Source organism: Micromonospora sp. WMMD729 (assembly GCF_049315225.1).
GTDB lineage: Bacteria > Actinomycetota > Actinomycetes > Mycobacteriales > Micromonosporaceae > Micromonospora.
On sequence record NZ_CP186059.1, the window covers coordinates 5,780,175 to 5,836,642 of the forward strand.

Annotated in this window: 53 protein-coding genes, 1 tRNA gene and 1 pseudogene (1 of these 55 only partly in view); 21 read left to right on the forward strand and 34 right to left on the reverse strand. The window is 72.6% G+C overall.

Going from position 1 to position 56,468, the window contains the following annotated elements:
- Positions 1–53: 53 nt before the first annotated feature.
- On the reverse strand, positions 54–863 hold the full coding sequence (locus ACN263_RS26535; RefSeq protein WP_422736981.1) for a hypothetical protein: 810 nt from the start codon (positions 861–863) through the stop codon (positions 54–56).
- A 90-nt stretch (positions 864–953) separates the two neighbouring features.
- Between ACN263_RS26535 and ACN263_RS26540 the strand changes: the two genes are divergently transcribed.
- Both ACN263_RS26540 and ACN263_RS26545 read left to right on the forward strand, forming a co-directional pair.
- Complete coding sequence (locus ACN263_RS26540) at positions 954–1,169, forward strand: hypothetical protein (RefSeq protein WP_422736982.1); 216 nt, start codon at positions 954–956, stop codon at positions 1,167–1,169.
- Positions 1,170–1,541: 372 nt separating this feature from the next.
- Positions 1,542–1,895 carry a hypothetical protein gene (locus ACN263_RS26545; protein WP_422740833.1) on the forward strand — a complete coding sequence of 118 codons (354 nt, stop codon included), beginning with the start codon at positions 1,542–1,544 and terminating at the stop codon, positions 1,893–1,895.
- Between the two features lie 329 nt (positions 1,896–2,224).
- On the opposite strand, the gene ACN263_RS26550 is transcribed toward ACN263_RS26545, so the two are convergent.
- Positions 2,225–2,308 (reverse strand) — tRNA-Tyr (locus tag ACN263_RS26550).
- A 147-nt stretch (positions 2,309–2,455) separates the two neighbouring features.
- Here ACN263_RS26550 and ACN263_RS26555 point away from each other — a divergent pair.
- On the forward strand, positions 2,456–2,950 hold the full coding sequence (locus ACN263_RS26555; RefSeq protein WP_421473254.1) for a YajQ family cyclic di-GMP-binding protein: 495 nt from the start codon (positions 2,456–2,458) through the stop codon (positions 2,948–2,950).
- A 153-nt stretch (positions 2,951–3,103) separates the two neighbouring features.
- Positions 3,104–3,298 carry a hypothetical protein gene (locus tag ACN263_RS26560; RefSeq protein ID WP_422736983.1) on the forward strand — a complete coding sequence of 65 codons (195 nt, stop codon included), beginning with the start codon at positions 3,104–3,106 and terminating at the stop codon, positions 3,296–3,298.
- Positions 3,299–3,319: 21 nt separating this feature from the next.
- Here the strand turns inward: ACN263_RS26560 and ACN263_RS26565 are convergent, their stop codons facing one another.
- Both ACN263_RS26565 and ACN263_RS26570 read right to left on the reverse strand, forming a co-directional pair.
- Complete coding sequence (locus tag ACN263_RS26565; protein ID WP_422736984.1) at positions 3,320–3,847, reverse strand: dihydrofolate reductase family protein; 528 nt, start codon at positions 3,845–3,847, stop codon at positions 3,320–3,322.
- Positions 3,848–4,032: 185 nt separating this feature from the next.
- On the reverse strand, positions 4,033–5,292 hold the full coding sequence (locus tag ACN263_RS26570) for an MFS transporter (protein ID WP_422736985.1): 1,260 nt from the start codon (positions 5,290–5,292) through the stop codon (positions 4,033–4,035).
- Positions 5,293–5,483: 191 nt separating this feature from the next.
- Between ACN263_RS26570 and ACN263_RS26575 the strand changes: the two genes are divergently transcribed.
- Positions 5,484–6,326, forward strand: a complete 843-nt coding sequence (locus tag ACN263_RS26575; protein ID WP_422736986.1) for a DUF6065 family protein — start codon at positions 5,484–5,486, stop codon at positions 6,324–6,326.
- Complete coding sequence (locus tag ACN263_RS26580) at positions 6,326–7,519, forward strand: MFS transporter (protein WP_422736987.1); 1,194 nt, start codon at positions 6,326–6,328, stop codon at positions 7,517–7,519. The genes ACN263_RS26575 and ACN263_RS26580 overlap by 1 nt, the downstream gene beginning before the upstream one ends.
- A gap of 61 nt (positions 7,520–7,580) precedes the next feature.
- Here ACN263_RS26580 and htpX read toward each other — a convergent pair whose 3' ends face one another.
- From htpX to ACN263_RS26615, 7 genes are all read right to left on the reverse strand, one after another.
- Complete coding sequence (gene htpX / locus ACN263_RS26585; protein WP_421473260.1) at positions 7,581–8,456, reverse strand: zinc metalloprotease HtpX; 876 nt, start codon at positions 8,454–8,456, stop codon at positions 7,581–7,583.
- A 103-nt stretch (positions 8,457–8,559) separates the two neighbouring features.
- The gene (locus ACN263_RS26590) at positions 8,560–10,041 is read right to left on the reverse strand and encodes an NADH-quinone oxidoreductase subunit N (protein WP_422736988.1); all 1,482 of its coding nucleotides are present in this window, start codon (positions 10,039–10,041) and stop codon (positions 8,560–8,562) included.
- Between the two features lie 34 nt (positions 10,042–10,075).
- Positions 10,076–11,584 (reverse strand): complex I subunit 4 family protein, encoded by a 1,509-nt coding sequence (locus tag ACN263_RS26595; protein WP_422736989.1) that lies wholly within the window; start codon positions 11,582–11,584, stop codon positions 10,076–10,078.
- Positions 11,581–13,506 carry an NADH-quinone oxidoreductase subunit L gene (locus ACN263_RS26600; RefSeq protein ID WP_422736990.1) on the reverse strand — a complete coding sequence of 642 codons (1,926 nt, stop codon included), beginning with the start codon at positions 13,504–13,506 and terminating at the stop codon, positions 11,581–11,583. The genes ACN263_RS26595 and ACN263_RS26600 overlap by 4 nt, the downstream gene beginning before the upstream one ends.
- Entirely contained in the window at positions 13,503–13,850 is a 348-nt protein-coding gene (nuoK, locus tag ACN263_RS26605; RefSeq protein WP_422736991.1) for an NADH-quinone oxidoreductase subunit NuoK, read from the reverse strand. Before nuoK ends, ACN263_RS26600 begins: the two co-directional genes overlap by 4 nt.
- A complete protein-coding gene (locus ACN263_RS26610) occupies positions 13,847–14,398 on the reverse strand; it encodes an NADH-quinone oxidoreductase subunit J (protein ID WP_422736992.1) in 552 nt (183 codons plus the stop codon). Before ACN263_RS26610 ends, nuoK begins: the two co-directional genes overlap by 4 nt.
- 25 nt (positions 14,399–14,423) lie before the next feature.
- Positions 14,424–15,032 (reverse strand): NuoI/complex I 23 kDa subunit family protein, encoded by a 609-nt coding sequence (locus ACN263_RS26615; protein ID WP_422736993.1) that lies wholly within the window; start codon positions 15,030–15,032, stop codon positions 14,424–14,426.
- A gap of 95 nt (positions 15,033–15,127) precedes the next feature.
- Here ACN263_RS26615 and ACN263_RS26620 point away from each other — a divergent pair, with 95 nt between their 5' ends.
- Positions 15,128–15,703: a Uma2 family endonuclease gene (locus ACN263_RS26620; RefSeq protein WP_422736994.1), complete on the forward strand. Its 576-nt coding sequence runs from the start codon at positions 15,128–15,130 to the stop codon at positions 15,701–15,703.
- Here ACN263_RS26620 and ACN263_RS26625 read toward each other — a convergent pair.
- Positions 15,684–16,115, reverse strand: coding sequence for an ester cyclase (locus ACN263_RS26625; RefSeq protein ID WP_422736995.1), 432 nt, complete (start codon positions 16,113–16,115; stop codon positions 15,684–15,686). The two genes, ACN263_RS26620 and ACN263_RS26625, sit on opposite strands and share 20 nt — an antisense overlap.
- A gap of 279 nt (positions 16,116–16,394) precedes the next feature.
- On the opposite strand from ACN263_RS26625, the gene ACN263_RS26630 reads away from it, so the two are divergent.
- Complete coding sequence (locus ACN263_RS26630; protein ID WP_422736996.1) at positions 16,395–17,411, forward strand: glutathione S-transferase family protein; 1,017 nt, start codon at positions 16,395–16,397, stop codon at positions 17,409–17,411.
- 248 nt (positions 17,412–17,659) lie between these two features.
- Here ACN263_RS26630 and ACN263_RS26635 read toward each other — a convergent pair whose 3' ends face one another.
- Together ACN263_RS26635 and ACN263_RS26640 are read right to left on the reverse strand one after the other, a co-directional pair.
- Complete coding sequence (locus ACN263_RS26635) at positions 17,660–18,622, reverse strand: complex I subunit 1/NuoH family protein (protein WP_422736997.1); 963 nt, start codon at positions 18,620–18,622, stop codon at positions 17,660–17,662.
- Positions 18,622–19,416: an NADH-quinone oxidoreductase subunit C gene (locus ACN263_RS26640; protein ID WP_422736998.1), complete on the reverse strand. Its 795-nt coding sequence runs from the start codon at positions 19,414–19,416 to the stop codon at positions 18,622–18,624. The genes ACN263_RS26635 and ACN263_RS26640 overlap by 1 nt, the downstream gene beginning before the upstream one ends.
- A 145-nt stretch (positions 19,417–19,561) precedes the next feature.
- Here ACN263_RS26640 and ACN263_RS26645 point away from each other — a divergent pair, with 145 nt between their 5' ends.
- Positions 19,562–20,608, forward strand: a complete 1,047-nt coding sequence (locus ACN263_RS26645) for a glucose 1-dehydrogenase (protein WP_422736999.1) — start codon at positions 19,562–19,564, stop codon at positions 20,606–20,608.
- Between the two features lie 6 nt (positions 20,609–20,614).
- Here ACN263_RS26645 and ACN263_RS26650 read toward each other — a convergent pair whose 3' ends face one another.
- Positions 20,615–21,931, reverse strand: a complete 1,317-nt coding sequence (locus ACN263_RS26650; protein ID WP_422737000.1) for a DUF2252 domain-containing protein — start codon at positions 21,929–21,931, stop codon at positions 20,615–20,617.
- Between the two features lie 37 nt (positions 21,932–21,968).
- The gene (locus ACN263_RS26655) at positions 21,969–22,535 is read right to left on the reverse strand and encodes an NADH-quinone oxidoreductase subunit B (RefSeq protein ID WP_422737001.1); all 567 of its coding nucleotides are present in this window, start codon (positions 22,533–22,535) and stop codon (positions 21,969–21,971) included.
- A 177-nt stretch (positions 22,536–22,712) separates the two neighbouring features.
- On the opposite strand from ACN263_RS26655, the gene ACN263_RS26660 reads away from it, so the two are divergent.
- From ACN263_RS26660 to ACN263_RS26675, 4 genes are all read left to right on the forward strand, one after another.
- Positions 22,713–23,249, forward strand: a complete 537-nt coding sequence (locus ACN263_RS26660) for an RNA polymerase sigma factor (protein ID WP_422737002.1) — start codon at positions 22,713–22,715, stop codon at positions 23,247–23,249.
- Positions 23,242–24,447, forward strand: a complete 1,206-nt coding sequence (locus ACN263_RS26665) for a hypothetical protein (RefSeq protein ID WP_422737003.1) — start codon at positions 23,242–23,244, stop codon at positions 24,445–24,447. Before ACN263_RS26660 ends, ACN263_RS26665 begins: the two co-directional genes overlap by 8 nt.
- A gap of 163 nt (positions 24,448–24,610) precedes the next feature.
- Positions 24,611–25,174 (forward strand): SigE family RNA polymerase sigma factor, encoded by a 564-nt coding sequence (locus ACN263_RS26670; RefSeq protein WP_422737004.1) that lies wholly within the window; start codon positions 24,611–24,613, stop codon positions 25,172–25,174.
- Positions 25,167–26,372, forward strand: a complete 1,206-nt coding sequence (locus ACN263_RS26675; RefSeq protein ID WP_422737005.1) for a hypothetical protein — start codon at positions 25,167–25,169, stop codon at positions 26,370–26,372. The genes ACN263_RS26670 and ACN263_RS26675 overlap by 8 nt, the downstream gene beginning before the upstream one ends.
- Before the next feature lie 41 nt (positions 26,373–26,413).
- On the opposite strand, the gene ACN263_RS26680 is transcribed toward ACN263_RS26675, so the two are convergent.
- Genes ACN263_RS26680 through ACN263_RS26690 form a run of 3 tightly spaced genes read right to left on the reverse strand, consistent with a single transcriptional unit; the run spans position 26,414 to position 29,697 of the window.
- Positions 26,414–27,922 carry a pyridoxal phosphate-dependent decarboxylase family protein gene (locus ACN263_RS26680; protein ID WP_422737006.1) on the reverse strand — a complete coding sequence of 503 codons (1,509 nt, stop codon included), beginning with the start codon at positions 27,920–27,922 and terminating at the stop codon, positions 26,414–26,416.
- Between the two features lie 27 nt (positions 27,923–27,949).
- Positions 27,950–29,350: an MFS transporter gene (locus tag ACN263_RS26685; protein WP_422737007.1), complete on the reverse strand. Its 1,401-nt coding sequence runs from the start codon at positions 29,348–29,350 to the stop codon at positions 27,950–27,952.
- Between the two features lie 32 nt (positions 29,351–29,382).
- Positions 29,383–29,697: an MGMT family protein gene (locus tag ACN263_RS26690; protein WP_422737008.1), complete on the reverse strand. Its 315-nt coding sequence runs from the start codon at positions 29,695–29,697 to the stop codon at positions 29,383–29,385.
- 13 nt (positions 29,698–29,710) lie between these two features.
- Here ACN263_RS26690 and proB point away from each other — a divergent pair, with 13 nt between their 5' ends.
- Both proB and ACN263_RS26700 read left to right on the forward strand, forming a co-directional pair.
- The gene (proB, locus tag ACN263_RS26695) at positions 29,711–30,868 is read left to right on the forward strand and encodes a glutamate 5-kinase (protein WP_422737009.1); all 1,158 of its coding nucleotides are present in this window, start codon (positions 29,711–29,713) and stop codon (positions 30,866–30,868) included.
- Positions 30,869–30,896: 28 nt separating this feature from the next.
- Positions 30,897–32,138 carry a glutamate-5-semialdehyde dehydrogenase gene (locus ACN263_RS26700; RefSeq protein WP_422737010.1) on the forward strand — a complete coding sequence of 414 codons (1,242 nt, stop codon included), beginning with the start codon at positions 30,897–30,899 and terminating at the stop codon, positions 32,136–32,138.
- A gap of 61 nt (positions 32,139–32,199) precedes the next feature.
- Here ACN263_RS26700 and ACN263_RS26705 read toward each other — a convergent pair whose 3' ends face one another.
- The 6 genes and pseudogenes from ACN263_RS26705 to ACN263_RS26730 all read right to left on the reverse strand — a co-directional run.
- Positions 32,200–33,087 (reverse strand): prenyltransferase/squalene oxidase repeat-containing protein, encoded by an 888-nt coding sequence (locus ACN263_RS26705; RefSeq protein WP_422740834.1) that lies wholly within the window; start codon positions 33,085–33,087, stop codon positions 32,200–32,202.
- Positions 33,088–33,193: 106 nt separating this feature from the next.
- The gene (gene moeZ / locus ACN263_RS26710) at positions 33,194–34,375 is read right to left on the reverse strand and encodes an adenylyltransferase/sulfurtransferase MoeZ (RefSeq protein ID WP_422737011.1); all 1,182 of its coding nucleotides are present in this window, start codon (positions 34,373–34,375) and stop codon (positions 33,194–33,196) included.
- Positions 34,376–34,483: 108 nt separating this feature from the next.
- Positions 34,484–35,311, reverse strand: coding sequence for a DUF3152 domain-containing protein (locus tag ACN263_RS26715; RefSeq protein WP_422737012.1), 828 nt, complete (start codon positions 35,309–35,311; stop codon positions 34,484–34,486).
- 74 nt (positions 35,312–35,385) lie between these two features.
- A complete protein-coding gene (locus ACN263_RS26720; protein WP_422737013.1) occupies positions 35,386–36,225 on the reverse strand; it encodes a DUF3152 domain-containing protein in 840 nt (279 codons plus the stop codon).
- Between the two features lie 5 nt (positions 36,226–36,230).
- Positions 36,231–37,205, reverse strand: a complete 975-nt coding sequence (locus ACN263_RS26725; RefSeq protein WP_422737014.1) for an alpha/beta fold hydrolase — start codon at positions 37,203–37,205, stop codon at positions 36,231–36,233.
- Between the two features lie 23 nt (positions 37,206–37,228).
- A pseudogene (locus ACN263_RS26730) lies at positions 37,229–38,926 on the reverse strand (hypothetical protein); the annotation flags it as partial.
- 1,872 nt (positions 38,927–40,798) lie between these two features.
- Here ACN263_RS26730 and ACN263_RS26735 point away from each other — a divergent pair.
- Positions 40,799–41,437, forward strand: a complete 639-nt coding sequence (locus ACN263_RS26735) for a TetR/AcrR family transcriptional regulator (RefSeq protein WP_422737015.1) — start codon at positions 40,799–40,801, stop codon at positions 41,435–41,437.
- 61 nt (positions 41,438–41,498) lie between these two features.
- Entirely contained in the window at positions 41,499–41,726 is a 228-nt protein-coding gene (locus ACN263_RS26740; RefSeq protein WP_030329796.1) for a DUF3107 domain-containing protein, read from the forward strand.
- Positions 41,727–41,793: 67 nt separating this feature from the next.
- Here ACN263_RS26740 and ACN263_RS26745 read toward each other — a convergent pair whose 3' ends face one another.
- Entirely contained in the window at positions 41,794–42,435 is a 642-nt protein-coding gene (locus ACN263_RS26745) for a ferritin-like fold-containing protein (RefSeq protein WP_422737016.1), read from the reverse strand.
- Positions 42,436–42,700: 265 nt separating this feature from the next.
- On the opposite strand from ACN263_RS26745, the gene ACN263_RS26750 reads away from it, so the two are divergent.
- Both ACN263_RS26750 and ACN263_RS26755 read left to right on the forward strand, forming a co-directional pair.
- The gene (locus ACN263_RS26750; protein WP_422737017.1) at positions 42,701–44,374 is read left to right on the forward strand and encodes a DEAD/DEAH box helicase; all 1,674 of its coding nucleotides are present in this window, start codon (positions 42,701–42,703) and stop codon (positions 44,372–44,374) included.
- A 91-nt stretch (positions 44,375–44,465) separates the two neighbouring features.
- Positions 44,466–45,623: a class I SAM-dependent methyltransferase gene (locus tag ACN263_RS26755; protein WP_422737018.1), complete on the forward strand. Its 1,158-nt coding sequence runs from the start codon at positions 44,466–44,468 to the stop codon at positions 45,621–45,623.
- A 9-nt stretch (positions 45,624–45,632) separates the two neighbouring features.
- Here the strand turns inward: ACN263_RS26755 and ACN263_RS26760 are convergent, their stop codons facing one another.
- The 3 genes from ACN263_RS26760 to ACN263_RS26770 form a co-directional block, all read right to left on the reverse strand.
- The gene (locus ACN263_RS26760) at positions 45,633–46,484 is read right to left on the reverse strand and encodes a GSU2403 family nucleotidyltransferase fold protein (RefSeq protein ID WP_422737019.1); all 852 of its coding nucleotides are present in this window, start codon (positions 46,482–46,484) and stop codon (positions 45,633–45,635) included.
- The gene (locus ACN263_RS26765; protein ID WP_422737020.1) at positions 46,462–47,559 is read right to left on the reverse strand and encodes a hypothetical protein; all 1,098 of its coding nucleotides are present in this window, start codon (positions 47,557–47,559) and stop codon (positions 46,462–46,464) included. The genes ACN263_RS26760 and ACN263_RS26765 overlap by 23 nt, the downstream gene beginning before the upstream one ends.
- A gap of 199 nt (positions 47,560–47,758) precedes the next feature.
- Positions 47,759–48,199 carry a hypothetical protein gene (locus ACN263_RS26770; protein WP_422737021.1) on the reverse strand — a complete coding sequence of 147 codons (441 nt, stop codon included), beginning with the start codon at positions 48,197–48,199 and terminating at the stop codon, positions 47,759–47,761.
- Positions 48,200–48,437: 238 nt separating this feature from the next.
- On the opposite strand from ACN263_RS26770, the gene ACN263_RS26775 reads away from it, so the two are divergent.
- On the forward strand, positions 48,438–48,854 hold the full coding sequence (locus ACN263_RS26775) for a helix-turn-helix domain-containing protein (RefSeq protein WP_422737022.1): 417 nt from the start codon (positions 48,438–48,440) through the stop codon (positions 48,852–48,854).
- A gap of 175 nt (positions 48,855–49,029) precedes the next feature.
- On the opposite strand, the gene ACN263_RS26780 is transcribed toward ACN263_RS26775, so the two are convergent.
- From ACN263_RS26780 to ACN263_RS26790, 3 genes are all read right to left on the reverse strand, one after another.
- Complete coding sequence (locus ACN263_RS26780) at positions 49,030–50,085, reverse strand: hypothetical protein (protein WP_422737023.1); 1,056 nt, start codon at positions 50,083–50,085, stop codon at positions 49,030–49,032.
- A 123-nt stretch (positions 50,086–50,208) separates the two neighbouring features.
- On the reverse strand, positions 50,209–52,338 hold the full coding sequence (locus ACN263_RS26785) for a DEAD/DEAH box helicase (protein WP_422737024.1): 2,130 nt from the start codon (positions 52,336–52,338) through the stop codon (positions 50,209–50,211).
- A gap of 62 nt (positions 52,339–52,400) precedes the next feature.
- Positions 52,401–54,188 carry a BTAD domain-containing putative transcriptional regulator gene (locus ACN263_RS26790; RefSeq protein WP_422737025.1) on the reverse strand — a complete coding sequence of 596 codons (1,788 nt, stop codon included), beginning with the start codon at positions 54,186–54,188 and terminating at the stop codon, positions 52,401–52,403.
- A 142-nt stretch (positions 54,189–54,330) separates the two neighbouring features.
- On the opposite strand from ACN263_RS26790, the gene ACN263_RS26795 reads away from it, so the two are divergent.
- Entirely contained in the window at positions 54,331–55,149 is an 819-nt protein-coding gene (locus ACN263_RS26795) for a hypothetical protein (protein ID WP_422737026.1), read from the forward strand.
- Positions 55,150–55,364: 215 nt separating this feature from the next.
- On the opposite strand, the gene ACN263_RS26800 is transcribed toward ACN263_RS26795, so the two are convergent.
- Together ACN263_RS26800 and ACN263_RS26805 are read right to left on the reverse strand one after the other, a co-directional pair.
- Entirely contained in the window at positions 55,365–56,111 is a 747-nt protein-coding gene (locus ACN263_RS26800; RefSeq protein ID WP_422737027.1) for an SDR family NAD(P)-dependent oxidoreductase, read from the reverse strand.
- A 134-nt stretch (positions 56,112–56,245) separates the two neighbouring features.
- Positions 56,246–56,468 carry the 3' end of a branched-chain amino acid ABC transporter permease gene (locus ACN263_RS26805; protein ID WP_422737028.1) on the reverse strand. The gene runs 869 nt beyond the window's last position, so only the last 223 of its 1,092 coding nucleotides appear in the window; its start codon lies off the right edge, out of view; its stop codon occupies positions 56,246–56,248.

Below are 56,468 nucleotides of genomic sequence, written 5' to 3' on the forward strand. Positions count from 1 at the left end.
GCCCCCTCTCATGCCGCCGCACGGTTGAAGGTGCTGGCCACAGAACGTCCAGATCAGTAATAGAGGAGCCGACGGATCACCGCGACGACCGTTAGCAGGATGGCGATCCCCCAGACAACATTCCGTCCAGTCGAACCGAAGATCAAATAGGCAATCTGCGCCAGCAGAAAGACCGAACTCAGCACGAGATCTACGATCAGCAGCACGAGAGTGAGCGCCAAGCGCAGCAGGAACCAGACAAACCCCAGGCCGCACCACTTGTCGATTGTCGAGTCGTCGTACGCCCAGCGGGTGAACACGAAGGGCTTGTAGAGGGAAGACTCCCAACCTCGGCTCCACTTCGCGCTGACGCCGGACCAGTACGAGTCCCCACCTTCCTTCACGTTTGCTTGATCCACTCGCTTGAACTGGATCTTCTTGACGGTGCCGCCGGTGACGTCGATCAAGACTTGGCCATCCTTGACTTGGATGGTGGTAGTTCCGTTCACAACCACGGTGAACTGGTCGCGTCCAGTCTGGACCTTGAACACCCTGTCAAACCCGGTGGCACCCTTCTTGCGGTCACGAAGCAGGACGTAGATCGTGCTTCCATCTCGGGGTGGAAGCGAATATTCCGCCCCGATCGAGAATTCGCCGATCGGGGTGACAATGCTCGTCTCACCCTCAACCGCAACGCCATCCGGACCGACCGTCAGGGCCACAGGTAGCAGCGGGGGCTTGTATTTGGCCTTGCCCTTGCCCTCCCCCTCCGGGTCGCAGCCAGCGAGTACCAGCGCCAGAAGCAGAGGAAAGAGCGTCAACCATATGGCGCGGTCTCGATATCGCCGCACTGGCGGAGGGCTCGAGGCGCCCGCCGCTGCCACCTCCCGACGGCAGGCAGAACGCACCTTCACCGTGTACCGCCCGCCTGACCTGCGGCTCTCGACGCCGCGCCAGCTACACATGGTCGCCACATGATTACGAGTCTCCCCGACCTGGTCAAGCCGCTCTCGATCGACGATGCACCGCACTGCCTATTGATCCCAAGTCCCACCTCTGCCGGGTCGAACCGACAGCGCAGCCGCGAGCGCATCGCTGACCCTGTAGTTCATGGTGTCGTCTCCGGCGTCGATACGGTTGGCGTAGACGCGGAGCAGAACGGCGACGCCGTGGCCCAGGCGCTGGGCTAGCTCGGTCGGTGGGACGCCGGCATTCAGCCAGAGCGAGGCCGTCGCATGCCGCAGTTCGGCCGTCTCGGAGAGGCGCATCCCCGCGTAGTCGAGGCAACCAAAGGACGCGCTGACTTGTCGGCGCGTTGCCGAGAGGTCTCACCGCCTCCAGCAGAATGGTGACCTGGGCCGGGTTCGCCACCACGCGCCAGTGCTGCCATGCGAGCCGCCCGCGGCCCGTCCGAGGAGCAATCGGGATCGGGGCGGGTTCGAGGCCGGGCAGGGTCGGAGCCGTCATCGGCTCACCCCTACCGCGAGCCGAATGCGGTGGTCTCGGGCGCGGGCCCGCCGGTACTGTCCGGGCTCACCAAGAATCCGAGCGGCGAGGTCGACATGAACAGCGATGACGATACGAAGGTGCTGTGGCGCCCGACCGGGCCGGAAGAGCTGGATCTCGTCCGCGAGTCCGGATGGCGGGCGTGGCCGCCGCGTCTGCCGGATCAGCCGATCTTCTACCCGGTCATGAACGAGGACTACGCGGTGATGATCGCCCGGGACTGGAACGTGCCCGCGTCGGGCGTCGGCTACGTGACCCGCTTCCGGGTGGAGTCCAAGTTCCTGAGTCGGTATCCGGTCCGCCAAGCCGGCGGCAAGACAATTCTGGAGTTGTGGGTGCCGGCCGAGGATCTGGACGAGTTCAACGCTCACATCGTCGGACTGATCGAGGTCGTGCACGAGTTCCGGTAGGCGCCCGCCGGCGGCAGAGGACGGAGAGCAGCGCAAGCGCGATCAGGAGAACGCCGACCAGGCCGACCGGTCGACCAACCTGACAGCGGGCGCGTATCTCCAGGCCCAGGTATGGCCACCCTCGACCGAGCGCAAGACGCACAGACTTCGCAAGACCGAACGCAGCCACAATCTCAGCGTTGGCGGCCCCAGAGGAGCCCCAGGAGGCAAGATCGACCTGCCCACCTGCTGCCCACAACCAGTCAAAGCTGAACTCAGCCGGACTCGACTAGCTCAACGACAACGGCCCCCGATCAGCATCTCTGCTGGTCAGGGGCCGTGTCTGCACCTGGTGGCGGGTAGAGGATTCGAACCTCTGTAGCTTTCGCGACGGATTTACAGTCCGCTCCCATTGGCCGCTCGGGCAACCCGCCAGGGCACCCCACCGCGTCGCAACGCGGCGGCGGAAGCAAGGATAGCGGCTCGCCCCGGGGCCGGTGCAACCGGGTACGGTCAGGGGGTCGTGCCGCTGGTCGGCGGCCGACTGCACGCCCAGACCGCCGGACAGCAGGAGCAGAAGCATGCCAGCGAACCCGTCTTTCGACATCGTGAGCAAGGTCGACCGCCAGGAGGTCGACAACGCCCTCCGGCAGGCGGAGAAGGAGCTCTCGACGCGATTCGACTTCCGCGGCACGGGCGCGGAGATCTCCTGGTCGGGCGAGGAGGCGATCGGCCTTCAGGCCGAGACCGAGGAGCGGGTCCGCGCCGCGTTGGACGTCTTCAAGGAGAAGTTGGTCAAGCGGAACATCTCGCTGAAGTCCCTGGACGCGGGCGAGGCGCGCCCGTCCGGCAAGGTGTTCAAGATTGACTGCAAGGTGATCCAGGGCATCGAGGCGGACAAGGCCAAGGCGATCAGCAAGAAGATCCGCGACGAGGGCCCGAAGGGCGTGCAGGCGCAGATCCAGGGTGACCAGCTGCGCGTCACCGGCAAGAAGCGGGACGACCTTCAGGCGGTCATCTCCCTGCTCAAGGGTGAGGACTTCGGCGTCGCCCTCCAGTTCACGAACTACCGGTAGCCGGTGCCATCGAGGATCACCTGTGGTGACCTCGGTAGACGTCGTCGCGGAGGTCGTCCTTGGTCGCTGCTGTTCAGCGCCCGACGGCCGGAAGAAGCCAAAGGACCGAAGCGGGAGCGCTCCGACGTGCGGCGACTCCGCTACGGTCGCATCGTGGATCCTCGATCGCGACGAGCGGACACCGGACGGGTACTTGGCACGCTGTCGCTCGTCGTTGGCTTTCTGACCTCGCTCCTCACCATGTCATCGGGCTACGACGGCATGGCGCCGCACTTCGTGGCGTTCCTCCTCGTGCTGACTGGCATCGGCCTCCGGATCGAGGCGGCGATCACCGACCGTCAGCCGTAGAGCCTTCAACGAGGTCAGACCTCAGCGGTCGACGCGGTACCAGTGGACCGTTTCTCCGGGGATCGGCGTCAGCCGGACGCGGGCGCCGCCCGGGTCGTCGAGGATGCGTACGCCGTCGCCGAGCAGCACCGGCGCGAAGAAGATCAGGATCTCGTCGAGCAGGCCGGCCCGTAGGCACTGCCTGGCGACGTCCGCGCCGAGCACGTTGACGTACTTGTCGCCGGCGGCCTCCTTGGCCTGCGCGACGGCGCTACGCAGATCGTCGGCGAAGGTGACGCCTGCGGGCGGGTCGTCGGGTGGGCGGTGGGTCAGGACGACCACCGGCCCGTGGTACTGGCCGCCGAATGCGCCTTCGCTGTCGGTGCCGCGGTTCGGGTCGTCGCCGCCGAAGGTGCGGTTGCCGGCGAGGATCGCGCCGACGTTGGCCAGCAGACGGTCGGCGGTCGGGTTGTCGCCGGTGAGGTGTTCGGTCAGCCAGGACATGTCACCGCCGGGGCCTGCGATGTAGCCGTCGAGCGATGCGGTCGCGGAGTAGAGCAACTTGGCCATGATTTCCCCTCGTCGATGCCCATTCTGGTAGACGCCGGACGTTCACAGAACTCACCGGAGGCCAGGTCCACCGAGATCGACTCGGATTCCCGGATATCGGGGCATCCTCGTCAAGGGGACACCGCGACTTGCAGGAACTTGAGTCGATCAAGGCGTGGGGCCTCGCCGGAGACGACGGAGCAGGGTCAGACCGGGACGGGGGCGTCGGCGCGTACCGCCTGGTTTTCCGCGCGGGCGATGGGCCCGGCGGGCAGCGCGGCGACGGCGGCCCCGACGGCCACCGCCGCGCCCGCGAAGACGAACGCCCACGGCACGCCGCCGGCGTGGTCCACGATCAGGCCGGCCACCGCGCCGCCGGCGGCGCTCGCCGCCACGGCCACGGTGACCACCCAGGTGTACGCCTCGTTCAGCATGCTGGTCGGGGCGATCCGGCCGACCAGGGTGTTCTCCAGGGTGAGCGCCGGAGCGATGGTGGCCCCGCCGACGACCAGCGCGACGCCCAGCGCCAGCGGGGTGGGCATGACCGCGAACACCACGAACGTGCCGGCCAGCGCGGCGAGGAGCAGGGCGAACTGGCGGGTCATGTTGGGCGAGGGCCGGCGGACACCGAACCAGAAGCCGCCGATCGCGCTGCCGACCCCCCAGACGGCCAGCAGCAGCCCGGCGAGGCTCTCCGGGTCGTCGGTGGTGGCGTTGCCGGCGTACGCCGGGACGATCACACCGGCGGCGCCGAACGCGATGCCCAGCCCGGCCACGCAGACCAGCAGGGCGCCGAAGCCGGGGACCCGCAGTGGGCCGAGCCCTCGGGCGTGGTGTTCGCGCGGGTGGGGACGCCAATCGCGCATCACCCGGCCGAGGGCGACGGCGGTGGTACCGACCAGGGTGACCACCGCCGCTCCGATCAGCGCGGCCGCCGCGTCGGCGACCAGGACGAAGCCGGCGACGAGCAGCGGGCCGAGCACGAACACGATCTCGAACAGCGAGGTCTCCGCCGCGAGGGCGGTGTTGCGCAGGGCGTACCGGCCGGAGGTGGGGCTGGTCAGGTCGTTCCAGGCGCCCCGGATGGCGGCGGTCAGCGGCGGGTACGTGGCACCGGCGACACCGGCCGTCAGGTAGATGGCGGCGAGCGCGTCGTCGCCCGCCCGGCTGGCCAGCAGCAGCCCGACGAGGGCCAACGGGTGGGCCACGGCGGTGACCAGCAGCACCGGGCTCGGGCCGACCCGGTCGGCTATCCGACCGGCGATCGGGCTGAGCGCGGCGCCGGCGACGGCGTAGATGCCGCCCGCGATGGCGGCCAACGCGTAACGGTCGGTCACCTGCTCGACCACCAGCAGCAGCGCCAGCGGGGTCATGCCGATGCCGAGTCGGCCGATGATGCCGGTGACCAGCAGAATCGGCGCACCGGGGATCCGCCAGACACCCAGGTACTGGTGCAGTGCGGCCACGGTGCACACCTCCGCTGGGACAGGTAACGGGTAGAAGCCCTGTCGACCCTAACGCCCGAGCTCACGCCGTGGATGGTCGTTCCGCTCACAGCAGCGCGGAAGCCGGGACTGACCGAGCGGTCACAAAGGGGGTAGGTTGCTGATCGAATTGGGTCCATACGCCGGCACCGCACGATGAGGCAGGAGGTCCGATGTCCGGGACTACCACCGCACCTCTGCGAGTCGAGATCTACTCCCTGTACGGCGACGCCAAACCCAGTGAAGCCGCCTCGCCCAGCCTGCGGGGTTCCCTGCCCGCCCGGGCCGTCCAGCAGTGCCCACCGGTCGCCGCCGCCTCGGGGTTCGGCTGGTACGTCTACCCACCGATCGACTTCGCGCTGCGCTGGGACGGGCAGGACACGGAGTGGACCCTGCTGACGGAGAACGAGCCGACCCGGTGGCGTTCGCTCGCCGGCGGTTACGACGGCAAGCTGCCCGACGCGGCCGATGAGTTGCAGGCGGCGCCGGAGCAGTTCCGCGGCGACCTGGACATCTTCGACAGGTACGGGGCCAGCATCCCGTTCCTCGACGCCGACCCGCGGTCCGCCAACACCGTCGAGCTGGTCACCGGCGTGGTCGCGCGCACCTCCCCGGGCTGGTGCCTCATCGCCCGGGGCGCGCCGAACTGGCCCGCCCAGCGCGGCCTGCAGCTCTACGAGGGCGTGGTGGAGACCGACTGGTACACCTCGCTGCTGCCCACCATCCTGCGGCTCACCGAGGCGGGGCAGGTGGTGCGCTTCTACCGGAACATCCCGCTGATGTGCCTGCAACCGGTGCACCGGTCGACGCTGGAGGCCTTCCGCAACGCCGAACTGGTGACCGGTGAAGGGCTGCCGGCGTGGCCGGCGGACGTCTGGTCGGACTTCGTGGCGCTGCGCCGTCGCCGCCAGGACCCGGAGATCCGCAGCAGCTACCGCCGGGAACAGTCCCGCCGGGTCCGGGAGAACGCCACCTACCAGCCGATCGGGGTAGTGGAAGCGGACCAGCCGAGCTGATGCCCGACACCGACGCACAGCTCACGCCGTCGCCCGGCTACCGGGCGCTGTTCCGACATCCGGTCGCCTCCCGGCTGGTCATCGCCCGTGGCATCTCGGAACTGGGCGACTTCGTGGGCCTGGCCGCGCTGCTGCTGCTCGCGTACGACCAGACGAACTCCGTCCTCGGCCCGGCCGCGGTGTACGCCGCGCGGACCCTGCCGGCCCTGCTCGTCGCCACCGTCTTCAGCGGCTGGCTGGACGTGCCGGCCCGCCGTACCCTGCTGGTCTGGCTGTCGGTGGTCGGCGCCGCGCTGATCGCCGTGCCCGCGGCGGTCCCCGAGCCGGTGCCGGCGATCGTGGCGGCGGGCCTGCTGGGCGCGGTGCGGGCCGCCTACGCGAGCGTCAACGTGGCCGTCGTCGCCGAGGCGGTGGACGCTCCGCTGCGGTTGCCGCTCTTCGGTCTCAGCGCCTTCGCCAACCAGGCGGGCCAGGTGGTCGGCCTGCTCGCGGGGGCCGGTCTGACGGTGGCCCTCGGCTCCCGGGTGGCGCTCCTGATCGACCTGGGGTCGTTCCTGGTCGCCGCGGTGGTGCTGGCCGGGCTGCCGAAGCGTCCCCACCGGGTACGCGGACCGCGTCCACCGGCCACCGCGGGCGTGCGCATCATCGCCGGCCATCCCGTGCTGCGGGGCGTCGCCCTGCTCACCCTGGGCACGGTGCTGTCCGGCGCGCTGCCGGAGACCCTCGCCCCGGATCTGGCCGCCGGGGCCTGGCGTCCCGCCGTGCTGGCGGCGTCGGCGCTGGGTGGGGCGGTCTTCGTGCTGGTGGTGGGCCGGTCCCGCTGGCTGGGTCGGCTGGCCGGTCAGGTGGCCGTCGCCGCGGCGCTGGCCGGCGCGCTGCTGCTGACCGGCGTCCTGGTCGCCGTCGACGCGCCGCTGGCGGCGCTGACGGTGGGCAACGCGTTGATCGGCGCGGGTGGCGGCTGGTTGATCGGCGCGCAGGCCACGTTCGCCCGGTTGGCCCCTCCGGAGCGGATGGGACAGGTCGAGGCGACGATCGTCGCGGCGAACATCGTCACCTCGGGGGTCGGCATCTTCCTGCTGGGTGGGGTGGCCGCCGTGCTCTCGCCCGCCGCGTCGTACCTGTCGGCGGGCGTCGTCCTGCTCGTCGTCGTGCTGCTGACCCGTTCGGATCGGCTGCCCGCACCGGAGTGACCGCGAAACGACTCCACCCGCGTCCGGGTGCGGACGCGGGTGGAGTACGGCGTGCGGCGGGTCAGCGCTGGAACTGCACCGGCCCCGAGTTGGCGGCCATCCGCTCCAGCCGGGCGACCCGGTCCTCCATCTTCGGGTGGGTGGAGAAGAGCGCGGCCACCGCGCCACCCGCGAACGGATTGGCGATCATCAGGTGGGCGCTGCTGGTCAGCGTGCCCTGGGCCGGCAGCGGACGTCGCCGGGCCACGGCGTCGATCTTGCGCAGGGCGCTGGCCAGGGCCAGCGGGTCCCGGCTCAGCTCGGCGCCGGACTGGTCGGCCTGGAACTCGCGGCTGCGGCTGATCGCCAGCTGGATCACGGTGGCCGCGATCGGGCCGAGGATCAGGGTCAGCAGCAGCACGGCCGGGTTCGGCGAGTCCTCGTCGTCCCCACCGCCCAGCGGGATGAACCAGGCGATGTTCGCCAGGAACGTGATGATGCCGGCCAGACCGGCCGCGACGCTGGAGATCAGGATGTCCCGGTTGTAGACGTGGGACAGCTCGTGCCCGATCACACCGCGCAGCTCCCGGTAGTCCAGGATCTCGGTGATGCCCTGGGTCACGCAGACCGCCGCGTGCTGCGGGTTACGCCCGGTGGCGAACGCGTTGGGCTGCGCCGTCGGGCTCACGTACAGGCGGGGCATCGGCTGCCGGGCCTCGGCCGCCAGTTCGCGCACCATCCGGTACAGCTCGGGGAACTGTGCCTCGCTGACCGGTTGCGCCCGCATCGAGCGCAGCGCGATCTTGTCCGAGTAGAAGTAGGAAATGCCGTTCATGACCAGCGAGATGAGGACGGCGATGACCAGGCCGCCACTGCCACCGAACCCGTAGCCCACCGCGAGGATCAGCGCGGTGAGCAGGCCGAGCAGCGCGGCGGTCTTCAGACGGTTGTGGTGCACGATCTCTCCTTCGGTGCGCGGATCGCCTCGATCCGCTGACCGGTACAACAACCCGATACCCGTCAACCATCCGTCGGAACGCTGAGAGTTGACTGAGACCCGCTCAGCGGGCGGCGAGATCCAGCACGAGCTGCGGGGCGACGCCGAGCACCACGGCGGCCACCGTGGCCACCGCCAGCACCACGGCCACCACACCCACCAGGGGTACGGCCACCACGCCGTCGCCGGCCGGCACGGGCGTCGGCGTCCAGAGGCCGGCGGTCACCCGCAGGTAGTAGGCGAGCCCGAGCACCGCGTTCAGCGCCACCACCAGCGCCAACCAGGCCGCGCCGCCGTCCAGCAGTGACCGGACCACCGTCACCTTCGCGAACAGACCGGCCAGGCCCGGTGGCAGTCCCGCCAGGCCCACCAGCGCGAGGCCGAGGGCAGCGCCGCGCCACGGGTGCCGACGCGCGGCCCCGCGCAGGTCGTCGAGCGTGCCGCCGTCCGCCCCCGCCGGGCGCAGCGCGGTCACCCCGGCGAACGCCGCCAGCTCCAGCACCACGAAGAACACGGCGTACGCCACGGCGGCGGCGTACGCGGCCGACCGCGCCTCGCCCGTGCGGCCGGCGGCCAGCGCCAGCGCACCCAGCGGGGCGAGGATGTAACCGGCCTGCGCGACCGAGGACCAGGCGAGCAGCCGGACGGTACGCCGCTGACGCAGCGCCACCAGATTACCGACGGTCATCGTGAGGACCGCCAGCAGGGCGAGCACCGGACCGGTCCGGTCCGCCGGCAGCGCCCGCTGCACCACGGCCAGCACCGCCACCAGGCCGCCCAGCTTCGACGCCGTCGACAGGTACGCGGCCACCGGCAGCGGAGCGCCGTCGTAGGTGGCCGGCGCCCAGGCGTGGAACGGCACCGCCGCCACCTTGAAGGCCAGCCCGAGCAGCAGCAGCGTCACCGCGGCGGTGGTCAACGGCAGGTCACGCAACTCCGGCCGCTCGGCCAGCGACGCGCCGACCCGGTCGAGGTGCAGCCCGCCGGTCACCGCGTACAGCAGCGCCGCGCCGAGCAGCGTCAGCGTGGTGGCCACCACGCTGACCACGAAGAACGTCACCGCCGCCTCGGCGCTGGCCAGGCTGCCCCGGCGCAGGCCGACAAGCACGTACAGCGGCAGGGTCAGCGTCTCCAACGCCACGATCAGAGTGATCAGGTCACCGGCCGCGCCGAGCACCACACCGCCGGTCATCGAGCAGGCGAGCAGGAAGGCGTACTCCCCCACCGGGGACCGGCCGGCCCGCAGCGCCGGAACCGACAGCCCGAGCACCCCCAGGGTGAGCAGCGCCACCACCGCGCCGACCAGGGCCGCCCGTCCGCCGAAGATCCACGAGCAGTCCGCGCCGGCGCAGAACGTCCGCCGTTCGCCGCCCGCACCGACCAGCGCCGAGGCGACGGCGGTGCCGAGTGCGCCGAGCGCGGCCACCGCGACCGTGGCGCGCGGCCGCGCCAACACCAGGTCGACCACCAGCACGAGTACGGCGGTGCCGGCGGCCAGGTACGCCGGCAGCAGCGCGACGTTGTCCACGCTCTGCACGACGCTCATCGGTCCGCCTCCGGTCGCGGCGCGTTTCTCGTGCTCATCTGTGGATCACCTCGACGAGGGCGTCGACGGGCGCCTCGGCGACACCGAGGACCAGCGCCGGAACCAGCCCGATGGCCAGCGCGAGCAGCACCAGCGGCGCCCACGCGGTCACCTCCGCGCCGGCCAGTCCCGCGCCGACGCCGCCCACCGCGGTGCTCGGCCGACCGTGGGTGACCTGACGCAACAACCGCAGGAAGTACGCGGCCGTGAGCGCGCCGCCGACCGCCGCGAGCACCCCGAGGGTCAGCCACAGCGGGCCGCCCACGCCGATCGCCGCGACCACCGCGAACGCCTCCCCCCAGAAGCCGGCCAGCCCGGGCAGGCCCAGTGAGGCGACGGCCGCGAACGCCAGCAGACCGGCCAGCCGGGGCGCGGTCTCCCGCAGCCCGGACAGGTCGGCGAGCGCGCCCGTGCCGGTGCGGTCCTTCACGGCCCCGGCCAGGAAGAACAGCAGGCCGGTGATGACGCCGTGGGCCACGTTGCCGATCAGGGCCGCCTGGATGCCGGTGGCGGTCAGCGTGGCGACGCCCAGCAGGACGAAACCCATGTGCCCCACGCTGGAGTACGCGATGAGCCTCTTCACCTCGACCTGCGCCAGGCAGACCAGCGAGCCGACCAGGATCGCGGCGACCGCCAGCACGCCGAGCACCGGGGCGGCCCAGCGGGCACCCTCCGGGGCCACCCCCACGGCCACCCGGATCAGCCCGTACGTGCCCATCTTGAGCAGCACCCCCGCCAGCACCACGCTGCCCACCGTCGGGGCCTGCGTGTGCGCGTCGGGCAGCCACGAGTGCAGCGGCCAGAGTGGACTCTTCACCGCGAACGCGAGCGCCAGCAGCGTGAACGCGGCCAACTGGGTGCCCCGGGACAGCCCGGCCCCGCCGGTCAGGGCCACGATGTCGGCGGTGCCGGCGGCGGCGACCACGACGTACACGCCGACCAGCAGCAGCACCGAACCGACGAGCGTGTAGAGCACGAACTTGCGACCCGCCCGTCGCCGTTCGGCGCCACCCCAGCCCGCGATGATCGCGTACATCGGCAGCAGGACGACCTCGAAGAAGAGGAAGAACAGCACCAGGTCCAGGGCGAGGAACGTGCCGAGGATGCCCACCTCGACGACCAGCAGCAGCGCCACCAGCGCCCGGCCACTGCCGCCGTCGGGCACCCGCCACAGCGTGTACCCGCAGCAGAGCAACGTGAGCAGCGCGGTCAGCACCACCAGCGGCCAGGAGATGCCGTCGACGCCGAGGTGGAAGCGCAGCTCCAGTCCGGACGCCCAGGGCAGGTCCACCTGGTGCCAGGGGCGCACCGCCGGCGTACCGGCCGACCAGGCGAACCAGCCCCGCCCACCGGACACCAACGCCACGGCGGCCAGCAGGGTCAACGCCGCCGCGACCGCGCCGACGATCCGCGCCGCCCGGTCCCGGGGTGTCGCCGCCACCGCGACCGCGCCCAGCGCCGGCAGGGCCAGCACGGCGACGAGCAGCACCTGTCCGAGCGTCATGACACCACCCCCAGCACGGCGGCGGCCAGGCCGATCAGCAGCGCGCCGGCCAGCACACCGGCGGCGGCCCGGGGCAGCGCCGCCCGGTGCAGCGCGGCCAGCCCGGCCCCCAGGCCCGTCGCGGCCTTGCCGCTGCCCTCCACGAGCCCGTCCACCACCACCTCGTCGCCGGTACGCGCGAGGCGGGCCAGCGCCCGGACGGGGCGTACGACAAGGGTGTGCTGGACGTCGTCGAGCCGGAACGCGCGGGCGAAGGCCGGGCGCAGCGGACCCAGCGCGGTCGCCGGGTCGGCGGCGGTGTCCCGCCGCCAGCGCGCCCACACCAGCCCCGCGCCCACCAGCAGCAGCACCAGCGGCAGCAGCAGCCCCGGCCCGACGTGCACCAGGCCGTCCTCCGCGCCCGCGACCGGCACGGTGGCGAACCGCAGCCGGTCGGCGAACGCCCCGACGAACCCGGCCAGGCCCAGCAGCGCGGCCGGCACGGCGAGCAGCAGCACCGGCCACCGCAGCACCGCCGGCGGGTCGTGCGGGTGCACCAGCGGCAAGCGGGTCTCGCCGAAGAAGGCCCGCAGCAGCAGCCGACCCGCGTACCAGGCGGTGATCGCCACGCCGAGCAGCCCGGCCAGCCAGACCAGCCAGCCCACCCACGACGGCGCGGGACCGGTGCCCTCCAGCGCCGCCGACTCGGCGACGGTCAGCACACCGTCCTTGCTCCAGAAACCGGCCAGCGGCGGCACCCCGGCGAGCGCGCCGAGACCGATCACCGTGCACCAGAACGTCACCGGCATGCTCCGGCGCAGCCCGCCCATCTCCGACATCAGTGTGGTGCCCACCGCGTGGATCACCGCGCCGGCGGCGAGGAACAGCAGCGCCTTGAACGCGGCGTGGGTGAGCAGGTGGAACAGCGCGGCGGACGGCGAGCCGACGGCCAGCGCACCCGTCATGTAACCCAGTTGGGAGACGGTCGACCAGGCCAGCACCCGTTTGATGTCGTCCTGCGCGGTGGCGGCGAGCGCCCCGAGCAGCAGGGTGATCGCGGCGAGCACGCCCAGCACGGTCAACGTCACCGGCGCGGCGGTGAACAGCGGGTAGAGCCGGGTCACCGCGTACACCCCGGCGGCGACCATCGTGGCGGCGTGGATCAACGCGGAGATCGGCGTCGGGCCGGCCATCGCGTCCGGTAGCCAGGTGTGCAGCGGGAACTGCGCGCTCTTGCCGGCAACCCCGGCGAGCAGCAGCAGGCCGGCGGCGGTCAGGGTCGCGCCGGAGTGGTCGTGCGCGAGCACGTCGGCGATCCGGAAACTGCCCGTCGAGACGCCGAGCAGCGCGATGCCGAGCAGGAAGCCGACGTCACCGACCCGGGTCACCAGGAACGCCTTCATGGCGGCGGCCGGCGCGCCCGCGAGCCGGCGGTCGTGGGCGATGAGCAGGTACGAGCAGAGGCCCATCACCTCCCACCCCACCAGCAGCATGATCAGGTCACCGGCGACCACCACCAGCAGCATCGCCCCGGTGAAGAGACTGATCTGGGCGGCGTACGGCGGGTAGCGGTGGTCCACGTCGACGTCGTCGTGCGGACCGCGCCGCAGGTAGCCGATCGAGTAGACCTGCACGGCCAGCGCAACCGCGGCGACCGCGACGGCGACCAGCGCGGCGGCACCGTCCAGCCGCACTCCGAGGGTCACCGCCAACCCGCCGAGGTCGACCCAGGTCGTCGACGTCTCGGTCGGACCGTCGACCGTCACCAGCAGGGCCACTGCGAGGGCCAGCGCGGCGGCGGCACCGGCCACGCCGATCGTCACGGCCGCCGTCCGGGCCCGGTCCCCGCCGCTTCGGTGTCGGGGAGCCGGCGGCAGCAGCAGCCCGGCCAGGCCGGCGAGCAGCGGTACGGCGGGCAGCGCCGCCCCGAGCAGCCCGGTCACCGGCCCGCCTCCGCGTCCCCGGCGACGGACGACGTCGCCGGTTCGGTCAACGCCACGTCGTCCACCGCCACGGTGGACCGCAGTCGGTAGAGCTGGAGCACGATCGCCAACCCCACCCCGATCTCGGCGGCGGCGAGCACGATGACGAACAGCGCGAACACCTGACCGGAGTGCGGCAGCACCGCGCGGGCGGTGGTGTCCGCGGTGACCAGGATCAGGTTCACCGCGTTGAGCATCAGCTCGACCGACATGAGCACCAGCACGGCGTTGCGTCGCCGCAGCACGCCGTACCCGCCGAGGCCGAACAGCAGCGCGGCGGTGACGTACGGGATGACCGGCCTCACCGGCGCTCCCCGGAGGCCAGTTCCGCAGCCGGCGCGGGCGCGTCCTCGGTGCGGCGGCCGATGTCGGGCCGGGACAGCACCACCGCGCCGACCAGCGCGGACAGCAGCAGGACGGAGAGCACCTCGAACGGCAGCACCCAGGAGGCGAAGATCTGCTCACCCAGCCGCTCCGCCGTCCCCGGGCCGGGCAGCGCGACGGTGCTCCACCGGTACGCGTCGACCAGCAGCACGCTCAGCCCCAGCCCGGCGCCGCCACCGATCAGCGCGGCGGGCCAGCCGGGTCGGTCCAGGTCGTCGGACGCCCCGATCGGCGCGCGGGTCAGCATCACCGCGAACAGCAGCAGCACCACCACCGCGCCCACGTAGATCAGCACCTGCACCCAGGCGACCAGCTCCGCGCCGAGCACCAGATAGTCGCCGGCCAGCGCGCCCAGGCAGACCACCAGGTAGAGCCCGGCCCGGACCAGGTGCCTGGTGGTCACCACCAGCACCCCGGCACCGACCGCCACCGCGCCCAGCGCGAGCAGCAGCAGATCCGCGCCGGTCACCGGACCGCCCCCGCGGCTCGGGCGGTCACGACGCCGGGCCCTGGTCGCCGGGGCGTACCGCCGGTGGGACCGACCGCGCGGCCTTGCGCGCGGCGGCGGTCTCCTCCTTCGCCGGCTCGCCGTTGGGATCGTGCGCGGGCGGCGGCGGAACCGTCGCCATCCACTGGCCCAGGTGGTCCTTGTCGTGCAGCAGGTCCTTGATGTCGTACTCGGCGTACTCGAACTCGGGCGACCAGTAGAGCGCGTCGAACGGGCAGACCTCGATGCAGATGCCGCAGTACATGCAGAGCGAGAAGTCGATGTCGAACCGGTCGAGCACGTTGCGCTGGCGAGGACGGGCGGCGCCGGGCACCGCCACCTCCTCCTTGTGCGAGTCGATGTAGATGCACCAGTCCGGGCACTCCCGGGCGCAGAGCATGCAGACCGTGCAGTTCTCCTCGGACAACGCGATCACGCCACGCGAGCGTGGCGGCAGCTCGGGTGCGACGTCCGGGTACTGCTGGGTGGTCGAGCGGCTGGTCATCGTCTTGAGAGTGACCGCCAGGCCCTTCACCAGGCCGGCGCCGGGCAGGCCGCGCTCGCTGGCGCCGCCGGCCGGATCGCCGTGCTCGCTGGGGTCGGTCATGTGGACCATCCTGCCCTGTGGCCCCGGCGCGCGCGACCACCACCCACAGGTCGGCGGCGGTACCGTGGTCGCGGGGAGAACGACCGCGCCTGAAAGGGCCCGCGATGACCGCCGCGCTGCAGAGCGACTACCCGCCCGAGAGCGGATGGACGACTGACGATCTGGACGCGCTCCCCGAGGATGGCCGTCGCCGGGAACTGCTCGACGGAGTGCTGCTGATGTCCCCTCACCCCACCCGTACCCACCAGAGCATCGCGATGCGTCTCGGTGCCGCGCTCGACGAGGACTGCCCCGACGGCTACGACGTGACCCAGGCGGTCGAGGTTCGGATCAACCGCACCCGCTCCTTCATCCCCGACGTGCTGATCACCACGGCCACCGCCGCGGCTCGCGAGCCGTCGAGGTACGAGCCGCACGAGGTGGTCGTCGCCATCGAGATCGTCTCACCGAGCACCCGCTCGATCGACCGGGTGCTCAAGCCGGCGCTGTACGCCCAGGCTGGCATCCCCTACTACTGGCGGATCGAGACCCTGGGTGGCGATCTGGAGGTCGTGACGTACCGGATCGACGCGGTGAACGAGGACTACACCGAGACCGGCCGGTGGACGAAGTTCGTCGACACCGGCGAGCCGTTCCCGATCAACCTGCCGATCAGCCGGATCACGCCGCGGAGCCGCTGAGGCCGCCGGCCGGCGGCACCATCTCGACGCCGAGCTGCTGAAGGAGCTGGAGCAGCTCGTTGCAGCTCCACACCTCGATGATCCGGCCGGCCGCGTCGAAGCGCAGGAACGTCGCCCCGGAGTAGCTGACCACCTGCCCGGTCGGCGGAACCGGTCCGAACTGCCCGGCCTGCGTACCGGCTGCCCGCCAGTGCACGGCCACCCGCTCACCCGCCGCGACCACGTCGACGATCTTGTAGCGGAGGTCCGGAAACGCCATCCGGCGCTCGCGGTGCCAGGCCAGCGTCGCCTCCGGGCCCGTCCCCGCCAACCCCGGACACTCCTCGGCGATCAGCTCGTACGCCGATTCCTCCCGACGCGCGTTCCACACGTCGGCGATCAAGCGTCGAGCCGCCGCCTCCACATCCGTCATGACGGCAGGGTAGCCGGCCGGCCAACGGTGAGCGGGGACCACAGGTGTTTGGCACACCCTTTGCTCTGCTTCAACGGAGGCAACACTTCTGGCTGCGAACTGTTGCCGTGAGTGAAGCAGAGCAAAGGGCACGGAGGCGGTGGGGCCACCCGGCGGACGGACGGGCGGCCCGAAGCTCGGCCTCAGGCCCGCGGGCAAGGTTCGCTCGCGCCGCGCCGGACCACCGTGGATCGGCGAAGATGGGCCGTGAGGGCAACCGGAGCGGGAAGGGCGGACGACGTGGCGCAGACAGGCGGGAAGTACGTCGAGCCGGGTGGCGAGTTCACCCGGGACCAGCGGTACATTGCCACGCGGATCACCGCGGACGGGCGGGACGGGTACCCGGTGGAGCCGGGCCGCTACCGGCTGGCGGTCAGCCGCGCCTGCCCGTGGGCCAACCGCCTCATCATCGTGCGGCGGCTGCTCGGCCTGGAGGACGCCATCTCGATGGCGATCGCCGGTCCGACCCACGACGCCCGGAGCTGGACCTTCGACCTCGACCCGGGTGGGCGCGACCCGGTGCTCGGCATCGAGCGCCTCCAGGAGGCGTTCTTCGCGCGCTACCCGGACTACGAGCGGGGCATCACCGTTCCGGCGCTGGTGGACGTGCCCACCGGGCAGGTGGTGACCAACGACTACGCGCAGATGAGCCTTGACCTGTCCACCGAGTGGACGCCGTACCACCGCGAGGGCGCCCCGCAGCTCTACCCCGGGCACCTGCGCGAGCAGATCGACGAGGTCAACGATGTGGTGTTCCGGGACGTCAACAACGGTGTGTACCGGTGTGGGTTCGCCGGCAGCCAGGAGGCGTACGACAAGGCGTACCACCGGCTGTTCGACCGGCTGGACTGGTTGACCGAGCGGCTGACCGACCAGCGGTACCTGGTCGGCGACACGATCACCGAGGCCGACGTGCGGCTGTTCACCACGCTGGTCCGCTTCGATCCCGTCTACCACGGGCACTTCAAGTGCAACCGGCAGAAGCTGAGCGAGATGCCGGTGCTGTGGGCGTACGCCCGGGACCTGTTCCAGACCCCCGGGTTCGGCGACACCATCGACTTCGACCACATCAAGCGGCACTACTACGAGGTGCACCGCGACATCAACCCGACGGGGATCGTGCCGCTCGGCCCCGACCTGTCGACCTGGCTCACCCCGCACGACCGGGAGAAGCTCGGCGGCCGCCCCTTCGGCGACGGCACCCCACCCCCACCCCCCGCCGAACCGGTAGACCCCGCCCACACCCCCCTCCCCTAAACCAGGCCCCCTCTTTCGCCCCCCGTCGATCTTGCACTTCCTGTCGTCGACATGAGCGGGATAACCCTTATGTCGCCACAGAAAGTGCAAGATCGCGGCGCGGTCACCACCGGACCTCGTCGATCATGGACTTGTGGTGCCTGGTTTGGGGCGTTAGGGGCACCTAATCACCCACCACGACTCCATGATCGACGGGCGGGGCGGGGCGGCGCTCGGCCCGGGGCGGGGCGCGGGCCCGGGGCGGGGGGCTAGAGGGCTACGCGGATTGCGGCGGTGAGGACCAGTTGGGCCAGGGCGGCGGGGACCAGGACGAGCCAGCAGAGGCGTTGGAGTTGGTCCTCGCGCAGGCGGGGGTAGGAGACCCGGAGCCAGATGATCACGAAGGCCACGGCGAAGATCTTCAGTAGCGTCCAGAGCCAGCCGAGCTGGTCGTCGGCGAACGGTCCCTGCCAACCGCCCAGGAACAGCACGGTGGTCAGCGCGGCGATGACCACGATGCCGACGTACTCGGCGAGCAGGAAGAACGCGAACCGCAGACCCGTGTACTCGGTCATGTAACCGAAGACCAGCTCCGAGTCGGCCACCGGCATGTCGAACGGCGGCCGGCGGATCTCGGCCAGCCCCGCCACGAAGAAAATGATCATCGCGGGCGCCTGCCAGAGCAGCCACCAGGGCTCCCACGCCTCGACGATGCCGGACAGGCTGAGCGTGCCCGCCGCCATCGCCACCGACGCGGCGGCCAACACCAGCGGCAGCTCGTAGCCGAGGAGCTGGGCGGCCCCGCGCAGGCCACCGAGCAGGCTGTACTTGTTGGCCGACGCCCACGCCGACATCAGCACCGCCACCACCCCGATGCCGACGACGGCCAGCACGAAGAACAGGCCGATGTCCAACGGTTGCCCGACCAGGTCGTTCGGGCCGAGCGGAATGACCAGCAGCACCAGCAGGTAGGGCACCAGTGCCACCGCGGGGGCCAGCCGGAACACGGCCCGGTCCGCCTCTCGCGGGGTGATGTCCTCCTTCTGCACGAACTTCACACCGTCCGCCACGAGCTGCGCCCAGCCGTGGAAACCGCCCGCGTACATCGGGCCGAGCCGGCCCTGCATGTGCGCCATCACCTTGTGCTCGGCCTGACCGACCAGCAACGGCAGGGTCAGGAACGCGACCACCACGCCGCCGATCCGGAGCACCAGCTCCACCCAGAGCGGCATCAGGGCGTACCCCCGTCGTGGTCGCCGTCGTCGCGCGCCGCCGGGTCCGCGACCGGCCCGGGCCGCGCGGACCCGGCCGGGCCGTCGGCGGCGCCGGCAGCCCGGGGAGTACGCGCCGGACGGGCCCCCGGCGCGGGCCGCGCCGGACGGTCACCCGCCGGACGGGCCGGGGTACCGCCGCGCGGCCCCTCCCCCACGCCGGCCGCGCCGGCCGGGGTGGGCGTCGTCCCCCACTCGCCCGGAGCGGGCACGCCCGGCGGGCGGATCGGACGACGGCCGCCGCCGGCCTCCGACTCGCCCGGTTCCTTCGCACCCGGCCACGGCTTGGCCACCCGGGAGGCGAGCACGAACTCCTTGCGCAGCGGATTGCCCTCGAACTCCGGCGGCAACAGCAGCGGTCGCAGCTCACCGTGCCCGGCGAAGTCGATGCCGAACATCTCGTGGGTTTCCCGCTCGTGCCAGGCGGCGCCGGGGAAGATGTCCACCACCGAGGCCACCGAGGGCGTGTCGCGGGGCACCCGGGTGCGCAGCAGCACGCCGTGCCGCAGCCGCGTCGACCAGAGGTGCGCGACCACGTCGAAGCCCTCGGCCAACTCGTCGACCGCCGACAGCCAGTCGAAGAAGTCGCAGGCCAGCTCGCTGTCGTCGCGGGCCGCGCGGACGGCCGCCGACCAACTCGCGGCAGGTACGTCGACGGTGGCCCGGGCGAACCGCTGCCCGCCGGAGACCGCCGCGGTCGCCTCGACCGGCGCGAGCAGCGCGACCAGTCGAGCGCCGACCTCTTCTGACGTCATGCCGCTGATCCTAGGGTCTGTTCCACCGGGCCGGTCGAGCCGAGGCGGAGTCCCGGCGGCGATCGAGCCCACGGTCGGCGCCCGACCAACCGGTGATCTGCCGGCTTTACCGGCGGTGGTCCGGCCGACGGGGAAAGATGAGGGCGTGCGCGCTGTGACGGTGAGACCCGGGGTCGCCAACTCGCTGAGCCTCGTCGAGAATCAGCCGGAGCCGGCGTCCGGGGAGGGCGCCGTCCTGGTCGAGGCGCTGGCCGTGGGCATCTGCGGCACCGATCACGAGATCATCGCCGGCGACTACGGCGAGGCGCCACCGGGCGCGGACCGGCTGGTGATCGGGCACGAGTCGCTGGGCCGGGTGCTCGAGGACCCGACCGGCACCGTGCAACCCGGCGACCTGGTGGCCGGTATCGTCCGGCATCCCGACCCGGTGCCCTGCCCCAACTGCGCCGTCGGCGAGTGGGACATGTGCCGCAACGGGCGGTACACCGAGCACGGCATCAAGGCGCTGCCCGGTTTTGCCCGCGACCGTTGGCGGATCGAGCCGCAGTTCGCGGTCCGCCTCGACCCGGCGCTGGCCCAGGTCGGCGTGCTGTTGGAGCCGACCAGCGTGGTGGCCAAGGCGTGGGACCACATCGAACGGATCGGGCACCGGGCCGAGTGGCAGCCGCAGACCGTCCTGGTGACCGGGGCCGGGCCGATCGGGCTGCTGGCGGCGCTGCTCGGTGCCCAGCGCGGGCTCACCGTCCACGTGCTGGACCGGGCCACCGACGGACCGAAGCCGGAACTGGTCGCCGGGCTGGGCGCCACCTACCACACGGTGCCGGTCACCGAGCTGCCCTTCGAGCCGGACGTGGTGATCGAGTGCACCGGCGCGCCCACCGTCGTCCTGGACGTCATGTGCAAGGCCGCGCCGAACGGGATCGTCTGCCTGGCCGGGGTGTCCAGCGGCGGCCGGACCATCGACTTCGACGCCGGGGCGCTGAACCGGGCGCTGGTGCTGGAGAACAACGTGGTGTTCGGCTCGGTGAACGCCAACCGGCGGCACTGGAACATGGCAGCCGAGGCGCTCTCGCGCGCCGACCAGGTCTGGCTCTCCTCCCTGATCACCCGGCGGGTGCCGGTGAACAGGTACGCCGACGCGTACACCCCCGGGCCGGACGACATCAAGGTGATCCTGGAGTTCGCCTCCTGAAACCGGCTAGATCCCCGGTAGCCGGCCGTTGCGGAACAGGTCCACGAAGAGCTGGTGATCCTGCCGGGCGCGCACCCCGTACGCGTGCGCGAAGTCCACCAGATGGGTGACGAACCCCGACTCGTCGGCGTCCACGGCCGCGACGATCGCCTCCTCGGTGGAGTAGTCCACCAGGTCGTGGCTGGACTCGTCGTCGGCGACCGAGTGCATCCGGGCCACCGCCCGGCCCAGGTCGACCAGCACCCCGGTCAGCTCGTCCGGCTCGTTGACGTCGGACCAGTCCAGATCGGCGGCGTACGGGGAGACCTCGGCGACCAGTTGGCCCGCCCCGTCCAGCTCGGTGAAGCCCAGCCACGGGTCGGCGTGCGCCTGCAACGCCCGCTGCGACTCGGCGGTCCGGTGCCCCTGGTGCCGGAAGTAACCGGCCACCGACTCGTCGGTGCTGTAGCGGGCCACCGCCGGGACCTGCGCCTGCTTCATGTAGATCACCACGTCGTTCTCCAGCGCCTGGGTGTGCCCCTCCAGGAGCAGGTTGTACGACGGCAGCCCCGCCGAGCCGATGCCCACGCCCTTGCGCAGCACCACGTCCTTGATCCGGGCGGCCCCCGGACGCAGCCGGGCCGTGGCGGCGGGCAGCGTGCCCAGGTACTCCTCGAAGGCGGCGAGCACCCGGTCCCGGGTCGGGGGGTCGACCTCGAAGATGCCGTCGGTGACGGAGAACCGCCGCTCGTAGTTGTCGACGGTGGTCTGCGCGGCGAGCAGGTCGACCCTCGTGTTGAGGCGGGCCTGCTGGAGCACCCGGCGCAGCACGCCGTCGGCGTTGTCCAGGGTGATCGAGCCGATGGCGTCGTCCCCGCCCGCGGCGATCGCCCGCAGCTCGGTCAGGTAGGCGCGGGCGAAGCCGGTGACCAGCTCACCGATCACCGTGTCGGACAGGGCCTTGCTGTAGCCGAGCAGCGCCACGCTGGCCACGAACCGCCGCAGGTCCCAGGTGAACGGCCCGACGTACGCCTCGTCGAAGTCGTTGACGTTGAACACCAGTTGCCCGGACGCGTTCATGTACGTGCCGAAGTTCTCCGCGTGCAGGTCGCCGTGGATCCACACCCGGCCGGTCCGCTCGTCGAGGAAACGGTCGTCGGCGAAGTCGCCACGCTGGTCGGCGTAGAACAGCGCGGCGCTGCCCCGGTAGAAGGCGAACGGTGACACGGCCATCTTCCGGAACTTGCGGCGGAAGGCCGCCGGGTCGATCGCCATCGACGCGCCGAACTCCGCGTTGAGCACGTCGACGATGTGGTCCGAGCGCTGGTCCCCTGAGCTGCTCATGGTCCGCACGCTAGCGGGCCGGGTCCAGCTCTCGGGGTCAACCCGCGGCGGGCGGGCGTACGGGTGGGGCGGTGAGGGAGTCGACCGAGCGTGGTGCGCTGGCCTCGGCGGGCGCGGCGAGCAGGTCCCGCTGCGGCACGCCGCCGATCCCGGACTGCTCGGCGGCGATCTTCTCCTGGAGGCGCAGGATGCCGTGCAGCAGCGCCTCCGGGCGGGGCGGGCAGCCGGGTACGTAGACGTCGACCGGGATGAGCTGGTCGACGCCCTTGGTGACCGAGTACGAGTCCCAGTAGGGGCCACCGCAATTGGAGCACGCGCCGAACGAGATGACGTACTTCGGCTCGGGCATCTGGTCGTAGAGCCGCTTGATGGCCGGGGCCATCTTGTCGGTCACCGTGCCGGAGACCACCATGAGGTCGGCCTGTCGGGGACCGTGGGCGAACGGGATCACGCCAAGCCGGATGAAGTCGTGCCGGCCCATGCTGGTGGCGATGAACTCGATCGCGCAGCAGGCCAGGCCGAAGTTGAACACCCAGAGCGAGTAGCGGCGCCCCCAGTTCAGCACGAACCGGATCGGCTCACCGAGCACTGCCAGTAGCTGCACGGACGTCCCCTCTCCTCGCCTCACAGTGAATCACAGCCGGTTGTCACGGACCGGACAGGCAACCCCACCGGTTTCGACCGCAACCGGCGGGCACGGCCGAGTGTGTGACCGGTGCTGGCGAACACGCCGCTGCGGCCACCACGGGGAGGACGAGTGCTTGTGACAGGAGAAGTACGGGTGGGCGGCCCGCCCCCCGACCCGCCGGGAAGCCCTCTCCCCGCGACCGCCGAACTGGTCTTCGACGACTTCTACCACGCCCACTTCCGATCGCTGGTAGTGCAGCTCACCGCGTACACGGGTGATCGTGGGCAGGCGCAGGACCTGGTTCAGGAGGCGTTCTGCCGGGCGTACACCCACTGGAGCCGGCTCGCCCGGTACGACGATCCGCTGGCCTGGGTCCGCCGGGTCGCCTGGAACCTCGGCCACAACCGCTGGCGGCGGCTGCGCACCGCTCAGGCCTGGCTGCTGCGGCAACGGGAGACCCACGTCGCCGAGCCGAGCCCGGACCGGGTCGCCCTCGACACCGCGCTGGCCAAGTTGCCACCGAAGCAGCGCCGGGCCGTCGTACTGCACTACCTCGCCGACCTGTCCGTCGCCGAGATCGCCGCCCAGGAACGGGTCGCCGAGGGGACTGTCAAGTCCTGGCTGCACCGGGGCCGGGCGGCCCTCGCGACGCACCTGCGCGACACCACCGAGGAGGTGCGAGATGTCTGAGCAGGAGATCCTCGACCTCGCCGAAGAATTCGCCCACTACCGCCGTACCGTGCTGGCAGAGGTCGAGGTGCCCGGGCCCGCCGCCGTACGGCGGACCGCACGGGGACGCGGCCGTCGCCGGCTGGGCACCTACACCGCGACGGTGCTCGCGCTGTTCGGCGGGGCCGCCGTCGGGTACGCGGCGATGAACGGCCCCGATCGCGAGCCGGGCCCGGTCGACCCCACCCCGACCATCTCCGCCTCGCCCACCCCGAGCGGCTCGGCGAGCCCGGCCCCCAGCCCCTCCCTGACGAGCGGTAGCCCGACCCCCACCGCACCGGGCGGGAAGATCAGCCGAGCCCAACTGCTCGCCGCGTCGGTGACCCTGCCCGCGTGGCGCGCCGGTCCGGGCTGTTCCACGTCGGGCATCCGGCTCAGCGCCGACGACCGCGAGGAGGCCAACTGGCTGGTGGCGTTCGACCAGGGGGACGTCGACGGGGACGGCGTCCAGGAGGCGGTGGCCCTGGTGCAGTGCGTGCTCGGCACCGGCGGACCCATGCAGGTGGTCGCCTTCGACCGGGACCAGCAGGGCAGGATCGTCACGCTGGGCCGGGTGGTCGCGACGAGCATCGACAAGCCGCAGTGGTTGTTCGCCCTGGATGTGGTGGACGACGGCACCGTACGGGTGCAGGTCGGCGACATCGCGCCCGGTGGTGGCTGGCCCGGTGAGTGGTCGCAGCGACAGTGGCGTGGCTACCGCTTCAAGGGCGGGTCCTTCGCGCAGGTCTCCGGGCCGACGAGCTTCGGGCCGAACCCACACGACGTCAACCTCGTCGTCAGCGCCACGAACCTGCTGCTGACCGACGCGCCGGACGGCTCCCGGACCGGCACGATCACCGTGCGGGTCCGCAACGGGGGCAACGAACCCGCCGCCTACGTGGCCCTGCGGATCGGCCTGCCGGAGGCGGTCCGCCCGGACGGTGCCGGCTGGGCGGCCTGCCGCGACGACCCGGCGAAGACCGGGTCGCCGGTGACCTGCGACCTGAACAAGCTCGGGGCCGGCAAGGAGGTCCGGCTCACCCTCGGTTTCCGGGTCGCCGCGGGCACCACGGTCGGCACCGGCAAGGCCGACGTGGACGTCCGCCCGATGAACGCGAGCTTCGACTTCGTGGAGGAGGTGTACGACCCCGACAACACGGTGGTGATCACCTACCGGTGAGTCCGAACCGGGCCGCGCTCACCCGAGCGCGGCCCGGTCGCCTTGCCACCGGCGTCGCGCCCCGACTGTCGGATTCGCGGCTGGCCGGGCCGCAACCAGGGGCCGCGCAGCGGAGTGTTACCGGCGCCCAGGGCACCGGCCCGGCGGCACACGGGGAGGGGCAGTGACAGCAACGATGGGAGCCCGCGCCAACGAACCACCGGCGCCGCTGACGGCCCAGAGGGCGGATTCGGCGGCGATCCCGTTCGACGACTTCTACCACGCGCACTTCCGGAGCGTCACCGCCCAGCTCTGCGCGTACACAGGGGATCTGGGCCACGCGCAGGATCTCGCCCAGGAGGCGTTCTGCCGGGCGTTGGCCCGCTGGGACCGCCTGGTCCGGTACGACGATCCGGTGGCCTGGGTCCGCCGGGTCGCCTGGAACCTGGCCCGCAGCCGCTGGCGTCGGCTCCGCACGGCCCGCAACCACCTGCTGCGGCAGCGACGCGTCGAGGCCGAGGTGGACGGTCCGACGCCGGACCGGGTGGCCATCGACGCGGCACTCACGCAACTGCCGCCCCACCACCGGCGGGCCGTCATCCTGCACTACCTGGCCGACCTGTCGGTCAGTCAGATCGCCCTCCAGGAAGGCGTGGCCGAGGGCACCGTGAAGTCCTGGCTGCACCGGGGCCGGACCGCCCTGGCCGGACTGCTGGACGAGAACACCGAGGGGGTGTCCGATGTCTGATCTCGACCCGCGGCTGCGCGAGCGGTTGGCCGCATACCGCGCGGACGTCACCGCCCGGGCCGTCGGCCCCGGTCCGGACCAGGCCCGACGCACCCTGCGCCGCCGCCGGCGGACGAGGGTCGTGGCGGTCGCCGCGGCTGCGGTCGTGCTGGTGCTGGCACCGGTCGTCGCCAACGCCGCGCTGAAGGGTGACCGGACGCCACCGGTGCCGGCGGAGTCCGTCGACCCCACACCCCCGCCGACCACCACGCCGCCCACCACGCCGTCCACCACCCCGTCGCCGGATTCCCCGCCGTCGGCCGAATCCGGCGCCCCGGACGGCCGGATCAGCCGGCAGCAACTGCTCGCCGCCCGGCTGGACCTGCCGGACTGGCCGTCGCTCGTGCCGTCGACCTGCACCACGTCCGACGTACGGCTGGCGACCAGCGCGAACAAGGACGCCGTCCCGCTGCTCACCGACGTGCAGGTGGCCCACGCCGACCTGGACGACGACGGCGCGCAGGAGTCGGTCGCCCTGGTCGCCTGCCGCTACGGTGAGGCGTTCGCGAAGCAGGTCATCGCCTTCGACCGGGACGACAGTGGGCGGATCGTGACGCTGGGCCGGGTCGTCCGGACCACCAACGGGGTGCAGGACATCGTCGGGCTGAGCGTCACCGCGGCCGGTGCCGTCCAGGTGCGGGTGGCCGACCTACAGCCCTGCTGCGACACCCCTTCCTACTGGCCGCAGGAACAGCAGCGCACCTACCGGTTCACGGGTGGCCGGTTCACCCAGACCGGCGGTCCCACCGCGTTCGGCAAGGATCCCCGGCTCACCGACCTGCGGTTGACCATGACCCACACGCTCGTCGACGCCCCGGACGGCCGCACGCTCACCACCGTCTTCACCGTCCGCAACGCGGGGAAGGTCGACGCGGCGCAGGTCGAGTTCCGGGGCTTCGACGTGGGTGAGCCGGCCGGCGGCGACTGGTCCCGGTGCGATCCGAAGGCCGCGGCGGCGGACGACAACCAGTCGTGCCGCCTGCCGGGGGTGCCGGCCGGTGAGTCCCGGCGGTACACCTTCGTCCACCTGGTGCCCGACCGGTCGGGCGCCGCCGCGATGAAGCGCAGCTTCCAGGTCGTGCACTTCGACGCCCAGGACCGCCAGTGGCGCGACCTCGACGACAAGGACAACCGGGTGCAACTGCCCGGCGTGCTCTGAGCCGGCCGGTGCCCCACCCCGAGCGGGTGGGGCACCGGCGTTCAGACGGCCGGATCCCAGGTGGGGCGTTGCAGGAGCCCGACGAACTCGACGAGCAACCGTTCGCGCAGCGCCGGCGGGGCGGCGTCGAGCAGCGTGTTGACGACCGCCATCCGATCCGGCAGCGGCCCGGTGCTGTCGCCGCCACCCCCCAGGCCCAGCCCGGCGGCCAGGCCGGCCACCACCTCCGGCGTCAGGGCCTCGGGGGTGAGGGCGCCGAGCAGGGACGCCAGTTCGGCGGGCAGCCGCACCGGGCCGGTCGCGCGGGCCGCCGCCACCGCGGCGGCCAGATCCGGTCCGAACTCGGCCACCCGGGGCGCCACCGAAGCGGTCACCGTGAGATGCACACTGGCCGGCAGATCGGCGTACGACAGCTGGGGCTGGGTGTGCCAACCACGGGCGGTCAGCTCGTCGACCAGCACGAACAGGTCGGGGCCGCCCTCGGTGGCGGTGAAGCAGACCACTGTGGACTCCGGTTCGGCCATCAGCCGCAGCCCGTCGACGGCGCGGACCGCCTCGGCCAGGGCCGCGACCGCGTCCCGGGTGGTGGCCGCCAACCGCAGGTAACCGGCGTCGCCGAGGTGCCGCAGGGTGGCGTACGCGGCGGCGATCGGTCCGCCCGAGCGGGTCGAGGCGATCACCGGGTTGATCATCGTGTACCCGGGCCAGTCGGCGTACGCGAAGTACTGCGGCGCGCGGCCGGCGGCGTCCCGGTGCAGCAGCACCGACACACCCTTCGGCGCGTACCCGTACTTGTGCAGGTCGACCGAGATGGACGTGACACCCGGGACGGTGAAGTCGAACGCCGGCACCGGCGCGCCGAGGCGACGCAGGTACGGCAGGGTCCAGCCGCCGAAGCAGGCGTCGACGTGGCAGCGCACCCCGGCCTCGGCGGCGACGGCGGCGATCTCGGCGACCGGGTCCACCACCCCGTGCGCGTACGACGGCGCGGAGCAGGCGACCAGTACCGTGTCCGGCCCGATCGCGGCGGCCATCGCGGCGGGTTCGGGCCGCAGCGTGTCCGGCGAGACCGGTACCACGTCCAGCGCCACCCGCAGGTAGTGCGCCGCCTTGGCGAACGCGGCGTGCGCCGTCGACGGCACGACGATCCGAGGCGCGGCGATCTCCGGGTGGGCGTCCCGGGCCGCCTTGACGGCGAGGATCAGCGACTCGGTGCCACCGCTGGTGACGCTGCCGACCACGTCCGGCGCGCTGGTGCCCGGGCCGCCGCCGAGCACCCGGCCGGCCGCGCCGACGAGCGCGTTCTCCATGGCCAGCAGGGACGGGAACGCGGTCGGGTCGAGCCCGTTGACGTGGGCACTCTCGGAGTGCGCGGCGGCCGCGAGGTCGTCGAGCCCCGGCACCGCCGGGTCGTACACGTAGGCGAACAGCCGCCCGCCGTGGGTGGGCCGGTCGCCAGTCCGCAGCCGCCGAACCTCGTTCAGCGCCTGCTCAGCGCTGACCCCGTCCCGGGACAGCGCGCCGGCGGCAACCCTGCTCTCGTCGATCATGGAGTGGTGGTGCCCTTCTCGTGACGGTCAACGGCTTTTGTCCCCCACCACGACTCCATGATCGACCCGGGGATCGACCCCGGAAGTGGGGGTGGGGAGGGTGTAGTGGCGGAGCAGGAGGATGGGGGGTGCTATCAGCAGGGCCGGGATCAGGGTGAAGCCGAGCAGGACGCCGAGCCGCGCCGTGTCGGACTGGGCGGCCGACGTGCCGGTGTCGGAGGAGACGTAGCCGGAGACCTGGAGCACGAGGCCGTAGATGCCGGGGCCGAGAGCCAGGCCGAAGGTCTCCCCGGCGGTCCACAGGCCGGTGAAGACACCCGCCTGCCGGCGGCCGGTACGCGCCGTGTCGTACGCGATGCAGTCCGGGAGCATGGCCAGCGCGAACACCTGCTGCCCGGCGTACCCGACGCCGAGCACCGCGACCACCAGGTAGACCACGACCGGGGGCAGCACCGGGGCGGCGACCAGGGCGAACGCCCCGGCCGCGAGGATGAGCCCGGCGAGGACCAGGGCGGCCCGTTTGCCCAGCCGGGCGCCGACCCGGGCCCAGAGCGGCATCACCAGCAGGGCCGGACCGACGAAACAGGCGAAGAGCAGCGTCGGCCCGTTCCGGTCGTCGCGCAGGATCTGCCCGGCGAAGTAGTTGACCCCGGCGAGGATGGTCGCCACCCCCACGGACTGCACCACGAAGCAGATCAGCAGCGCCCGGAACGGCCGGTTGGCTCCGGCCACCGCGAGCTGGGCACGCAGCGACGGTTCACTGACGCCGACCGCCCCGGCGGGTGCGGACCGGGTGCCGAGGAACGCGCCGAGCGCGCCGACGGCGATGAGCGCCGCCACGAACAGGCCCATCCAACGATGCCCGGGCACCCCGTCGCCGCCGGCCGTCACTACCAGCGGAGCGACCGCGCCGGAGATCAGGATGGCCAGCGCCAGCAGGGCGATCCGCCAGGTCATCAGCCGGGTGCGTTCGGTGTGGTCGTCGGTCATCTCGGCGGGCATCGCCATGTACGGGACCTGGAAGAACGCGAACGCGGTGGCCGTGGCCAGGAAGGCGAGCGCCACGTACGCCGCGGCGGCCGGCCCGCTGTCGAACGGCGCGGCGAAGATCGCCGCGAAGAGCACGGCGAGCGCGAGACCGGCGACGAGCAGGTACGGCCGGCGTGCGCCCCAGCGCGACCGGGTGCGATCGGAGATCCGGCCGGCGACCGGGTTCACCAGCACGTCCCACGCCTTGGGCAGCAGCACCAGCAGGGCGGCCATCCCGGCGGCGACGCCGAGCGTGTCGGTCAGGTACGGCAGCAACAGCAGGCCGGGCACGGTGCCGAACGCGCCGGTGGCCAGCGAGCCGAGCGCGTATCCGACGTGCACCGGGCGGGGCAGCCGACCGGTGGCGGGCAGGCCGGCAGCACCCGGCGGCTGGTTCATGGGGCCGAATGTTACTCACGTTATGGCGGGGGTCACATCCCCTCCTCGGGCGACCAGCCGGCCGCCGCGATGTCCACCCCAGCACCGCGCAACGGCGTCCCCTCGGCCCGCAGTCGGGCCCGCGCCTCGCGCTCGTGCCCCGGCGGCAACCGGCCACTCGCGGTGACCACCCGGTGCCAGGGCACCGAGCTGCCGTGCCGGGCCATGATGCCGCCCACCAGTCGCGCGGAGGAGCGACCCGAGCGTTCGGCCAGCGCGTCGGCGACCGCGCCGTACGACATCACCCGACCCTCCGGAATCCGTTCCACCAGGTCCAGCACCGCCTCGACGTACTCGTCAGGAGTCACAATCGGCCACCATATGGGAACGCCACCGGACCACGCGGGCGTGACCACGCAGAATGGTCGGGTGCGCGACGCAGTCACGGCCGCTCGGCGGATCGTCGTCAAGATCGGATCCTCCTCGTTGACCACCGCGACCGGCGGGCTGGCCGACGAGCGGGTCGACGCGCTCGTCGACACCCTGGGCCGGCTCGGCGCCGAGGGCCGCGAGGTCGTGCTGGTCTCCTCCGGCGCGATCGCCGCCGGCCTCGCCCCGCTCGGCCTGACCCGACGTCCGCGCGACCTGGCCACCCAGCAGGCCGCCGCCAGCGTCGGCCAGGGCCTGCTGATCGGCAGGTACGCGGCCAGCTTCGCCCGGCACGGCCGCACCGTCGGCCAGGTGCTGCTCACCGTCGACGACGTGACCCGCCGGGCGCACTACCGCAACGCGTACCGCACCCTGCGCAAACTGCTCGACCTGCGGGCGGTGCCGATCGTCAACGAGAACGACACGGTCGCCACCGAGGAGATCCGGTTCGGCGACAACGACCGGCTGGCCGCCCTGGTGGCCGCCCTGGTGCACGCCGACCTGCTGGTGCTCCTCTCCGACGTGGACGCGCTCTGGACCGGCGACCCGGCCCGCCCGCAGTCGGTACGGATCGCCGAGGTGCGCGGCGAGGAGGATCTCGCCGGGATCACCATCGGCGGCGCCGGCCGGTCCGGCGTCGGCACCGGCGGCATGGTGACCAAGGTCGAGGCGGCCCGGATCGCCACCGGTTTCGGCATCCCCGTGGTGCTCACCTCCGCCGACCTGGCCGCGCCGGCGCTGACCGGTGACGCGGTCGGCACCCTGTTCCACCCGCAGCGGCAACGGCCGACGGCCCGGCTGTTCTGGCTGGCCCACGCCACCTCGCCCCGGGGCCGCCTGCACCTGGACCCGGGCGCGGTGGCCGCCGTCGTCGGGCGGCGCAAGTCGCTGCTGCCGGCCGGGATCACCGCCGTGGACGGCACCTTCACCGCCGGCGACCCGGTGGACCTGGTCGACACCGCCGGCGCACCGGTCGCCCGTGGCCTGGTCAACTACGACGCGGTGGAGCTGCCCGGGCTGCTCGGCCGCTCCACCTCCGAACTCGCCGCGGCGCTCGGCCCGGCGTACGAACGGGAGGTCGTCCACCGCGACGACCTCGTACTGCTGTAAGCCATCTCGCCCAGCTGAGGAGTAGTCGATGAGCGTCGTCGAACAGGCGAAGCGGGCGCGGGACGCCGCCGCCGACCTGGCCGTGGCCACCCGTACCGTCAAGGACACCGCGCTGGTCGCGATGGCCGACGCGCTGGTGGCGCGTACCCCGGAGATCCTGACCGCGAACGAGGCGGACCTGGCGGCCGGGCGCGACGCCGGGCTGAGCGCGGCCGTGCTGGACCGGCTCGCCCTCGACGCGGGCCGGGTGGCCGGCATCGCCGGCGCGCTGCGCGAGATGGCCGCGCTGCCCGACCCGGTCGGCGAGGTGGTCCGTGGCTCCACCCTGCCCAACGGCCTGGAGTTGCGGCAGATCCGGGTGCCGTTCGGGGTGGTCGGCATCATCTACGAGGCGCGGCCCAACGTGACGGTGGACGCGGCCGGCATCTGCCTCAAATCCGGCAACGCGGCGCTGCTGCGCGGGTCGTCGTCGGCCGCGCACTCGAACGCCGCGCTGGTCGCCGTGCTGCGCGACGCGGTCGTCGAGGCCGGTCTGCCGGCCGACGCGGTGCAGTTGCTCGACGCCAGCACGCGCGACTCGGTCAAGGAGCTGATGCGCGCCCGAGGGCTCGTCGACGTGCTCATCCCGCGCGGTGGCGCGTCGCTGATCCGCACCGTGGTCGAGGAGTCGACGGTGCCGGTCATCGAGACCGGGGTGGGCAACTGCCACGTCTACGTCGACGCCGCCGCCGACCTGGCCAAGGCGGTCGCGGTGACGCTGAACGCCAAGACGCAGCGCCTGTCCACCTGCAACACCGCCGAGTCGCTGCTGGTGCACGCGGACGTCGCCGACGCGTTCCTGCCGCCGATGCTGGCCGCGTTCGCCGAGGCCGGGGTGACCGTGCACGGCTCCCCCGAGGTGGCCGCCCACTCGGCCGCCGTGGTCCCGGCCACCGAGGAGGACTACGCCACGGAGTACCTGTCGGCGGACATCTCGGTGGCGGTGGTCGACTCGCTGGACGCGGCGGTCGCGCACATCCGCCGCTTCGGCACCGGGCACACCGAGGCGATCATCACCGACTCGACGACGGCCGCCCGCGCGTTCGTCGCCCGGGTGGACGCGGCAGCGGTGATGGTGAACGCGTCGACCCGGTTCACCGACGGCGGCGAGTTCGGCTTCGGCGCCGAGATCGGCATCTCCACCCAGAAACTGCACGCCCGGGGGCCGATGGGCCTACCCGAGCTGACCAGCACCAAGTACGTCGTCACCGGGGACGGGCACGTGCGCTAGAGCGCGTCGGCCGCTCAGACGGTCGCGGACGGGCGGCCGTGCGCCAGGCCGCGTCGGCCGCTCAGGCGGCCGCGGACGGGCGGCAGGCCCGAATGGCGGAGAGCGTGGAGTGCACGTCGAACTGGTGGCCGTCGTCGCTCTCCCAGCCACCGTCGCTGCGCTGGGTCTCGGCGAGCCGGCGCAGGGCGCGCACCATGACCCAGTCGTGGGCGTCGATGCCGACCCGGCGCAGCGTGGCCGCCAGCCAGGCCACGTCGCCGGCCGACATGGTGGCCATCCGTTCGGCGAGCACCACCTGGATGCGCGCCGATTCCTGGAACATGTCCTGACGGTGCAGGACGGCCGCGCCCAGCCAGCCGGCGGCGAGGAACGACGGCCAGCTCCCGTCCGGGCGCAGCCGCGCGACGATCGACTGGGCGGCGGCCTGCACCACACCGGCGTACGCCCCACCGACCCGGTGGTCGAGCGGACCCGAGGCGCGGGCGTCCAGGCCGGCGACGGTGAGCCAGAAGCCGGCGTTGGTGGTCAGGAACAGTTTCGCCTCGGGGTCGCCGGGACGGGCCCACTCGGGTGCCGAGCCGGCCAGCGAGAGGTCCTCGTCCCAGCCACCGTCGGGCTGCTGCCGGGACGCCAACCAGTCCAGTGCCCGGCGGGCGGCGGGACGGCCCAGCGCGCCGAGGTCGTCCAGCTCGCCGAGGCGGAAACAGGTGGCGTCGACCGAGGCGACCTCACCACCCCAGGTCGCCGGCCAGCCACCGTCGGGCGACTGGCCGACCTCGGCCGCGTCCAACAGCTCGGGCGGTGCGGGCGTACCGTTGCGCAGCCAGGAGAGGCGGGCGCGTTCCACCGCGTCACCGTGCGCCACGACGAACCCGATCGCGGCTTCCAAGTCGACCACGGCGGAGACGCTACCTGCGCAGACCCGATCCCGCCTCGGGGAATCGGCCAGCCGGAAATGGCTGCGTCGCTCGGCGCGCGGGTCTGGTCGGAGCCATCTGCGTCGATTGACGCGACGGGTCGGAGCCGGGACGGCCGGGCCGCCCCGGCTCCGCCGGTCAGTACGCGGGCAGCGACGGGTCGATCTGCTTGATCCAGGAGAGCACGCCGCCCTGCACGTGCACGGCGTCCCGGAATCCGGCCGACTTCAGCGCGGCGAGCGCCTCGGCGGAGCGGACGCCGGACTTGCAGTGCAGCACGATCTGCTTGTCCTGCGGGAGCTTCGACAGGGCCTCGCCGGAGATGATGTCGCCCTTGGGGATCAGGGTGGCGCCGGGGATGCGGACGATCTCGTACTCGGCCGGCTCGCGTACGTCGACGAGGAAGATGTCCTTGCCGGCGTCCTGCCACTCCTTGAGCTCCAGGGCGGTGATGGTCGAGTCGAGCGTCGCCTCCTGCGCCTCGACCGAGACCGCGCCGCAGAAGTCCTCGTAGTCTTCGAGCAGGTCGGTGACGGTCGGGTTCTCGCCGCAGAGCACGCAGTTCGGGTCCTTCCGGACCTTGATCTTGCGGTACTCCATCTCCAGGGCGTCGTAGACCATGAGCCGGCCCACCAGCGGCTCGCCGATGCCGGTGAGCAGCTTGATCGCCTCGTTCACCTGGATCGACCCGATCGACGCGCAGAGCACGCCGAGCACGCCGCCCTCGGCGCAGGAGGGGACCATGCCGGGCGGCGGCGGCTCCGGGTAGAGGCACCGGTAGCAGGGGCCGTGCTCGGCCCAGAACACCGACGCCTGACCGTCGAACCGGTAGATCGAACCCCAGACGTACGGCTTGCCGAGCAGCACCGCCGCGTCGTTGACCATGTAGCGGGTGGCGAAGTTGTCGGTGCCGTCGACGATCAGGTCGTACTGGGCGAAGATCTCGCGGACGTTCTCCCGGTCCAACGCGGTGTTGTGGATCTCCACGGTGACCAGCGGGTTGATCTCACGAATCGACGCCGCGGCGGACTCGGCCTTGGACCGGCCGACGTCGGACACCCCGTGGATGACCTGACGCTGGAGGTTGGACTCGTCGACGGTGTCGAAGTCGATGATGCCGAGCGTGCCCACCCCGGCAGCGGCCAGGTACAGCAGGGCGGGTGAGCCGAGGCCACCAGCGCCGACACAGAGCACCCGGGCGTTCTTCAGCCGCTTCTGCCCGGCCACCCCGACGTCCGGGATGATCAGGTGGCGTGAGTAGCGGCGGATCTCGTCAACGGTCAGCTCGGCGGCGGGCTCGACGAGCGGGGGCAACGACACGGTGGACTCCCCGGGATCGGCGGTGTGAACCGCGTCATTGTTGCTCGCCGGGGCCCCGCTCGGCCATGAGGGAGGACACGTCGTCCGCGATGCGGGAGCGGGAATAACTCAGGGAACGACGTCGCCCGCGTAGCGACGGCCGTCGAGGTAGGGCCAGGCGTTGGCCACGCAGCCGTGCAGCCCGTACGTCTGTTGCTGCATCACCGGCGCGGGCTCGCCCGGCCCGGGGCACGCCTCGTGCTCCGCGCCGAACTCGTGGCCGACCTCGTGGTTGATCACATAGGTGCGGTACGTCTCCAGCGGCGCGCCGTAGTCGGGCACCGCCTCCTGCCAGCGGGCCAGGTTGATGATGACCCGGCCGGGCAGCCGGCAGGACGTGTACCGCTCGGTGGTCAGCCCGCCCTCGGCGCACATCCGCTCCGAGGTGACCGGGGTGGCGAGGTAGATGGTGAAGTCGGCGGCCCGCGCGTCGGCCACCCGCTGCACGCGCAGCTCGCCGGAGGCGATCCAGCTACGCGGGTCGGCCAGCACCTCGTCCACCCGCGCCGCGAAGGCGTCGGCGTCCTGGCCGCTGTCGCGCTCGACCACGACCCGGTACCGGCGCAGCGGCCCGTCCTCGCCGTGCACGACCGTGCCCCCGTCGGCGGCGGTGAACCGGCCCGCGCCGACCGACGGGTAGTCGCTGGGTGTCGGATGGGCCGCCCCGCCGCCCACGCCCATGCCGCCGTCGGTCGGGGTGACCGGTGCGTCGACCGGCTCCTCGCCTCCCCGTGCCACGGTCACGCCGACGGCGGTGACGAGGACGAGAAGCCCGAGCAGCACGGTGCGTCGACGACGACGGCGCATCCGGGTGAGCGTGGGACGTACGCCCTCGTCCGCCGACCCCACCGACGGGTCGGGCGGCTCGGGCGGGCCGTAAGGGGACGACGGCATCATGACGTCCAGCGTGCCAGACTATTCGGTCAATTCTCCGCTTTTCCCGCCTATTACCGCAATACGTCCGAGCGGTCTCAGAGCGCCGGCCCGGCGTAGCGCCGACCGTCGACGTACGGCCACGGATTGGCCCGACACCCGTTGAGGAAGAGGGTCTGTTGCATCATCACCGGCGCCGGGCGTCCCGCGCCCGGGCAGCGCTCGTGGTGGTGACCGAGTTGGTGACCGACCTCGTGGTTGACCACGTACGTCCGGTACACCGACAGCGGCACCCGCGCCGAGACGTAGTGCGGCACCGACAGCCGCCACCGGTCCAGGTTGACGATCACCTGACCGGGCGCGCGGCAGGAGGTGTACGGCCTCCCGCCGACCCGGATGTCCACGCCACCCGCGGCGCACATCCGGCCCGCCGTACGGGCGGTCGCCAGGTAGACGGTGAAGTCCCGGGGAGCGTCCCCGGGCACCTGTTGCAACCGCAGCCGACCGCTGTCGACCCAGCTACCCGGCCCGGTGAGCGCCACCTGGACAGCCTGCGCGAACGCGGCCACGTCCTCGTCGCTGCCCGACTCGACCGCCACCCGGAAGCGACGCAGCCCACCGGCACGGCCCAGAACCGGACCGGACCGGTCGTCGTACTCGAAGCGGCCGGTCCCCGCGCTCGGGACCGCACCGGGCATCTTCAGCACCGGCGGCGTGCTCGACGACGCCGCCACCGTGGCGCTCGGCGACGGACTGACCGACTCCGGCAGCGGCCCCGCCACCAGCGGCGGCGCGGCGGCCTCCTCGGCGGTCAGCCGATCGGACGGCTCCCCCCGCTCCTCGGCGACCACGGTCACGGCCGCGCCGATCGCCAGCACCACCGCCACCAGCTGGGCGATCAGTGCGAAGCGTCGGTGGCGGGGAGCGGATCTGAACATCCGGGTCAGCCTGCCAGATCGGACCGCCGGACGGCGTCCCCCTTTTCGGTGAGCAGACCGACCACCGCACGCGCGACCAGTCGAGGCACCTCGAGTTGCGCCACGTGACCGACGCCGTCGAGCATCAGCAGGCGGCTGTCCGGGATGACCCGGGCGGTCTGCGGCGCGACCCGGACGTCGACCAGCCGGTCCTGCCGTCCTCCCACCACGAGCGTCGGCGCGCGGACCGCTCCGGCGAGCCGCCACAGTGATCCCGACCCCGGCAGGTACGCCCGCAGGAAGCTGGAGACCAGGCCCCGGAACGTACGGACGTACGCGGCCGCGTAGTGCGCCGCCTCGTACCGCACCCGGATCTCCTCCAACGCCTCCTCCCGGCGCTGCGCGCAGATGCGACTCAGGTCGGCGACGCACGCCTCGAGCACCTGCTCGGCCATCACCTCCGGGGCGAGCTGGGTGAGTCGCCGGGCGACCAGCCGCTCACCACCCGGGATGGCCAGCACCGGCAGCATCCTGCCCTGCAACGACCGCCGGAAGTCCAGGAACGGCAGCGCCGGAGAGATCAGGGTGAGGGTGCGGACCAGGTCCGGCCGCAACCCCGCCACCTGGACCGAGACCGCGCCGCCCAGCGAATTGCCGAACAGGTGGACCGGCCCTCGACCGGAGTGCTCGATCCAGCGGATGACCAGCTCGGCGAAGGCCGGGATGGTGTAGCGCCGGCCCGGGTCGCTGCGACCGAACCCGGGCAGGTCGATGGCCTGACCGGCCAACCGGTCGGCGAGCAGCCCGGCCAGGTCGGTCCAGTTCTGCGACGAGCCGCCGAGCCCGTGCACGAACAGCGCCGGCTCCGCGTCCGTACTCGTCGCCGGGGTGTCCCGCACGTAGGTGACCATGCCGTCGAGACGGACCTCCCGGCCCGGCCAGGGCGGCGGCACACCGCCGTCGGGAAGGAGGTGATCCGGCCAGAGGGTGGCGCGCTTCATCCCCCCAGTCTGCCTCGCACCCCTCAGGACAGCAGCGCCTCCAGCCGCCGGTTGACCGCCGCGAGGGTGGCTCGGACCACCGCCTGCCGCGGGTCACCGGCCACCAGGGCCGAGCCGGCGAGCTGCTCGACCCAACCGTCGCAGACCAGCAGCACCACCACGGTCGCCACCTCGCAGTTGCCGAACGGCACCACCGCCGCATGCTCGACGAAGCAGCGGCCACGCTCGGCGTTCTCGGTGCCGCGCAGCAGCTCGTCCACGGCCGCGGCGGCGGCCACCGCGCAGAGCCGCAACACGTAACCGTCCACCGCGGGGCCGGTCGCGTACCCGGCGGCGCTGCCGTCGCCGGCCAGCAGCCGTACCTCCACATTGGCGTCCAGACCGAAGGTGCTGACCTGCACGTGGTCGATGACCACGCGCGGCCCCGGCGCGCCGCCGGTGTCCAGCGGGCGGGAGGGCGCCGACTCCGTCGTGGTGACCTGACCACCGGAGTACGACGTACCGACCGTCGCCGGGCTGCCGGTCGCCGCACCGGCGGGCAGACCCGAGACCGAGCCGGGCTCCTCGACCGTGGCGCGCCCGCGGTGCGGGGTGCCCGTCCGCCGCTTACGTGCGGCGTCCGGGCCGGTCCACTGATCGGGGCCGGGCGGTGCGGCCTCCGCCGGCCGGGCGCTCGCCGGCGCCTCGGCGGTCCCCGACGTCGCACCGGCGTTGCGCGGCTCGGCAGGTCGGGTCTCGGTGGACCGTGCGTTCGTGGGTTTCGCGCCACCCTGCCGAGGCTCCGCGGACCGCGGCTCCGCCGCGCGACGGCGCACCGGCGGGGTCGGCGTGCTGGGCAGGCCGGGCACGTTCTGCGGGGCGGCGGCGAGACCCATCCGTTCCTGGAGCAGCCGGGCGACCTGACGGCTCACCTCGGCCGGGTCCGCGCCGTCGGCCAGGTCCAGCCGGAGGCTGTGCGCACCCGCCGGGGTACGACGCAGCGCCGCGTCCCGGACACCGGCCACCTCCCGGACGGCGTCCAGGATGGCGTTGACGTCGAACCCCTCGGGCCGTTCCCGCAACGGGGCGGGCTCGTCGTCCCGGCGCAGGTGGGTGGCGATGCGCGCGAGTTCGGGGGTTTCGGCGGGTGGTTCCACGGCTGGCGGCTCCGGCACGACGGGCACGTCCGGTTGCGCGGGGACGCGCTGCGGCAGTACCGCCGGTGTGTCGGGCCGTCGCCCGCCGGCGGCGGGGTCGGCCGGCGACGCCGGGTCCGGGGCGGATCGGCGGGCCGCGTACGCAGGGGTGGACGCGGACGACGGCCGGTCGTGCCGCCCCGATCCGCCGATGGCCGACGCCGGACCGGTTGCCGCCCCGGCGGTTGAGGTCGGCCCGACGGTCGACGGGTCCGGTGGCTCGGGGCTGGCCGGCCGGAGCCGGAACGGCGCGGTCGGTGGTCGGACCGGGTTGGCCGACTCGCCCGCCTCGCTCGCGCGAGCGGGGCTCACCGGTCGCTTGGCCGGCCAGGACGGGCGATCGGCGGGCGTGGCCGGCGGGATGCGTCCCTCGGACCAGTCCGGTCGCTCGGCGGCCGCGCTCGCCACGGGTGTCGGCGAACTCCCGGCCCACGACGGACGCTCGGCCGCCGGCCGGGCCGGTTTCGCTGGTGACGGCGTGCTCGGCGACGGCGTATCCACGACCGCCGCCGGCGGGCCGGCAGGGGCCGGTGGCGGATCGGCCGGCGTCGACGGCTCCACCGGCGCGGGGCCGGCCCAGGTGGGGCGCGTGGGCGTGCCGTCGGGGGCCTGCGCACCGGCCCAGGACGGACGTGCCGCCTCGAAGCTGCTCGGAGCCGGGTCGGGCTCGCCGGCCCAGGAGGGGCGTGGCGGCGGCGGAAGGGCCGATGCCGGACCGGCCCAGGACGGGCGCTCGGCAGCCGGCGGGCCGCTGATCGGTTCCGCGTGAGCGGCGCTGGTCGGGGTGGCACCGCCGGCCCAGGACGGACGCTCGACCGCCGGCGGACCACTGGTCGGGGTCGCACCGCCCGCCCAGGACGGACGCTCGACCGCCGGCGGACCACTGGTCGGAGTGGCACCGCCCGCCCAGGACGGGCGCTCGGCCGCTGCCGAGGCGGCGGGTGTGGGTGACCCGGGGCCGCTGGTCGGAGTGGGATCGGAGGCGCCCACGCGGGACGACGGATCAGCCGGCACGCTGCTGGACGGCGGCGCGGCCCAGGACGGGCGGTCCCCCGGAGGCGTGCCGACCGGCTCGGACGTCGACCCGCCGGCCCAGGACGGGCGCTCGACCGGCTCGGAGCGGGAGGCTGCCGGCGGCACGCTGGTCGGCGTCGTGGCTGGACGCTCCCCGGCCCAGGACGGGCGCGCGGGCCGGTCGCGGTCGGATGCCGCCTCGGCCTCGGAAGCGATGTCGTACGCACGCGGCGGCTCGGCGGACACCGGCTGGTACGGACGGGTCGGCTCGGCCCGTACCGGCTCGTACGGCACGCTGGGCTCGGCGACCCAACCTGGCGGGGAGTCGTCCCGCGTCGGCGGGTCGGACGGCTCGCCGTCCTGCCGGGACCAGGGTGGCGCCCATCCACTGCCCCAGCTCGGCCGGTTCCAATTGGGCCCGGACCAGTCCGGCTCGATGGAGGAGGACTCGCCCGCGCGGCGGCTGTCGGCGGCGGGGCGGTCCGGCTCGGAGTCGTCGCCGCGCCCCGACTCGGCCGAGGCCTCCGGCGCGAGGGCTTCCCGCCGGGCGCGCGACCCGGTCGCCGGCTCGTCGACGGCCGAGCGGTCGCCGGTAGGGGCCCGCAGGCCGGGTGGCACCTCGAAGCCCGAGGCCGCCGTACCGACGGGCGGCACCTCGATGGGCGCGGTGCCGGGCACACCGGCTTCGGCCCAGTGGGCGCCGCGCGGCGTCGTGGGGTCGGCGGTCAGGTGCCGGGCCCGGCCGTCGGCCTCCCCCGCCCCCGGTTCGGGGGGCGGCGCCGGACGCTGGGCGGGCACTGCGAGGCGCCCGGTGCCGAGGTCGGGCCGGTCGTCGGCGGAACGCCCCGGCGGCGCGCTCACCGGCGCCTGGCGACCGGACGACGGGCCCACGCCGTTGACCTCGGCGTCCCCGTGGACGCCGTTGACCACGCCGTCACCGTCGATCTCGGCCGCACCATGGTGGACGCCGTTGGTGTGGTGACCGTTGACCCGGGTCTTCGGCTCGACGCCGTCGGCCAGCCCGGGCAGCGGCGCGGGCAGATCACCGTGCCTCGTGGAGGTGGTGCGCCAGCCGGACGCGGGGTCGGGCTGCCATCGTGGCGCCTGCTCCCCGGCCGCTTCGCGCTCGCCGGACGGGGACCACCCGCCCGTCGAGGGCGCCCACCCGCTGCCGGGACGTCCCGGGTCGTCGTGCTGACCCGCTCCGTCACCGTGCTCTCCCGGGGTGGCGGCTCCGGGTTGCCCTGTTTCACTCACCGCGCGCTCCTTGGTCGCCCTCGCTGAGGCTACCGTGTGGGGAGAGTGGCGATAAGTTACAGCGGCGGGCCAATTCCACGACGCGGTCGGGGGCCGCCCCGGTCTGGGGGGAAAATGGCGGCTCGTACGAAGAACTCGGAGGATCCCATGACGGCTGTGGGGAACGGCGCACAGACCGCTGGCAGGCCCACCCGCCTGCCCCGTTCCGCGCGTCGTAAGCAGCTGCTCGCGGCCGCTCAGGAGGTGTTCGTCGCGCAGGGCTACCACGCTGCGGCGATGGACGACATCGCCGAGCGGGCCGGGGTCTCCAAGCCGGTGCTCTACCAACACTTCCCCGGCAAGATGGATCTCTACCTGGCGCTGCTGGACACGCACTGTGACGCCATCGTCGCTCAGGTGCAGGAGGCCATGCAGGGCACCAGTGACAACAAGGAGCGGGTCAGCGCGTCGGTCCGGGCGTACTTCGACTTCGTCGACCACGAGAGCGAGGCGTTCCGCCTCGTCTTCGAGTCGGACCTGCGCAACGACCCGGCGGTACGGCAGCGGGTCGAGCGGGTCGAGCAGGGCTGCATCGCGGCGATCACCGACACCATCATCTCCGACACCGGCGTGAGCCGGTCGCACGCCGAGTTGCTGGCCTCCGGGCTGGTCGGCGCGGCGGAGACGGCCGCGCAGTTCTGGCTGGCCGGTGGCCGGCAGGTGCCCAAGGCGGAGGCCGAGGCACTGGTCGCGGCGCTGTCCTGGCGGGGCATCGCGAGCTTCCCGCTGCAAGGTGAGTCAGCCTGACCGCCACCCCCGTGATCGGATAGCCTTCGCAGGGCGGTTATCGCCCAGTTGAGGAGGCACAGTGGAGGTCAAGATCGGCGTGCAGTACGCGCCGCGCGAGCTGGTTCTGGACAGCGCGCAGTCGCCGGCCGAGATCGAGCAGATCGTGACCGACGCCTTCGCCGGCAACGGCGGCACGCTCTCCCTGACCGACGAGAAGGGCCGGCGGGTCATCGTTCCGGTCGAGAAGGTCGCCTACGTCGAGATCGCCGAGGCGTCTCCCCGAGCGGTCGGTTTCACCGTCCGCTGACCGGTCCGGCCGTCGCGGCAGGTCGACATCCGGTCACCTGCCGCGGGCCGGTACCGCGTGAACGCGTTCAGTTGTTCAGTCCGACCGCCGCCATCCGCGCGGTGTGCGCGGCGGTGAGCCGCGCGAAGAGCCCCGGCACGTCGATCCGGTCGGCCCGCGTGATCAGCGTGGTGAGCGTGGCGCGTTCGGCGGCCACCCGGCCGGCCTGGGACAGTGCCTCGCCGACCAGCCGCCGGGCCCATATGGAGAGCCGGCCGGCGACCCGCGGGTCGGCGGCGACGGCCGTCCGGATTTCGGCGGCGGCGAATTCCGCGTACCGGGAGTCGTGCAGCACGTCGAGCACCAGCGTCCGGTCGGGTCCGTCCAGCGCGTCGGCGATCTCCCGGAGGAAGTCGTCGGTGATGGCGTCGCCCACGTACGCCTTGGTGACGACCTCGGCCCAGTCCCGCGGCTCGGTGGAGTCGTGGTACGCCTGCAACGGCCGCAGGTACGGCGTCATCGCCGCCTCCGGCGACACGCCCAGCTCGGTGAGCCGGTCGGCGAGCCGGCGGTAGTTGTCGATCTCGGCCCCGGCCATCTGGTGCAACGCGACGCGCCGGCGCAGGTCCGGGGCGAGTCGTGCGTCAGCGGCCATCCGTTCGAAGGCGAGCAGTTCGCCGACGGCGACGAGGCCGAGCAGGTCGGGGACGGCGGAACCGGCGGTGGACACGAGCGCACGCTATCGTGTGTGAGGCAGCTCACATTCAGTCGCCCCGCGTGGCGGCTGGCCGACCGGGAATCGGGACGTGAGCTTGCCTGTTCGGGTAGCATAGAGCAGTTGCCGTGGGCGCCGATCCGATCGACGTTCAGCCCGCGGCGCGCGTGCGGCCCGGTCCGGCTCGGCAGTCTGCCCCCGACCGTGTGGCCCGCGTCATACCGACCGCGCCCTGAGGACATGACGGGGCGCACCCACGAGAGGGCACCCCCACATCCACATGAGCGAGCTGACTCAAGATCTGATGGACGGCCAGGAACTGGCCCCCACCGCCCCGGTCCGACCCGAGGCACCCACCTTCGCCGCACTCGGCGCGCGCGACGAGACCGTCGAGGCGCTGGCCGCGGCCGGCATCACCCGCGCCTTCGCCATCCAGGAGTACGCGATCCCGATCGCGCTGCGCGGCGTCGACCTCATCGGCCAGGCGCCCACCGGCACCGGCAAGACCCTCGGCTTCGGCGTACCGCTGTTGGAGCGGGTCTTCGCGCCGAGCGAGGGTGGCGACGGCGTCCCCCAGGCGCTCGTCGTCGTCCCCACCCGCGAGCTGGGCATCCAGGTGGCCAAGGACCTGGCCGCCGCCGGCCGCACGCGCGGCGTCCGGGTGCTGCCGATCTACGGCGGCGTGGCGTACGAGCCGCAGATCGACGCCCTGCGCAAGGGCGTCGAGATCCTGGTCGGCACCCCCGGCCGACTGATGGACCTGCAGAAGCAGAAGCACCTCCGCCTCGACCGGGTGCGCGCGCTCGTCCTGGACGAGGCCGACCGCATGCTCGACCTGGGCTTCCTCGACGACGTCGAGAAGATCCTGGCGATGCTTCCGGAAGACCGGCAGACGATGCTCTTCTCGGCGACCATGCCGGACCCGATCGTCACCCTGTCCCGGCGCTTCCTGCGCCAGCCGATGACGATCCACGCCGGGCACACCGCCGAGACCGGGCCGTCGCCGCAGACCCAGCAGCTGGTCTACCGCACCCACTCGATGAACAAGGTCGAGGTGGTTGCCCGCATCCTCCAGGCGGAGGGGCGTGGGCTGACCATGATCTTCACCCGTACCAAGCGGGCCGCCGACCGGGTCGCCGAGGATCTCGACTTCCGGGGGTTCGCCGTCGCCGCCGTTCACGGTGACCTCGGCCAGGGCGCCCGTGAGCGGGCCCTGCGGGCCTTCCGCGCTGGCAAGATCGACATCCTGGTCGCCACCGACGTCGCGGCCCGGGGCCTGGACGTCACCGGCGTCACCCACGTCATCAACTACGACTGCCCGGAAGACCAGGACACCTACACCCACCGCATCGGTCGTACCGGCCGGGCCGGGGCGACCGGCGTCGCGGTGACCTTCGTCGACTGGGACGACATGCCGCGCTGGCGGATCATCGACAAGACCCTCGGTCTGGAGATGCCCGAGCCGCCGGAGACCTACCACACCTCGCCGCACCTCTACACCGACCTGCACATCTCGACCGAGGTGACCGGCACGCTGCCCACCGCCGAGCGCACCCGCGCCGGGCTGTCCGCCGAGATCGAGGAGGACCTGGGCGGCACCACGCGCTCCCGCCGCGGAGACGGCGGTGGCCGGGGTTCCCGACGCGGTGAGAGCCGTGGCGGCGAGCGCCGGGGCCGGGGCGACGGCCGCCGGGACCGGGGCGACGCCGGCACGCCGGCCGCCGAGGCGTCCACGGACGCCACCGGCGACGAGGCCACCCGCACCCCGCGCCGCCGTCGTCGCCGCCGGGCCGGCGAGACGGTGTCCGGTGAGCCGACCGCCGTGATCACCGCCGACGCGTCGCCGGCCGAGCCGGCCGACGCCGAGGGCGAGCCGTCGAAGCCGCGCCGCCGCCGGCGCCGTCGTGGTGGCGGTTCCGGCGGGGGTACGCCGGCCGAGGCGACCGCGGACTGACCCAGCGAGAGATCCCTCCGACATCCCCCGCGCCGCTCGAGCGGTACGGGGGATGTCCCCTTCTGCCGACCCACCTGCCGAAGATGGAACGATGCCGGAACCACTGGATGCCGCCCTCACCGAGGTCCGTGCCCTGCTGCTCGACCCCGCGCTGACCCGGGCGGTCGCCGCCGGGCGTCGCCGCGGCCACCGTCCCAGCGTCGTGCGGGCCGAACTGCGGCCGGTGACGCTCAAGGCCGGCGCACGGCTGCAGATCGCCACCTCCGACGGCGCACGCCCGTACACCCGTAACGTCGCTCCCGGTCCCGAGGCCGACGCGGCGGTCGACGAGCTCCTGGCCGAGCCTTTCGGCAACTGGCACGTGGAGACGGCCGACGCGACCCTTCAGCTCCGGGTGACCAAGTCCGGCGAGGCGCAGGTGCACCGCGCGGCGGCGGCCCGACCGGCGGCGAAGGTGAGTGGGAACGACCGGGCGAAGGAGTACCTGCTCGATCCCGGCGATGAGATCTTCGCCGAGATCGGCGGTTCGGCGGCCAAGCGCCGTCAGGTCGACGCGTTCCTGCGGGCCCTGGCCGCGACCCTGCCCGACGACCTGACCGGTCCGCTGCGGGTGGTCGACCTCGGCTGCGGCAACGCCTATCTGACCTTCGCCGCCTACCGCTACCTGGCGAACCGTGGACTCGACGTCGAGCTGGTCGGCGTGGACGTCCGGGAGGACCAGCGCCAGCGCAACACCGAGCTGGCGCAGCGGCTGGGCTGGGCCGACAAGGTCAGCTTCGTCGCCGGCACCATCGCCGAGGCCGTCGTCGACCCCGCCCCGGACCTGGTGCTGGCGTTGCACGCCTGCGACACCGCCACCGACGAGGCACTGGCCCGCGCGGTGCGCTGGCAGGCCCGCTGGATCCTCGCCGCGCCCTGCTGTCACCACGACCTCGCCAAGCAGCTACGGGCGCGGCCCGCTCCGGCGCCGTACGAGCTGCTGACCCGGCAGGGCATCCTGCGCGAGCGCTTCGCCGACGTGCTCACCGACGCGCTGCGCGCCGGCCTGCTACGAACGCACGGTTACCGGGCCGAGGTGGTGGAGTTCGTCGACTCCCAGCACACGCCCCGCAACCTGCTGATCCGCGCCCGTCGCACCGGTGCCGCCGACCCGCGCCAGGCGGAGTACCGCGAGCTGGTCGACCAGTGGCAGGTCACGCCCCGACTGGAGGTCCTGCTGGCCGCCGACCCGCAGCCCAGTAAAAGTTGAGCCCTAGCCTCAACCCGTCGCGGGTGTGTCGAGTGACCGGCCAACCAGAGCAAGTAAATCGTCAGCCAAGGCAGCGGCAGCGGCCGACACGACAGGGGGATCACCGATACCCTGCTCGGCTCTGCCAGCCATCACCGACCCCGGCGCTTCGGGGCCTGCCGGAAATAGATCTGCCAGGAAAACCAAAGCCTGTTCGGTGACCTGTTGCGCCAAATCATCCGCCCGCAACTTCGCCAGGCTGGCGGCGAGCCGCTCGGTCCGCACCGCAACCAGGAGACGGTAGATGTCGTGCGCGTCCTTGTCGACAAGGCGTTTGGGCGTCTCCTGCCGCTCGCCAATCTTGTGCAACTTCGCCACCAGCAGAGCGGCAGGGCCGGCGACATTGGCCGCATAAACCCGACTGTCGCCCGGAGCAAGCGCACGTATGTCTATTGCGACGTGATCGACAACAGCCGCCTCCAGTCCAACAGCCCTCCTGGCTGCGTTCCGGGCGTGCGGCGGAATTTTGACGGCACGGCGACCCGACCCTCCAGCAAGCGCTTCAGGAACCATCAAGTCGACAGGAATGCCTTTTGGGTTCAGCCACGCCCCAGGCTGCTGCGCCTGGACATTGAGATGAAACCCGGCTGACCGCATAGCCTCCTCGAGCAACGGCTCCTCGGGAAGGACGCGCGCGTCAAGGGCCAAGTCGCAATCCTTGGTCGCCTCCGCAAGCGCGACAGGCGCGGCACCGGTGTGCAGGTAGACCGCCTGCGCCCCCACCACGACCACAGCGTCGGCGTGGTGACGGAGAGCTTCGAGGGCATCCAGTAATGCGCTACGCGCGGCAACAAGTAGATCAACGTCGCCAAGCTCGCTCATGCCCCTCCATCCAATCGAGGAGTTCCTGTCCCTCAGCCGGGGTCCGACCAGGGCCCGTCAGTAGATCAACAGCGGCTTGGCTCGGCGCTACATAAAGTAGGCCTTCATCGTGCGCCAGCCGATCGAACACGACGTCGTACTTTCCGTGCGCCACCAGTACGTTCGCGCCCGTTTCAACGGGACGCAGCTTGAGTCTTCGGGCGAGCTGTTCCGCATCGTCGGCGTAGAGCATCGCCAGCCTGGCCGGAGCATGGGGCGCTAGACGATGGGCCGCCAGAGACCCCGTCAATGCGTAACGCAATCCGCTCGCCTCACGCAGGTCCTCCTGAAGGGCTGGTATGCCTCGCGGACTCAGATAGGCGTTGACACTGTTGCTGCGCTGAAACCCGTAATCCTCACTCCATCTCTCCAGGATCCGACGCCACTTGACGTCCATGATCGGCCCCCCTCGGGGGCGTGTCACCAGCGCTTCGCGCTCCAGGAAATCAACCACGCGATACGTCGCACCTGTCGATGCCCCTGACAGCCGTATCAGGTCTGGAACCGTCATACTTCCGGCGAAGTCCACGAGGGCCCGCACCACACGAGCAGCCGGGGGGCCTTGCAGGGTGCCGCGTGGCCTGCCGGGCCCGCGCCACGGATCTCGATCGGCACCCCGGTCACGCAGGTAAATCGCTGGGCGTTCAAGCGATATGTGCATGTTGCCAGTGGCGTCGACATAGGAAAGGTTACGTTCCTCCAGCCACTTCCGGGCAGAAGAGCCGATGTACCGTGCCGCGATCATGGGCACCGGGGACTCGACGTGGGACAAACTGTAGGAACGAAGTTGATCGAGGGTGCTAGCAAGATCGCCCGCAATCACCGAGCGTTTCGCCTCGATGAAGAAGGTCGCTCTCGTCCCGTCCGGGGCAACCAGATTCGCTACACCGTCGATCCGGCTTCCCGTCTCTTCCTCCGCAAGGTTGATCGACCAGCCCGCCGGCAGCCGGTCCACGACGAGCGCCACGGCGCGGCGGAGCACGTCGATCTCCCGCTCCGGCGGCTCGCCAAATGGCACCTTGCCTGAGGTCAGCACGTCTCACTCCGATGACAGCTTCGGGTAATTAACGTCTTCCGTTCCGAACGGAACCAGCGTATATCCCGAATCCATCCCCAGCCGAACATAATGCTCGCACCGGCGTGCCGCTCGTGGACGGCCGAGCGCGAGCCAACTTCAACTCACCTCGTCAAGTCGGACCTTCTGCGCGCGGAACTGGAGTTCCGCCCAGGTCAGCTCAGCGTCGGCGGTCGGCGCTGCTACCCCGGTCCCGGCTGCCGGAGCGGTCGAAGACCGCCACCCGGTCCCCGCCGTTGCGCGTCGGGCGGTCCTCGTCGACCGGGCTGCTCGGGAAGGGCACCACCTTTCCAGAGCTCTCGGCGTTGCCGGCGGCCGTGAACGCGTTCCAGGAGATGTCGACGAGCAGCTTCTTCGTCTCGGCGTGCCGGACCGCTGCGTTCTGCTGGAGCGCCATCCGTGCGCCCAGCACCACGGCGACCAGCGTGGTGGTGATCGCGCCGGTGGCGGCGAGCACCTGGACGCCGGTCGCCGCGTCGGTGCGCAGCACCAGGATCAGCAGCCAGGTCCAGAACCCGGCGGCGAAGACGCCGGCCTTGGCGACGAAGAAGAGGCTCACCGCACCGGGCTGGTACGGCTGCGGACGGCGCGATTCGGCCATGGTGCTCCTCGGCGGTGGTCCGGGCGAACGCGGCAGGCGCGCGTGCGCCGTGCCGGGACGGGCACCGAGCTTAGTGGAAGAACGATGATGATCGCTCGGTACCGGTCCGAATACTGCCCGAGGTGGAGTCTCATCGGTGGGACAGTTTGTGCGGTCAGTCAGTGGTTTCCGATCCTCGGCGTACTACGCTCGGAGGCGCATCTTCCCAGTGCGCGGCCGGGAGGGAAAGACATACCGGATGGGTTCCGCAGACGTAACACCGCAGATGGCGTTCGCCCGCTTCGTCCGGCGGGCCATCGACGACGCCCGGGACGAACGCGGATGGACGGTGACCGATCTGGCCGCACACACCGGAGTGGGCCGCTCGACCGTGTTCCGTTGGCTCGCCGGTGACTGGCAGGACTACCCCGAACTGGCCAAGGTACGCGGCTTCTGTGCCGCCCTGGATCTGCCGGTGGCCGCCGCGTTCCGGGCTCTCGGGCTGCCCGACGCGGGCCCGGCGCCCCGCCGGCGCAGCGAGGAGGGCCCGGTCGACGCCGACGTCCGCGCCATCCTGGACCGACTGGCCGACCCCACCGTTCCGGCCGAGGAGAAGCACCACATCCGCGACCTGCTCCGCTACCTGGCCCGCCGCCCCACCCGCCGCGCCGGCTAACCCCAACCCCTCCCCCGCGCCCCACCGCGCCCGCCCCGCCCCCCGCCCCGCCCCCCGCCCCGCCCCGCGCCGTTGATCATGAAGTTATTGCCACGACACGCCGACGGGAGTGGCAATAACTTCATGATCAACCCAGGCCGGCCGGCCGGTTGGGGTGGGGGTGGGGGTGGGGTGGTTAGGGGATGGTGAGGGTTAGTTCGGCGGTGTGGACCTTGGTGGCTACCTGGAAGTCCAGGTAGAGGCGGTACCGGCCGGGGTTGGGGATGGTCAGCCAGAACTTCACCTGGCCGTCGACCAACTCCGGTTCGGGGTGCACGTGCAGGTAGCCGAGGTCGCCCTCGCGCAGCGCCACCAGGTGCCCGTACGCGCCGAGGTAACGCTCCAGCGCCGCGCCGCCGTCCGGACCGTCGATCCGGAAGGTCAGCGGCACCGTCACCCCGGCCTGCGGACTGCCCTGGTAGCCGACCCTGAACCCGTCCACCGTCGTCGAGGTCGCCGGCGCGGGCAGCGGACGCGGCTGGTACGCGCCGGGCACGACCAGGTCCACGCCGAGGGTCACGGCGCTCTGGCCGCCGTTGTCGGCGACCACGGTGAAGTCCGCGTACGCCCGCCAGACGCCGGGCTGCGCGAGGGTCATCGGGACCGACCAGATGCCGTCCGGCGTCATCGTCGGGTGCAGGTGCTGGTAGCCGGTCAGATCCCGACGGACCACGATGACGTGCATCGGCTTGTCGTGCACGACGGCGAAGCGGGTGACCGGCCGGCGTTGCGCGTCGCGTACCTGGAAGCGCAGTTGCTCCGCGCGTCCGGCCGGGAACTCGGTGCCCAGCGGCACCAGCGTGTATCCGCCCGAGCTGACCGACAGTCCGCCGGGCTCGGCGGCAGCGCCCTGGTCGACGCCGGTGACGGAGGCGTGGTCGTGGGCGGCGGTGCCCGCCGGGTGGGTGTGGTCGGGAGTGAGCGTCGTACCGCCGGCGCTGCCCCCGAGGCCGGTGCCGCCGGTGCCGGCGTTCAGGCGACCCAGGCCGAAGCCGAGCAGGACGGCGAGCACCAGACCGCCCACCACCAGCGCCATCCGGACCGTGCTCCGGTCGGGCGCCCCCGCGCCAGCCCGCTCCGAAGGAACCTCGCCTACGTCCGACGAGGGCGCGCCGACCTGGGCCGAGGCGGCGGGGCTTCCGTCCGACACGGCCGTGCCGGCCTGGTCAGGCACCGCCGGAGTCCCGCTCATCCCGCCACCGTACCGCCGTGCCCGGTCGGTTCCGGCCGACGGCGGGACAGCGTGGCGGCCGTCGCAATCCGCCCGGCCCGGGAACTTTCCGCACCGCAGCCGTCGACGGGCGGTCGGAACGGGTCAGCCGGCCACTGCGAGGGCGAGCGGGAGCACGTCGGGAGCGCCGGCCCGCCGTAGTTCACGGGCCACCATCGCCATCGTCCAGCCCGAGTCGACCAGGTCGTCGACGAGCAGCACCGGCCCGTCCAGTGCGGCCAGCGCGTCGGCCAGTTCGGGCGGTACGGAGAAGGCGTCGTGCAGCGCGCGTACCCGCTGGGCGCTGTTGCCGCGCGGCCCGCCGGGGCCGTCCGGGCCGGTCGCGGTGACCGCGCCGAGCAGCGGCAGCCGGCCCACGGCGGCGATCCGCTCGGCCAGCGAGCCGACCAGCCGGGGCCGCCGACGGGAGGAAACCGCGACCACCCCCACCGGGCGGCGCGGCCACGGGTCGTCGCCGTGCGCCCAGGCCTTCAGCACCTCGACCACCGCGCCGGCCACGTCGTCGGGCACCGGCGCGTCGGGCGACTCCGCGCCGACCAGGTCCCGCAGCCGACCGCCCCACCCCAGGTCGGAGAGGCGGCCGACCGCGCGGCCGGGCAGCGCCTGGTCCGCCGGGGCGATCCGGCCCTTGAGGGGTACGCCGACAGCCTCCAACCCGGTGGGCCAGAGCTTCTTGGGGGCGATCTCGACGCCGGGGCGGCCCAGGAACGTCTGCGCGGCGGCGAGCGCGGCCGTCGAGGTGTCCGCCGCGAACAGTGGGCCGGCGCACCTGTCGCACCGGCCGCAGTCGGTCGCCCCGGTGTCGTCCAGGCGCTCGCGCAGGTATCGCATCCGGCAGTCGGGTGTCGACGCGTACTCCCGCATGGCCTGCTGCTCGACGGTGCGCGCCTGGGCGACGCGGCGCAACCGGGCCTCGTCGTAGACCCAGGGCTCGCCCGTGGCGAGCCAGCCACCGCGCACCCGGCGGACCGCGCCGTCCACGTCGAGTACCTTGAGCATCAGCTCCAACCGGGCCCGGCGCAGGTCGACGAGGGGTTCGAGGGCCTGGGTGGAGAGCGGCCGGTCGGTGTGCAGGGCGGCCAGCACCGCCCGGACCTGCTGCTCCGGCGGGAACGCCAGCGAGGCGAAGTAACGCCAGATGGCGGCGTCCTCGACGCCGGGCAGCAACAGCACCTCGGCGTGTTCGACGGCGCGCCCGGCGCGGCCGACCTGCTGGTAGTACGCGATCGGCGACGGCGGCGCGCCGAGGTGGACGACGAAGCCCAGGTCGGGTTTGTCGAAGCCCATGCCGAGCGCGCTGGTCGCCACCAGCGCCTTGATCTTGTTGTCGAGCAGGTCCTGCTCGGCGGCGCGCCGGTCGGCGTCGTCGGCCTGCCCGGTGTACGACGCGACCGGGTACCCCCGGGAGCGCAGGAACTCGGTGGTCTCCCCCGCTGCCGCGACGGTCAGCGTATAAACGATGCCGGAGCCGGGCAGCTCGTCCAGGTGGTCGGCGAGCCAGGCCAGCCGGTGCGCCGGGCTGGGCAGGTCGAGGACGCCGAGCCGCAGCGACTCCCGGTCCAGCGTCCCGCGCAGGACGAGCGCGTCGCCCAACTGCTCGGCGACGTCCTGGGTGACCCGGGCGTTGGCGGTGGCGGTGGTGGCCAGCACGGGCGTGCGCTCGGGCAGTTCGGCGAGGAAGGTACGGAGCCGGCGGTAGTCCGGCCGGAAGTCGTGCCCCCAGTCGGAGACGCAGTGCGCCTCGTCGACCACCAGCAGACCGGTGGTCGCGGCCAGCTTCGGCAGCACGCCGTCGCGGAAGTCCGGGTTGTTGAGGCGCTCCGGGCTGATCAACAGGACGTCCACCGCCCCGGCCTGGATCTCGGCGGTGATCTCGTCCCACTCGTCGAGGTTGGCCGAGTTGATGGTGCGGGCCCGGATGCCGGCGCGGGCAGCCGCCTCCACCTGGTTGCGCATGAGCGCCAGCAGCGGCGACACGATGACGGTCGGGCCGGCCTGGTCGCCCTGCCCGCTGTCGCGCAGCAGCGCGGTGGCCACGAAGTAGACCGCCGACTTGCCCCATCCGGTGCGCTGCACGCACAGCACCCGTCGCCGGTCGACGACCAACGCCTCGATGGCCCGCCACTGGTCCTCGCGCAGCCGGGCGTGCTCGCCCGCCAGCCGGCGCAGCACCGCCTCGGCCCGCTCCCGTACCGCCGCCCGCTCGTCGCCCATCCGGCATTTCTACCAGCGCGGTCCGTCAGAACCCCGGCCCGCGCGGGAGGTTCCGGTCACGATCAGGGTGTTCGCGCCTCGTCGGGCCGGGGTGCCGGGGGCAGAAAGAGCAGAAGGTCGCGGAGGGGCTCGGTCGTGCTCGGCGGCAGCAGGCAGCGCGCGGCGAGCTCCTCCATCGAGGCGTACGGGCCACGCAGCCAGCGGTCCATGACGATCTGTCGGCCCTGCTCGGACGTCAGCCCGGGCAGGGCCGTGAGCACCTGCTCCGGGACCGCGTTGACGTCGACCAGGCCGCCGTCGTCGAAGGTGCGCGCCAGGTCGGGCCGGCCGAGCCGCCACTCCTCCCGGGCCGCCGGGTAGTGGTAGAGCAGGTAGCGGGCGTGCTCGCGGCGGATCCGCCGCTCCTCGTCGGCGCGCCCCCGGGCGCTGTCCGGTCGTCCGGTGATCGCCTCCCAGATGCTGAGCAGGATCACGTGCATCGCGCCTGCCATCCAGGTGATGAGGCCGAGGCCGCAGAAGGTCGCCGCCGTCGGTCCGGACACCTCGGCATCCGGACTGTCGAGGTCGAGCAGGATCACCTCGATCACGACAAGCGCCAGGTAACCGACACCCGCGAGCGCGAGACGCCAACTCCTCCGCCACGCCGCGTGGGCCAGGATCACCAGCCAGGTCAGGCAGCCGAACGAGAGCAGGACGAGCGCCGTACCGAAGATCGTGACGGTCCGGCTCGCCCAGTACGGCCTCGGCGGTCGCGCCGGGTTCGTGGGAAGCAGGGGTGGAGGCGGCGCGGCCAGGGCGGCCGGCGACACCGGTCCCGGCGGGGCGGGGACGGGACCGCCGGGTACGACCGTCGGCGTCACCAGTTCGGGCCGCGCGGCCAGCACCGGCGGCGGCACCGCGAATTCGAGCCTCGCGGCCGTCACCGACGACGTCGGTTCGGCGGAGGGCGGCGCAACCGTCACCGACGTCGCCGGTTCGGCGGAGGGCGGCGCGGCGGTCACCGGCGTCGTCGGTTCGGCGGAGGGCGGTGCGGCGGTCACCGGCCATGGCGTCGCCGGTTCGGCGGGCGGCTGCGCCGCCATCAGGGTCGGGTCGGAGCGCAGGATGCGCCGGTGCAATTCCCGCAACGCCTCGCCCGGCTCGATGCCGTACTCCTCGCGGAGCAGCTCGTCGAACTCCCGGTAGGCGGTCAGCGCCTCGGCCTGCCGCCCGCCGCGGTAGAGCGCGAGCATGAGCTGGTGTCGCAGGCGTTCCCGGACGGGAAACTCGGCGACCAACTCCACCAGCTCACCGACCGTCTCGCGGTGCTGCCCGAGGTCGAGCCGCAACTCGGCGCGGGTCTCCAACGCCACGGCGCGCAACTCCACCAGCCGCTGCCGAGCCGCCTCGAAGTTCGGTCCGGTGAAGCCGGTGAACGGTTCCCCCCGCCAGAGGTCCAGGACGGTGGACAGCCCATCGAGCGCCTGTTCCGCATGCCCGGTCGCGTGTCGCTGGCGGGCCGCCTGGACACCGCGTTCGAAGCGGACCGCGTCCACCGCCTCGGGGTCCACCCGCAGCGAATAGCCGGCATCGGTCAGGCTGAGCACCTGCCCGGGCGTACGCGGGGACCGGTCCGGTTCCAGTACCCGGCGCAGCCCGGCCACGTACTTCTGCACCACGTTGGGCCCGTTCGCGGGCGGCTCCTCCGGCCAGACCGCGTCGACGATCTGCGCCGTGGAGACCGGGCGGCCGGCGGCGAGCAGCAGTACGGCGAGCACCGCCCGCTGCTTGGCCGGACCGAGGTCAATCTCCCGGTCGGCGTACCAGGCCCGCTGAGGCCCGAGAATCTCGAAACGCAGTTGGCCTGACATGCGCGTTTTCGCTCCTGACACCCCCGGGACCGCCGGACGGCAGTGCCCGGCAGCCGGACGGCAGCATATCGGCAGCCGAACCGCCGTGCCGGCCCGCAGCATTCTCGTCGGCAGAAGCCACGCAGCGAGAAAGAGACATGTGATGACACAGGCAACGGGCACCGCCGGCACCATCCGACGGACGGTCGGTACGGCCGCAGCCGTACTGGCCGCGACCACCCTGCTCGCGGGTTGCGGCCCGGACAGCGAGCCCGCCGCGGCGCCACCGAGCAGCCCGTCCGCCAGCCCGAGCGTCAGCCCGAAGGACGCGCTCCTCGACGCCGTCCCGGATGGCACCGAGGGGGCGTTCCGATTCAGCGGCAAGGACGCGTCGAGCACGATCGACGGCCGGATCGACCCGGCGGCGAACGCATTCGAACTCAACATGGTCATGCCGCCCGACGAGGGCGTCGTGGTGAAGATGTCGTTCCTGGTGATCAAGGACCAGAACTGGGTGAAGGCGAAGTTCAGCGGCCGTCCCGGCCTGCCGAAGTTCCCCGACAAGTGGATGAAGCTGGACCCCACGAAGCTGACCGACGCCGCGAGCATCCCGACGTACGACGGTGTGGACCAGGGCAACACGGGTCCGCTGATCCAGGCGGCCACCGAGGTCGAGGAGAAGAGCCCCGGCACGTACGTCGGGTTCATCGACGTGAGCGCCGGGGAGGCGGCGAAGGCGCTGGAGGACGGTGAGGCGGCGGCCCTCGGCGAGGCCGGCAAGAAGGTGCCGTTCACGGCGGCGGTCGGCGCGGACAAGCACCTGGCGTCCCTGACGCTGAAGATCCCGGCCGCCGGTAAGGCCAAGGCGTACGACTACGTCGTCAAGTACGCCGACTACGGCAGCGCCCCGAAGATCACCGTGCCGACCGGCGCCGCCGCCACGAAGGCCCCGTCAACGGCGTACGAACTGCTGAACGGCTGACCCACGATGAGCGGCGGCCACACGGGGGGCCGCCGCCCATCCGCCGCCCCTCCCGCCCTCCCGCCCCTACCGACCGGCCCCTCCCCCTCCCTCTACCGACCGGTGATCAAGAGATTGGCGTCATCGATGGGCCGAATTCTGACGCGAACCTCTTGATCAACACGGCCGGCGGTCGGCGGCCCGGCGGTCGGCGGCCCGGCGGTCGGCGGCCCGGGCTATCGGCCCAGGACTGAGCCGCCGTTGACGCCGAGGATCTGACCGGTGACGTAGCCGGCGGCCGGGCTCGCCAGGTAGCGGACGGCCTCGGCGATGTCGTCCGGCAGCCCGGCCCGCCCGACCAGGGTCGCCGCGACCCGCTTGGCGTGCCCCTCGGGGGTCATCCGGTCGCCGAAGAACTCGGTCTCCGCCACGTAGCCCGGGCTCACCACGTTGACCGTGATCTGTTCCGGGCCGAGCTGCGCCGCCAGGTCGTACGCCCAACCGTGCAGGGCGGCCTTGCCCGCCGAGTACGGACCACCGCCGCCCCGCTGGGCGGAGATCGAGCTGACCATGATCACCCGACCGCCGGGCCGCCGCAGCAGGGGCCGGAGCGCCTCGGTCAGCAGGACGGCGGTGAGCACGTTGGCGTCCAGGTTGACCCGCCAGTACGCGGCGGTCCCGGCCAGCGTGTCGGTCTCCCCGGCCAGGTAGCCGCCCGCGTTGTTGACCACCACGTCGACCGGCCGGCCGTCGACCGCCGCGAGGACCCGGTCAAGGTGTTCCGGCTCGGTCAGGTCCGCCACCACCGGAACGACCGCCTCGGATCGTCCACAGTCCGCGTTGATGCGCTCGGCGGCAGCCGCCAACACGTCCGCCCGCCGCCCGACGACGAGAACGTCGTACCCGTCCCGCACGAGCGCGGAAGCGACGGCAGCCCCGATCCCGGTCCCACCCCCACTGACCACCGCAAGCCGCGATTCCATCTGCCTACCTCCCCATCCCAGAACCCCGTCGATCATGAAGTTATCGCCATCCGACACGGCGTGTCGTGACGATAACTCCATGATCACCGGGGCCGGGCCGGGCCGGGGGCCGGGCCGGGGCGGGGCGGGGCGGGTCAGCGGCGGAGGGTTCGGGTCAGGTGAGCTAGGCGGGGGGCCAGGCTGGTCAGGCCGCCAGGGAAGAAGTAGACCGCCAGGATGAAGACCGTGCCGAGGACGAACAGGGGCTGGCTGAGCGGGCGGCTGAGGACGGCCGGCAGGTTATCCACCGCGTCGCTGGTGCCGAATGCGGTGAGGCGGTGGTCCAGGTACATGTAGAGGACACCGCCGAGCACCGGA

Bases quoted from the DNA above. Each gene is read 5' to 3' on its own strand.
- ACN263_RS26725 (WP_422737014.1), bottom strand. From the start codon at position 37,205: ATGAAGCGCGCCACCCTCTGGCCGGATCACCTCCTTCCCGACGGCGGT.
- ACN263_RS26685 (WP_422737007.1), bottom strand. From the start codon at position 29,350: ATGAACCAGCCGCCGGGTGCTGCCGGCCTGCCCGCCACCGGTCGGCTG.
- ACN263_RS26625 (WP_422736995.1), bottom strand. From the start codon at position 16,115: ATGACGGATGTGGAGGCGGCGGCTCGACGCTTGATCGCCGACGTGTGG.
- ACN263_RS26675 (WP_422737005.1), top strand. From the start codon at position 25,167: ATGTCTGATCTCGACCCGCGGCTGCGCGAGCGGTTGGCCGCATACCGC.
- ACN263_RS26540 (WP_422736982.1), top strand. From the start codon at position 954: ATGATTACGAGTCTCCCCGACCTGGTCAAGCCGCTCTCGATCGACGAT.
- ACN263_RS26545 (WP_422740833.1), top strand. From the start codon at position 1,542: ATGAACAGCGATGACGATACGAAGGTGCTGTGGCGCCCGACCGGGCCG.
- ACN263_RS26790 (WP_422737025.1), bottom strand. From the start codon at position 54,188: ATGTCAGGCCAACTGCGTTTCGAGATTCTCGGGCCTCAGCGGGCCTGG.
- ACN263_RS26665 (WP_422737003.1), top strand. From the start codon at position 23,242: ATGTCTGAGCAGGAGATCCTCGACCTCGCCGAAGAATTCGCCCACTAC.
- proB (WP_422737009.1), top strand. From the start codon at position 29,711: ATGGGAACGCCACCGGACCACGCGGGCGTGACCACGCAGAATGGTCGG.
- ACN263_RS26590 (WP_422736988.1), bottom strand. From the start codon at position 10,041: ATGAGCGTCGTGCAGAGCGTGGACAACGTCGCGCTGCTGCCGGCGTAC.
- ACN263_RS26795 (WP_422737026.1), top strand. From the start codon at position 54,331: ATGACACAGGCAACGGGCACCGCCGGCACCATCCGACGGACGGTCGGT.
- ACN263_RS26640 (WP_422736998.1), bottom strand. From the start codon at position 19,416: ATGACGTCAGAAGAGGTCGGCGCTCGACTGGTCGCGCTGCTCGCGCCG.
- ACN263_RS26755 (WP_422737018.1), top strand. From the start codon at position 44,466: ATGCCGGAACCACTGGATGCCGCCCTCACCGAGGTCCGTGCCCTGCTG.
- ACN263_RS26760 (WP_422737019.1), bottom strand. From the start codon at position 46,484: ATGAGCGAGCTTGGCGACGTTGATCTACTTGTTGCCGCGCGTAGCGCA.
- ACN263_RS26595 (WP_422736989.1), bottom strand. From the start codon at position 11,584: ATGACGCTCGGACAGGTGCTGCTCGTCGCCGTGCTGGCCCTGCCGGCG.
- ACN263_RS26615 (WP_422736993.1), bottom strand. From the start codon at position 15,032: ATGGTCCACATGACCGACCCCAGCGAGCACGGCGATCCGGCCGGCGGC.
- ACN263_RS26555 (WP_421473254.1), top strand. From the start codon at position 2,456: ATGCCAGCGAACCCGTCTTTCGACATCGTGAGCAAGGTCGACCGCCAG.
- ACN263_RS26775 (WP_422737022.1), top strand. From the start codon at position 48,438: ATGGGTTCCGCAGACGTAACACCGCAGATGGCGTTCGCCCGCTTCGTC.
- ACN263_RS26575 (WP_422736986.1), top strand. From the start codon at position 5,484: ATGTCCGGGACTACCACCGCACCTCTGCGAGTCGAGATCTACTCCCTG.
- ACN263_RS26565 (WP_422736984.1), bottom strand. From the start codon at position 3,847: ATGGCCAAGTTGCTCTACTCCGCGACCGCATCGCTCGACGGCTACATC.
- ACN263_RS26650 (WP_422737000.1), bottom strand. From the start codon at position 21,931: ATGAGCAGCTCAGGGGACCAGCGCTCGGACCACATCGTCGACGTGCTC.
- ACN263_RS26750 (WP_422737017.1), top strand. From the start codon at position 42,701: ATGAGCGAGCTGACTCAAGATCTGATGGACGGCCAGGAACTGGCCCCC.
- ACN263_RS26580 (WP_422736987.1), top strand. From the start codon at position 6,326: ATGCCCGACACCGACGCACAGCTCACGCCGTCGCCCGGCTACCGGGCG.
- ACN263_RS26720 (WP_422737013.1), bottom strand. From the start codon at position 36,225: ATGTTCAGATCCGCTCCCCGCCACCGACGCTTCGCACTGATCGCCCAG.
- ACN263_RS26620 (WP_422736994.1), top strand. From the start codon at position 15,128: ATGACCGCCGCGCTGCAGAGCGACTACCCGCCCGAGAGCGGATGGACG.
- ACN263_RS26700 (WP_422737010.1), top strand. From the start codon at position 30,897: ATGAGCGTCGTCGAACAGGCGAAGCGGGCGCGGGACGCCGCCGCCGAC.
- ACN263_RS26735 (WP_422737015.1), top strand. From the start codon at position 40,799: ATGACGGCTGTGGGGAACGGCGCACAGACCGCTGGCAGGCCCACCCGC.
- ACN263_RS26715 (WP_422737012.1), bottom strand. From the start codon at position 35,311: ATGATGCCGTCGTCCCCTTACGGCCCGCCCGAGCCGCCCGACCCGTCG.
- ACN263_RS26780 (WP_422737023.1), bottom strand. From the start codon at position 50,085: ATGAGCGGGACTCCGGCGGTGCCTGACCAGGCCGGCACGGCCGTGTCG.
- ACN263_RS26680 (WP_422737006.1), bottom strand. From the start codon at position 27,922: ATGATCGACGAGAGCAGGGTTGCCGCCGGCGCGCTGTCCCGGGACGGG.
- ACN263_RS26635 (WP_422736997.1), bottom strand. From the start codon at position 18,622: ATGCCGCTCTGGGTGGAGCTGGTGCTCCGGATCGGCGGCGTGGTGGTC.
- ACN263_RS26770 (WP_422737021.1), bottom strand. From the start codon at position 48,199: ATGGCCGAATCGCGCCGTCCGCAGCCGTACCAGCCCGGTGCGGTGAGC.
- ACN263_RS26785 (WP_422737024.1), bottom strand. From the start codon at position 52,338: ATGGGCGACGAGCGGGCGGCGGTACGGGAGCGGGCCGAGGCGGTGCTG.
- ACN263_RS26800 (WP_422737027.1), bottom strand. From the start codon at position 56,111: ATGGAATCGCGGCTTGCGGTGGTCAGTGGGGGTGGGACCGGGATCGGG.